Here is a 49,380-nt window from a genome sequence, read left to right as displayed (position 1 = left end):
TGTGGATGTTCATACGGATCACGGGCCAATTCCGGGCGTTGTATCGAGCACACCTCCTCATCTTCTGACACCAGAACAAAAAAGCAAACCAGTAAAACCGTCAGATATGCTGATTGATATTGGTGCAGACAGTGAAGAAGAAGCGAAAGAGCTTGGCGTTCGCCCAGGGCAGCAAATCGTTCCTGCAACGGTCTTTACCCCAATGGCCAATCCGAAAAAGATTTTAGCCAAAGCTTGGGATAACCGCTATGGGTGCGGACTTGCCATTGAATTATTGAAAGAATTAAAAGACGAAGCTCTTTCATGTCAGCTATATTCAGGCGCAACCGTCCAAGAGGAAGTAGGGCTCAGAGGGGCTGAGGTAGCTGCGAATATGATTAAACCGGATCTGTTCTTTGCTCTAGATGCGAGTCCTGCAAATGATGTGACGGGAGACAAATCACAATTTGGCCAGCTTGGAAAAGGTGCACTTCTTCGTATTTATGATCGCACGATGATTACGCACCGAGGCATGAGAGAATTTGTCCTCGATACAGCCGAAACAAACAATATTCCATATCAATATTTCGTATCGCCAGGCGGTACGGATGCTGGACGTGTTCATATCTCAAATCAAGGTGTACCATCTGCTGTTATTGGTGTATGTGCGCGTTACATTCATACAAGTCACTCTGTCTTGCATGTGGATGATTATGCAGCGGCAAAAGAATTAATTGTTCGTCTTGTGAAAAATTGTGATCAAAGCACGGTGGATTCGATTTATCAACAAGTGTAAACGATCAGAAAAAGGCTGCCTCATTAAGAGCACAGCCTTTTTCTTATTCCTGTTCAAACACGTATGACAACGCCTTAATCGCTTGATTCACTGTTTCGACAGTGATATTTGCTTTGTTTGATAATTCCTTTAGGGGATGATGTAATTCTTTAGGACGAATCAAAATAAGGGGTTTCCCTTTGGCGATGGCAGAAGAAGCATCCATTGCCGTGTTCCACTGTTTATATTTCTCACCAAAGCGGGCGATGACAACGTCTGCCTTATTTAATAATAGTTCGGTGCGGAAATTGTTCAAATCAGAAGCCGCATCGTCTTTCAAGATGGCATTTGGCTGCCCGCCTAAAATATCTTCTCCGATGTTATCTGATCGGTCATGATTCTCCATTGGACCAACAAACGTTACTGGTAGTTTCAACGACTGGCTTTTTTCCTTAATTTCATCGCGCCACTGGCTATGAATTTCTCCAGCTAAATAAACCGTTAATTGCATAACAATCTCCTCCTTGTGCACAAACTTAGTAAAGGTTTGCCCTGTTTCTTTTCATGTTACACAAGAAGTGCTTGATAAAGCAAAAAAAATATGATTATGATATTCATGGTAGAGACTATTTTTCATCGTAAGAAGACTACATATAATGGGAAGGACAGGCCTCTTCGTCTTTCCTATGAGAAAGCAGGAAGACGACGTTGATGACTTATTTAAAAAGAAAGGGTATTTCCCTTTCGCCAAAGGTGTATTTTATTGATGCACTCTCTTATATGGCTTTAGGTCTATTTGCTACATTAGTGGTAGGGCTGATTTTAAAAACAGCAGGCGGCCTGTTATCATTTCCTCTCATCGTGGAAATGGGAACGCTCGCTATGGGGCTGATGGGACCAGCAATTGGCGTAGCGGTTGCTTATCGCTTAAACGCTTCTCCTTTAATTATTTTCGCAAGTGTTGTGTCAGGTGCCGCTGGAGCAGAGCTTGGGGGACCTGCTGGAAGCTTCGTGGCTGCTCTCATTGGTGTGGAATTAGGCAAACTGATCAGTGGTGAGACAAGAATTGATATTATTTTAACGCCGCTTGTGACCATTATCACAGGTTTTCTCACTGCTGCTTTCATCGGCCCTGGGATTCAGGCGGTGATGACAGGGCTCGGCAGGCTGATCGTATGGGGGACTGATCAAAGTCCACTCATCATGGGCATGCTGGTTGCAACCATTGTTGGACTTGCTCTTAGCTCACCGATTTCAAGCGCTGCGCTTGCGCTGATGCTTGATTTAAGCGGTCTTGCTGCTGGTGCGGCAACGATTGGCTGCTGTGCGCAGATGGTCGGCTTTGCTGCTGCAGGATTTAGAGAAAATCGTTTTGGCGGTCTTGCTGCGGTAGGCATTGGAACATCAAAACTACAGCTGCCGAACATTGTGAAAAATCCACTCATTCTCATTCCGCCGACGATTGCAGGACTGATTCTTGCGCCAATTGGTATCATTGGCTTTGGGATGGTCAATAATGCGGCAGGAGCGGGTATGGGAACGAGCGGACTTGTCGGCCAGCTCATGACTCTCACAGTCATGGGATTTCATCCTTCCGTTTTCCTCGCTATTGCTCTCTTGCATATCGTTGGCCCGGCAGTGATTAGTTTGGTAGTATCAGAATGGATGAGAAAGAAAGGCTATATACAATTCGGAGATTTAAGTATACAAACTGGAGGAATCAAACATGAAAAAAATTGAATCAAACGAAGAATTACAAAAAGTGATTCAAGAAGACTTAACCGTATTACTATTTTCAGCTGACTGGTGCCCGGACTGCACATTTATTGAGCCGTTTTTGCCAGAGCTTGAAGCAAACTATCCAGAATTTGAATACTTCTATGTGGATAGAGATCAGTTCATCGACACTTGTGCAGAGTGGGAAATTTACGGAATTCCAAGCTTTTTAGTCTTTAAAAACGGACAAGAGATCAACCGTTTTGTCAGCAAAGATCGTAAGACAAAGGAAGAGATTGAAGCATTTTTAACAGATTCTCTTTCTAAATAACGAAAGGAGAGTCTTATTATGGCGAAAATGACATCAAGACAGCTTGCCAATCAATTGAAAAGCCGTCTGACGAACGACAGCTGGACCCACCAGTTTGACAGGGAAAAAGATACGCTTCGTGTGGAAGATAAACATACAGGAAAGGGCATCACGCTTGAGCTCCCACCGATTATTGCAAAGTGGGAAGTAAAGCCTGATGAAACACTGGATGAGATCGTTTATTATGTGAAAGAAGCGCTCAGCGCTATGAAAGGTGAAGCGCAGCACATCTCAGGTAAAGAGAAGCACATTTATCCGGTCATTCGTTCAACGTCCTTTCCAGAAACATCGAGTGATGAGATTCCGCTCGTTTTTGATGAGCATACAGCAGAGACAAGAATCTACTATGCACTTGACCTTGGAAGCACCTACAGATTGATTGACGAGAAGATGCTGCAAAAGGAAAACTGGACAAAAGAACGAATCAGAGAAACCGCAAGTTTTAACGTCCGGTCACTAAAGACTGTCGTGAAAATGGATGAAGTGGCGGGCAACCGTTTTTATTTCTTCCGTGCAAACGACGGGTACGATGCAAGCAGAATATTAAATGAATCGATTTTACAAGAATACGCGCAAAAAGTAGAGGGGCAAATGGCCATTTCCGTTCCCCATCAAGATGTGTTCATCATTGCAGATGTACGCAATGAATCAGGCTATGATATTTTAGGGCAAATGTCGATGAGCTTCTTCGCCAGCGGCACGGTTCCGATTACGGCCTTGTCATTTTTATATGACGAAGGCAAGCTTGAACCGATCTTTATTCTTGCAAAAAGCAGACCAAAACAGCAGTAGAAGGGAATTTTGAAGAATGAACGTTTTTTATAATGCAGAAGGTGTCGGCGACACACTCCTTATTTCATTGAAAGATGTAACAAGAGAAGAAGTAGGTCATGAAACGTTTGGAGATGTCGTAAGAATCTTCAATCAAGACACAAAAGAAACAACAGGTTTTAATATTTTCAATGCATCTACTTACATGAAAATTGAAGAAAACGGATCTGTACCGCTTTCTGAAACGCTTGTTCAAGATATCAATGAAATTTTGAACCGCAACGGTGTCAGTGAAACATTAACAGTTGATCTATCACCTAAGTTTGTGGTCGGTTATGTGAAGGAAAAAGAAAAACATCCGAATGCAGATAAACTGAACATTTGCCAAGTAGATGTTGGCGATGAAACCTTACAAATCGTGTGCGGTGCACCAAACGTTGATCAAGGTCAATATGTTGTGGTTGCAAAGGTCGGTGCTGTGATGCCGAGCGGTTTGGTGATCAAAGATGCTGAACTAAGAGGTGTTCCTTCAAGCGGAATGATTTGTTCTGCAAAAGAATTAGATCTTCCGAATGCGCCTGCTGAAAAAGGAATCCTTGTTCTAGAAGGAAGCCACCAAGCTGGCGAACCATTTGAAGCGTAACCTCCCATAAACGGGTACAAATGAGCGAAGAATGTGTTATACCAAAAGTCACTAAGTACGTACTTAGTGACTTTTTTTCATCTACAGACAGCATGAACAGCAAAGCGTAGCACTTTTCTCGCTTTTCTGCATGAAAAAGCAATGGTATACTAAAAATCGCCCAAGAAAACGTAAGGGGAGTTAAAGTGAGTGATAAATGATGAGTTGGTTAGATAAATTTTTTAGTGTATTTTTAGGAGAAGAAAAAAAAGAAGAAAAAGCTGAGAGGCCTGAAACAGGTCCGATTGCACCAAAGCAGCCAGCTGTTGAACAGCATAAAGAATATAAAAAAGTTGAAGATACGAAAGTGTATTATGAATATCCAAAAGGCAATTTCCGCTTTCCTCTCGTTCCAGATGATCCTGCACGTGAGGCAGCAAAGCAGCAAGAAAGAAGGCGCACGCGGCCAAGTCAGCCAAAGGCAAAGCAGACGACCTATCAGCCAAAACAAACGGTGCAGCCTGATCTCAATAAAAAGCCTTTTAAACCAGAGCAAATCCCTTCACCGATCTATGGCTACCACCAGGATATGCGTCCAAAACATGCAGCAGCCAAAGAAGACACATCTTCTGTCAAAATGAAATCGGCAGAAGAAACGTCACAGCGTGTCACACTGTTATCAGAAGAAGCAGAGCGTGAACGGAATGTAAGACAGCAAATGAACATCCCGTCTATACGAAAAGAACAACGTATGGAAGACATGATGTCAGCCCAAACAGCAGAACAAGTAGAGAAGCAACCTGTCACGACGCCGCTTACTTTGCAAGAGGAACTCGCTTATCAAGATCACGTTCAATCAACGATGGAACGTTTATATGACGGGCCTTTCAGTGAGACAGAGGATCAAGATCAAGCTTTGTCACAGACCAAAGACGATCGGGAAGCATTCTTACATATGGAGCAAGCTGAAGCATCTAACGAGCCTCTAGAGATGGAGGAAGAACAGGCAGTCACCATTGAACAAGAAGAGCTGATGATTCCGCTTGAAGATGATGCTCAGAAAAAAGAGAGCTTTACATTTGAAACAGCTGAAAGCCCATCACCAGCACTCGACATGGAGATAGAAAGCCCAGTAGAAGAAACTGCGATGCTGGAAGAGAAGAACATAGAGGCTATGGAGGAAAGAGCAGAGGCTGCACGGATAGAAGAAAGTCAAGTAGACGTGTCAGCGGCAGCATTTGAACAAGAAGAACCGGTGATCATACAAGATTTGCAAGATGATGATTCCCTACCGGAAGAAAAATTAACAGATGATGAAGTCATGTCAGTTGAAGAAGCATCAGATGAATTTGCTGACTCTGGACAAGCAGAGATCGCTGCGGATATGGCAGAAGAGCTTGAGGAAACACCTGAAGAAACGCCTGAAATAAAACGTGAAGAACCAAAACCGTCTTCTCCACAGCCAAAGCACTCAAGCGGTCAAACCTCCACCGTTCCTTTTAACGTCATGATGTTAAAAAGTGATCAGCGCGTGCAAGGACAGAAGAAAACGGCAGATGCACAAGGATATGTATTTCCGAGTTTAGCCCTTCTAGACGTTCCGCCAGCACAAAAAGAAGAGGACGGAACATGGGTGAAAGAACGGGCAGAACTGCTCAATGCCACTCTGAAAAACTTCAATGTCAGAGCAAGTGTTGTTCATGTGACGCAAGGTCCTTCTGTTACAAGATTTGAAGTGCATCCTGAACCAGGCGTGAAAGTGAACAAAATTACAAACCTGTCAGATGATATCAAACTCAGTTTGTCTGCAAAAGATATTCGGATCGAAGCACCGATTCCTGGGAAGAACACGATTGGAATCGAAGTGCCCAACCTTCACAGTAAAATGGTTTTCTTAAGAGAAATGATCAGAAGCAGTGCCTTCAGAGACAATCCATCTCCATTAACGGCGGCGCTCGGATTGGATATTTCCGGTCAGCCCGTTGTGGTTGATTTACAAAAAATGCCGCACGGCTTAATTGCCGGAGCAACAGGTTCAGGGAAAAGTGTCTGTATTAATACCATTCTCGTGAGCCTGATGTTTAAAGCCTCACCTGATGAAGTGAAAATGCTGTTAATCGACCCTAAAATGGTCGAACTCGCGCCGTATAATCACATTCCGCATCTTGTGAGCCCGGTTATTACTGATGCCAAGACAGCCACAGCTGCCCTGAAATGGGTAGTAGATGAAATGGAAAGACGCTACGAACTGTTTGCACACTCTGGTGTGAGAGAAATCAAACGATTTAACGAACTGGTGAAAGAAAAACAAATGGGTGAAAAACTGCCATATCTCGTCGTTGTCATTGATGAGCTGGCTGATTTAATGATGGTCGCACCAAATGAAGTCGAAGAAAGCATTTGCCGAATTGCCCAAAAAGCAAGAGCATGCGGGATTCACTTACTCATTGCGACGCAAAGACCTTCTGTTGATGTCATTACAGGCCTCATTAAAGCAAACATCCCAACAAGAATTGCATTCTCTGTTTCAAGCCAAGTGGATTCAAGAACGATCATTGATATGGCAGGTGCTGAAAAGCTTCTCGGAAAAGGAGACATGCTGTTCTTAGAAAATGGCTCTGGCAAACCGACAAGGCTGCAAGGGAACTTTGTATCAGATCGAGAGATTGATGAAGTGGTAGCGCATGTGAGAAAACAGCGCAAACCTGTGTTCCTTTTTGAACAGGAAGAATTGATGCTCCAAGGCTCTGCCATTACAGACGAAGATGAATTGTTTATGGACGCATGCAGATTCGCCATCGAGCAAAATAGTGCAAGTACATCCAGTTTGCAAAGAAGATTTAGAATTGGCTACAATCGAGCAGCAAGATTAATTGATATGATGGAACGTGAAGGAATGATCTCTGGGGCAAAAGGCAGTAAGCCAAGAGAGGTCCTCATGACACTGAGTGACTTAGAACAATTGATCTAAACAAACCACTTCATTTTTTTGATAAACATGGTATGATAGCACATAGGTGCAATTTTTGAATTGGACGCTTTTCGCATGCCTGTTTGAACGCTTTTTAACGAAAATGAGCGAAAGCAAGTGTTAGAAATGGGAAAGTTGTCGGATACTAATCATAGTTAATATTGATTAGAATAGGAAGATCGGAAAAAAATCTTTATTTGGAGCTGCGATTTGTGATCAGCTAGAGACAAAAATCACAAGTTGCAAATTGAAATGAGCGTCATATACTGTAAGTCAGATAGACGTTTGTTGGAGGTACAATTATGACTGTTTATCATTTTGTTGGAATAAAAGGGACAGGTATGAGTCCACTGGCCCAAATTCTTCATGATACTGGGTATACTGTCCAAGGATCGGATATCGAAAAACATATCTTTACACAAAAAGCATTAGAAGAACGAAATATTAAAATTCTTCCATTTGACCCAGATAATATTCAGCCAGGGATGACGGTGATTGCAGGAAATGCATTCCCAGATACACACCCTGAGATTGAGCGTGCTCTTTCTGAAGGGATTCCTGTTATTCGTTATCATAAATTTCTTGGAGAATACATGGATTCATTCACAAACGTTGCAATTACGGGTGCTCATGGTAAAACATCGACAACAGGTCTGCTTGCACATGTGATGCAAGCGGCAAAACCAACTTCCTACTTAATCGGTGATGGATCTGGAATGGGGAAAGAAAACAGCGAGTATTTTGTATTTGAAGCGTGCGAATACCGCAGACATTTCCTCAGCTACCATCCAGACTATGCGATCATGACCAATATTGATTTTGATCACCCTGATTATTTCACGGATATTGATGACGTGTTTGATGCGTTTCAAAACATGGCACTTCAAGTGAAAAAAGCCATTATCGCCTGCGGTGATGATGAGCATCTTCTCAAGATCCAAGCAAAAGTACCTGTTGTGTACTACGGATTCAATGAAGAAAATGATTTCCAAGCACGAAATGTTGTGAAAAACACAGAAGGCACCACATTTGATGTATTTGTACGTAATACGTTTTATGATACATTCTACATTCCTGCTTACGGAAACCACAATGTCCTTAACTCATTAGCGGTCATTGCATTATGCCACTATGAGGCCATTGATGTAGAGCTCATCAAAGGTGCTTTAACGACATTTGGCGGTGTGAAACGACGCTTTAATGAAAAAGTAGTCGGTGAACAAGTCTTAATTGACGATTATGCGCACCATCCGACTGAAATTGAAGTCACGATCGAAGCAGCTCGCCAGAAGTATCCAGACCGTGATATTGTAGCAGTCTTCCAGCCGCACACTTTCACTCGTACACAGCAATTTTTAAGTGAATTTGCGGACAGTCTGAAAAAAGCGGACTATGTGTACCTCTGTGATATTTTCGGTTCAGCTCGTGAAAACATTGGGAAACTAAGCATTGAAGACTTGCGGGAAAAAATTCCGCAAGCCCAATTGATTGAAGAAGAAGAGACATCTGTGCTAAAAGCACATGAAAATGCGATCTTGGTCTTTATGGGAGCAGGAGATATTCAAAAGTATCTTCGTGCTTATGAGAAAGTCGCAGTATAATTGCCTGTCAAAAAGTGCCGATTCAATCGGCGCTTTTTTATTTTGAATAAAATGTGACAAAGGGGCTAAATGTGACAAGATGTGCCGCTTTTTTTCGTTCGCTGTGGACAGGAATTGGCGAATAAGTGTAGAATTATTATTCAATCGGTCATTCTAGGCGATGTTTGAATGATACAACGAGAGGGTATTGAATTGAATATGCCCGCAGCAAAGGAGGTATCAGATGATTATTATTCTCTATTTAAGCGTTGCACTCATCGCAATTGCTTTCCTCATTCTTGTCATCTACTTGTCCAAAACATTGAAATCCTTACAGCTGACATTAAAGAATGTCGCATCAACTTTAGAAGGTCTTGAAGGACAGATGCAAGGCATCACCACAGAGACAGCACAGTTGCTACATAAGACCAATCAGCTTGCTGAAGACATTCAAGACAAATCGGCAAAACTTAACACAGTTGTGGATGCGGTGCAGGGAATTGGTGGCTCGATCAACCAATTTAATACAAGCATAAAGCAGGCAGCTGGTGCGGTTTCTTCATCCGTTGAACGAAATCAGGAGAAAGTCACGGATGTGGTAAGCTGGAGTAACGCAGCACTTGAAATCTATAAAAAATGGAAACAGCTTAAACAACAATAATCAACCATTTTCGCATAGGAGGAATAATCATGAGCAAAGACGGAATCAATAGCAAAGACTTTTTGATCGGAACACTTATCGGTGGCATTATCGGTGCAACAACGGCATTATTTTTAGCACCAAAGTCAGGGAAAGAGCTTCGCGATGATTTGAACACCCAAGCGAATGCCCTAAAAGAAAAAACAGATCGTCTTACAACAGATGCAAAGGAAAAAGGCACTGAATATGTGACGATTGCGAAAGACAAAACATCTGAATTGTCTCAGCTCGTAGCAGAGCAGTCAAACCAGATTTTAGACAAAGTAAAAGACATAAAAGATCGTACAGCTGGAAAAGCTAAACAAGTAAAAAGCGAAGCAGAAGATGCTGCAGCAAATATTGCAAATGAAGCTTCAGATGTAGCAGATGAAGCAAAAGTAAGAGCACAAGAAGCAAAAGCAGACATTGAAGACGGCATCAAAGATGTCAAAGAAAAAGTAGAACAATCTACGAAAGGCTAACTCGCTGCTTAAGTTAGGAAGGAGCACATCATGTCTAAACAACTCATAGAAACAGAAGAACAGTTTGATCAACTAACAAATCAAGACGGAACCTTTGTCTTTTTTAAGCACAGTTTGACATGTCCAATCAGCCAAGCTGCTTTTCAAGAGTTTGAAGCGTTTGCGTCAGAACATGAGGATGTTCCTGCTTATTTCTTGCAAATTCAAAACACAAGAGAGCTTTCATCCTATGTGACTGAAAAGTCAGGGATCAAGCACGAAAGCCCGCAGGCACTCATCTTTAGTGGTGGCAAAGTAAAGTGGCATGCTTCTCACTCAAGCATTACAAAAGAAGCGCTTGAACATAACATGTAGAAAAACGTCAGCGATTGCTGACGTTCAAGATTGTTGACAAAGGGCTAAAATGAACTTTATTTTAGCCCTTTGTCTTCTTTTCAGCGTGATAGAAAACCTTTGCAGTCTAGGAAGGACGAGCACTGGCACGGAGCGAATTTGTCATTCGTGAGTACCAGCGCGCAGGACCGACAAAGAATGCGAGGGTTTGTCTACCCGCTGAAACGTCAGCGATTGCTGACGTTTTTTTATAAAAAAGGTTTACTTGCATCAAAAGTATGCTATAATCTTACACATAATACTTTATCGCTTAAAAGCGTTTGGGTAATAAAGAATTTTTTCGTGACAATTCCGAAATCTTTGTTTATAATAAACCCTATTATAAGAGATCAAAAATAAAAAGCGAGAGCGGGCAGAGGAAAGGATGACAAAAATGAGCAACAATGAATTGGAACAATTGAGACAGCAAGCAGATGAACTAAATCTTCAAATCTTAAAACTGATCAATGAAAGAGGAAACATTGTAAAAGAAATTGGAAAGGCAAAAGAAGCGCAAGGTGTCAACCGTTATGACCCTGTCAGAGAGCGCACAATGCTTAATCAAATTCTTGAAGAAAATGATGGCCCATTTGAAAATTCAACGATTCAACATATTTTCAAAGAAATTTTCAAAGCAGGTTTAGAGCTTCAAGAAGATGACCACAGCAAAGCACTTCTTGTTTCTCGTAAGAAAAAACCTGAAAATACAATTGTAAATATCAATGGAGAAGCGATCGGTGACGGAAAACAACGTTTCATCGTTGGACCATGTGCCGTTGAAAGCTACGAGCAAGTTGCAGAAGTAGCGGCAGCAGCGAAACAGCAGGGACTAAAACTTCTTCGTGGCGGCGCATTTAAGCCTCGCACAAGTCCATACGACTTCCAAGGACTTGGCGTAGACGGTCTAAAAATTCTAAAACGTGTAGCAGATGAATACGGTCTTGCAGTTATTAGTGAAATCGTGAATCCTGCTCATATTGAAGAAGCGATTGAGCATATCGATGTCATCCAAATTGGAGCACGTAACATGCAGAACTTCGAGCTTTTAAAAGAAGCTGGATCAGTGAACAAACCAGTTCTTTTAAAACGCGGTTTAGCAGCAACGATTTCAGAATTCATCAATGCAGCTGAATACATCATCGCACAAGGAAATGACCAAATCATCCTTTGCGAGCGAGGCATCCGCACATACGAAACAGCCACAAGAAATACACTAGATATCTCGGCTGTGCCAATCTTGAAACAAGAGACACATTTACCAGTCTTTGTTGACGTGACACACTCAACTGGACGAAGAGATCTACTTCTTCCAACAGCTAAAGCAGCTCTTGCGATTGGAGCAGACGGTGTGATGGCAGAAGTGCATCCAGATCCATCTGTTGCCCTATCTGATTCAGCGCAGCAAATGGACATTCCACAATTCGAAAAATGGTTAGATGCGTTAAGACCACTTGTCAACATTCACGCATAATCATAAATAGAAAAGCCGCCGGATGACAGCCCGGCGGTTTTTTCATGAAAAAATACGATCGAGATTGGCAATGAAAGGAAGAGAGCACATTGCAAGCTAAAAATATGCTTGTTCACAATGTTTTCATTTTTAAAATTCGATAGAATCTGCTAAGATCATTGTCATAGCTGACGTTCACGACGATTTTTGGTGAAATATGATTCAATTTACAGGTAACAAGCTCATTAAAGTTTGTTTAATTTAGTTATAAAAAGAAAGGGAACGTTTTCATATGAAGAAAAAACGTGTATAATTTCATAAAAGAATGTCATTTTGATGTAGATTGAAAAATTATGTGTCTCTTTTCATCGTTTTAATGACAAATAGGATATTATTTTCCTCGTATCTGACATGTCTCTATCCAATTGGTGAATGCTATAGATATGAAGTGTATTTGAAGGAGTGATTTATGTGAATAATGTTACAATATATGATGTAGCAAGAGAAGCAAACGTAAGTATGGCAACGGTATCACGCGTTGTTAATGGTAATCCAAACGTAAAACCAACAACAAGAAAAAAGGTGCTTGAAGCAATTGATCGTCTCGGCTACCGTCCGAACGCAGTCGCACGAGGCCTTGCAAGTAAAAAGACCACAACAGTTGGGGTCATCATCCCTGATATTTCAAGTATCTTCTATTCAGAGCTTGCACGAGGAATTGAAGATATTGCGACGATGTACAAGTACAACATTATTTTGAGCAACTCAGACCAAAATACTGATAAAGAACTGCATTTGTTAAACACAATGCTTGGCAAACAAGTAGATGGAATCGTTTTTATGGGCGGAAACATTACAGATGTGCATGTGGAAGAATTTAAGCGCTCTCCTGTACCCATTGTACTTGCTGCATCTGTTGAAGAGCAGGCACAAACACCATCAGTCAACATTAACTATGAACAAGCCATTTATGATTCAGTTCAGCTATTAGTTGAAAAAGGACATAAACGAATTGCGTTTGTATCTGGACCAATGTCAGAACCAATTAACTCTATGAGAAAGCTTGCTGGTTATAAGCGTGCGCTTGAAGAAGCTGGTATCGCGTTTGACGAAGCGCTTGTTGCTGAAGGAGACTACTCATATGACTCTGGTATTGAAGCGCTCGCTAATTTGCTTGAGCAATCTGACAAGCCGACGGCTGTGATTGCAGCGACTGACGAAATGGCGCTAGGTGTCATTCATGGAGCGCAGGACAGAGGCGTATCAATTCCTGAAGATTTAGAAGTGATTGGCTTTGATAACACAAGACTATCCCTCATGGTGCGCCCTCAATTGACAACAGTTGTTCAGCCGACTTACGATATTGGCGCTGTTGCGATGAGACTTTTGACAAAGCTCATGAACAAAGAACAAGTAGAAGATCAAATTGTTGAATTGCCACATAGAATCGAAGAAAGACAATCGACGAAATAAAAAAGAAAGCAGGCTCACTTGATCAGTGGACGCCTGCTTTTTTTTATGCCTTTTTCTTTTCTCGTCGAACAGGCATGAGTGCTTTTTCTACCGTTTGTGCATTTTTTTCTGTAATTTCTGCTCTTCTTGGAATCGGTGGATATAAATCGTCAGGATCTAGCCATGTGGATGGAAGCGGAACAGGCGATTGTTTTTCCCATGCCCGAATCCATTCCTGAGGAAGCGCATCTGGTGGTGTAATGCCTTTCATCTCAAGCCAAATACGGCTCCATGCTCTTGGAACGACACGCCAAATATCATAGCCGCCTCCGCCCACAGCGATCCATTTTCCATCACAATATTGATGCGCCAGCTCATGGGCAATTCTAGGAATTTCCTCATATATTTTCATGGTAGCAGATAAATGCGTCAAAGGGTCATAATAGTGGGCATCTGCTCCATTTTGCGTCAAAATGACATCTGGTTTAAAAAAAGCAGCAATCTCTGTCACTGCTGTTCGATAGGCTTCTAAAAATGATTCATCTTCTGTAAATGCGTCAAGCGGGATATTATATGCATAGCCATAGCCTTTATCATGACCCCTTTCCTGTACTTGTCCAGTTCCAGGGAACAAATAGCGCCCTGTTTCATGAATGGAAACAGTACATACCTCTGGATCATCATAGAAGCTAAACTGTACACCATCGCCATGATGAGCATCGGTATCAATATATAAAATTCTAGCGCCATATGTCTTTTGAATATACTGAATGGCCACAGAGCTGTCATTATAAATACAAAAGCCAGAAGCACGCCCTTTAAATCCATGGTGAAGCCCGCCGCCAAGATTGAGCGCATGCTGCGAATGCCCAAGCATCACTTGATCAACCGCTGTTAATGTCCCGCCAACTAGGAGAGAAGCTGCCTCATGCATCCCTGCAAACATCGGGGTGTCCTCAGTGCCAAGACCATAACGTTCCCCCTCTGCGGTGGACAGTTTTCCTTCACTTGCTCGCTGTACTGCTTGAATATAGTCTGCTGTATGGACGAGCTTTAATTCCTCCAGCGTCGCCATACGAGGTGCGACAATCTCATCATCCGTTAACGCTTTCATTTTTTGAAGAAGATCATAAGTTAAGTAGACGCGAAGCTGATTGAAGGGATGATCTTGGTGAAACTGGTACGTTTGAAAAGATGGTGAAAAAACAAAGGTCGCTTCCTTCATTTGATCGTCTGCTCCATAGGCCATAGCACCTTATAGCCTTTTGCACGAATTAGCTTCGTCACATGATCAGCATGCATCGTTTGAAGGCGGAAGACGAGCACTTTAGAGGATTCATTGGCATGTGGGTACACGAGTACACTCAGCATTTGAATATGCTGCTCTTTTAAAATGGACGTAATGTCTGCAAGACCCTCTGTCACTTGCGCTACTTCAACCTCTAAATGTGATCCAGGCTGATCTGCACCTGTTAGTCTTACAAACGTACGAAGTAAATCTGTTTTTGTGATGATCCCTACAAGCTTGCCGCGTCTCACAACGGGAAGACAGCCAATTCCGTGTTCAAAAAAGACACTTGAAATCTCCTCAACGAAATCAAGCGGATGAGCGGTAATCGTCTCTAGCACCATGATGTCTTCAACCGGCCGCTGAATAAAAAGCTGCCTTTTCTCTGTTTCAAAAATACTTGGACTGGCATTTTTAATATCCCGATCTGTCACCATCCCAATGACAGATCCCTGCTCAGATACGATGGGAATATGCCGAATGTGATGTGCACTCATTTTTTGAATGGCTTCTTCAATCGTATCGGTTTTTTGCAGCGTGATCACATCACGCTCCATAATTTGTTCAATCATCATGTTTACCAATCCCCTTTGCCAAAAAAACGAATTGAACGTTAATACATAAAGCGCTGATGGAAGCGAAGACGATCGAAACGCTCGATCGAATCAGGACTTACATTTTTTCCGATCCGTGCCATTAAACAATTGGCTGGATGTGAGCTAATCTCTGGCTCGTCTGTTGCAAACCAGACAAGACCGCCGGCGTTCATCATTTTCTCCATCATTTTGCGGTACTCCCACACGTTTTTCTTCGTCCCCTTTAAATCCCAATGCCAGTAATATTCAGTTGTAATGATAATGTAATTCTCCATTTGCTCATCCATCATGCTCACATCCAGTAAATGCTTGCCAAGTGAACAGCCTCTGAATGGAGGAGCGACTTCAATGGCACCGAGCTCAATTAAATTGTCCATGTTGCCTTCTGACCAGCGTTCAAGCGGATCAGGGTACAAATACGTGACATAGCCTACGACAAGCTCATCCACCCTAGCAATGATAATACGTCCTTCAGGAAGATCTGCTATTTCAACAAGTGCTTGTTTCTGTTCCTCAGGCGTGCGAAATGCCGTTAGTCCTTCATGAAACGTATAGTTCGCCAGCTCTGATGCAGGTACCGGTCCTTCAATCAGGATGGTGCCTGTTTCTCTCGTAATTGTTTTTGAATAATAAGTTTTAGGATGCTCCACGTATCCACCGCCTCAAATTCTAGTGAGTCGTCTCTATTTTATCTTAAATCTGACAATAATTAAAACGGTTTCATCAGAAGTTTTTTAAAAATTGAGAAAAAAAGTCATCTATACTATAATGGTCATTGTAAACGTATGCAAAGGGGGACTGTTTGATGAAAGTGGAAACGCTACCATCAGTAAAAGGGGACTATCATTTAAATGATTATGAGCAAGCATACAAGGAATTTTCATGGGAGGAAGCGAGAAAAAATTTCTCTTGGTATGAAACAGGAAAAGTAAATGCAGCTTATGAAGCGATTGACAGACATGCGGACTCGTTTCGTAAAAACAAGGTGGCGCTTCACTACAAAGATTCACAGCGGGATGAAAAGTATACGTTCAGGGATATGAAAATCAAGACAAACAAAGCAGGAAATCTATTAAGAGAACAGGCACATGTGCAAAAAGGGGATCGCGTGTTTATCTTTATGCCAAGATCACCTGAGCTCTATTTTCTACTGCTTGGTGCTGTCAAAATTGGTGCAATCGTCGGTCCGTTATTTGAGGCATTTATGGAAGGTGCCGTCAAAGATCGTTTAGAAAATAGTGAGGCAAAAGTGATTGTGACAACGCCTGATCTGCTTGAGCGGATTCCGTTTGCAGAACTTCCAAAGCTTGAATCCGTCATCATTGTCGGTGGTGAAAAAGAGGATGCAGATGGTGTGCGGACAATTCACTTTGAAGAAGCATTTGAGCAGGCAGCGAAGGAGCTTGAAATCGAGTGGATGGATGAAAAAGATGGATACCTGCTTCATTACACGTCAGGGTCCACTGGTACGCCAAAAGGTGTGCTCCATGTTCATGGCGCAATGGTGCAGCAAGGCCAGACGGGTAAATGGGTACTTGATTTGAAAGAAGAAGATGTCTACTGGTGTACAGCTGATCCAGGCTGGGTAACAGGAACGGTGTACGGTATTTTTTCTCCGTGGCTGAATGGAGCGACGAATGTCATTTTAGGCGGCCGGTTCAACCCTGATACGTGGTACGAAACCATTGAATCGCTTGGTGTGACCGTTTGGTACAGTGCACCGACAGCCTTCAGAATGTTGATGGGAGCAGGAGACGATCTCATTCAAAAATATGATCTCAGCTCACTCCGTCATGTGTTAAGTGTAGGAGAGCCACTTAATCCAGAAGTGATCCGCTGGGGAGACGCTGTATTCGGTAAACGAATTCATGACACTTGGTGGATGACAGAAACAGGTGCACAGCTGATTTGTAACTATCCATGCATGGATATCAAACCAGGGTCAATGGGGAAACCAATTCCAGGCGTTGAAGCTGCGATTGTAGATAATGCCGGAAATGAACTTCCGCCATACCGGATGGGGAACCTTGCCATCAAAAAAGGCTGGCCGTCTATGATGCATACGATCTGGAACAATCCTGAAAAATATGAATCTTACTTTATGCCGGGAGATTGGTATGTTTCAGGAGATTCAGCTTATATGGATGAAGACGGATACTTCTGGTTCCAGGGACGTGTCGACGATGTCATTATGACGTCAGGAGAGCGGGTCGGTCCATTTGAGGTAGAAAGTAAACTGGTGGAACATCCGGCCATTGCAGAGGCTGGTGTCATCGGAAAACCAGATCCTGTGCGCGGTGAAATTATTAAAGCATTTATAGCGCTTAGAAGCGGATACGAACCGACAGATGAGCTGAAAGAAGAGATTCGTACGTTTGTGAAAAAAGGACTCGCTGCACATGCAGCACCGAGAGAAATTGAGTTTAAAGACAAACTGCCAAAAACACGCAGCGGTAAAATTATGAGACGTGTGCTAAAAGCGTGGGAATTGAATTTACCTGCTGGCGATCTCTCGACAATGGAAGATTAATCACTTCCGTCAGTTGACTTGATATCAAAAGTATGTTAAAAATGACTTTAGTTGAATATGAAAAGGTTTTGACTGAGATTCAGTAGAATCATCTTTCCCTGTCCAAGAGAGCTGACGGCTGGTGCGAGTCAGTACAAAGAGATATTCGAATTACCCTCACGAACCGCTTTTACGAAAAGGAGCATATGCTATCTGATTAGTGAAAGAACGGATCTGTCCGTTATCAGTGTAAGTGAAAAGACGTGTTGTTTTGTCTTTTAAGCAGGGTGGTACCGCGATATATATCGTCCCTTCGTTCATTCGAAGGGGCGTTTTTTATGTTGAATTGTAAAAAAAGGAGATTTGGATATGAGTCAATTGATGGAAGATTTATCGTTCAGAGGATTAATTCAGCAGCAAACAGATGAAGAAGGTTTAACAAAATTATTAGCAGAAGAAAAAATCAAGCTATACTCCGGCTTTGATCCAACAGCTGACAGCTTGCACATTGGTCACTTACTCCCAATTTTAACATTGCGCAGATTCCAAGAAGCAGGTCATCATCCGATTGCACTTGTTGGTGGCGCAACTGGACTGATTGGTGACCCAAGTTTTAAAAAAGCAGAACGTTCACTAAACCCAGCAGAAATCGTCGAACAGTGGTCAGAGAAAATCAAGGGCCAGCTCTCTCAATTCCTTGATTTTGAAGCAGGTGACAACCCAGCTGTCATCGTCAATAACTATGACTGGATCAGTCAAATGAATGTCATCACGTTCCTTCGTGATATTGGAAAGAACTTCGGTGTCAACTTCATGCTCGCAAAAGATATCGTCAGCTCCCGTATTGAAACAGGGATTTCGTACACAGAATTCAGCTACGTGATTCTGCAATCGTTAGACTTCTTGAACCTTTACAGAAATGAAAACTGTAAGCTGCAAATCGGCGGAAGTGACCAGTGGGGAAATATCACATCTGGACTTGAGTTGATCCGTAAGTCTGAAGCAGAAGGCGCAAAAGCATTCGGTCTCACCATGCCGCTTGTGACAAAAGCAGACGGCACGAAGTTTGGGAAAACAGAAGGCGGTGCCATCTGGTTAGATAAAGAAAAAACATCACCATATGAATTCTACCAATTCTGGATTAACACAGATGACCGTGATGTCGTGAAATACTTAAAATACTTTACGTTCCTATCAAAAGAAGAGATCGCATCGTACGAAGAAAAAGTGCAAACAGCCCCTGAAAAACGTGAAGCACAGCGCCGTTTGGCAGAAGAAGTCACAACACTTGTGCATGGCCGTGAATCACTAGAACAGGCTGTCAACATCTCAAATGCGCTATTTAAAGGCGAGATCAAATCTCTTACAGCAGAAGAAGTGAAAGTAGGCTTTAAAGATGTGCCATCAATGGAGAAAGACAGTGGAGAAGAATTAACACTTGTTGATGTTCTTGTCGAATCAAAACTGTCTCCATCAAAACGTCAAGCACGTGAAGATATCACAAACGGTGCCGTCTACATCAACGGAGAGAGACAAACCGACAAAGACTATGTCCTTTCAGCTGAAGACCGAATTGAAAACCAATTTACAGTCTTAAGAAGAGGGAAAAAGAAATACTTCCTTGTAACGTATAAATAAATCCTTATGAAACAGTAAGTATCATGAAAAGCACCTCAAATGTTCATATACATTGAGGTGCTTTTCTTTTTTATTCAGAAGGAGGAATTAAGCTTTTACAGAGCAGTTTTCTCTCATTTGTCTGTTTCTTATTCAAGAAGTGAATCTTCGTTTGTATAAGCATGTTCTACCTTACAAATTCGGGTTGTATAGGACTCATACCAATCTTTTTTTCCTTTTTTTTGAACACGCTGATGTGCTGTATGTGCTTTCCATTCTTTGATGGCTGCTAATGAATCCCAGTAAGAGACAGTGATTCCAACACCATGTTCATCTCGTGCACTTTCTATTCCAAGAAACCCGTCTAGTTCTTTCGCTAATTCTTCCATTTTTTGAGCAGCAGCACCGTATTCTTTCTGCTCGACATTCGTTCGTTTTGATGTGAAAATGACTGCATAGTAAGGTGGTGCAGGTGTTTGAGTAAATAGCATCTAGTAGAACCTCCTTTTGTCTATTCACATTATATATGAAAGATAGAGAGGCTCGTAGTCTTTTTGTTTTAATTTCAAAAAGACCATGGTGCTTTTTCATTAGGTATTGTGCTGTAAAATCATCTCATAAAACATTACCTTGTTCACTTTTCTGACATATTTTTCTTGTATAAAATAGAGTCGAATAAGATGAATAAGGGGGAATGAAAGTGATTCGATTTAAGAAAAAGAGTTTGCAAATTCTTGTTGCCCTTGCCTTAGTGCTAGGTTCAATGGCCTTCATCCAGCCGAAAGAAGTCAAAGCGGCTGCGCATAATCCGGTTGTGATGGTGCATGGTATGGGCGGTGCGTCTTATAACTTTGCTTCGATCAAACGATACTTAGTGACACAGGGTTGGGATCAAAACCAACTTTTTGCAATCGATTTCATAGACAAAACAGGCAATAACCTGAACAATGGCCCGAGGCTCTCTAGATTCGTGAAAGATGTACTAGCCAAAACGGGCGCCAAAAAAGTAGATATTGTGGCTCATAGTATGGGTGGTGCGAACACGTTATACTATATTAAAAACCTAGACGGCGGAGATAAAATTGAAAACGTCGTCACACTTGGTGGAGCGAATGGACTCGTATCACTCAGAGCATTACCAGGCACCGATCCAAATCAAAAAATTCTTTACACATCTGTCTATAGCTCAGCCGATCTCATTGTCGTCAACAGCCTCTCACGCTTAATTGGCGCGAGAAACGTCCTCATCCACGGCGTTGGACATATCGGTCTATTAACCTCAAGCCAAGTCAAAGGCTATGTGAAAGAAGGATTGAATGGCGGAGGACAGAATACGAATTAAAAAATGAAAAAGACAGCGATTTGTGCTGTCTTTTTTGATGTCATGGTTATATAGGATCTGCTAGGTGTTGCAGAAGGTTTTTAGGAGGATAAAAGATGACGCAAAAACTCAAATATGTTTTCTTAGGCTACTTTCTCTATTTCCCATGTTCATTTCTGATTATCTATATGATCTGGATGGCAATCGTCAAATCAGTGCAATGGACGGAAGTCATATCTAATTGTACATCCATCATTGGCATCTATTACTTAATAGCCAGTGTGTGGTTTCTCTTTTTAGTGCAAAAACAGACAAAACATCGTACATAGCCAAATAAAAACATGTACAAATCAACCACCATTCCTTACACTACATATAATGAACGAGATTCTTTGGAGGTGGGGATTTGTGCAACATCATCAAAAGGCTTTGATTATGGTCGATGTACAGAAAGCATTCGAGCACGAACAATGGGGAGAACGGAATAATCTAGATGCAGAGAAGAACATCAGTCGTCTATTGACGTTTTGGAGAGAAAAAGGCTGGACAGTCATTCATATTCAGCATACATCGGATCAGCCGCACTCCTTATTTCATCCAGCAAATGAAGGGCACTCCTTCAAAGAGGTCGCCAAACCGCTAGATGAAGAAACGGTCATACAAAAGAAAGTCAACAGTAGCTTTATAGGTACAAACTTAGAGGAACAACTAAGATCGAACGAGATCGACACTATTGTGATCGCTGGACTCACAACACCACACTGCGTATCTACCACAACAAGAATGAGTGGAAACCTAGGCTTTGAGACATACCTCATTTCGGATGCGACAGCCGCCTTTGGACTCGCAGATCAAACCGGTACATATTATGACGCAGAAACGATCCATCGCCTCTCACTTGCAACACTGCATGATGAATTTGCGACTGTCCTGACAACAGAGCAGCTGATCACAAATTGGGCAAGCAAAAGCTCCTAGAATCATCTCTAGGAGCTTTTTGCTTGTTCATCCAGCGGCTGTTTTCGTTGTTCAATACTTGAGTATATGAGATCAATTCCAATAAATAAGAAGCTGACAAAGAAAGATAAAATGAGTGTGCCGTGCTCCCAAATGGAGACATTGACTATGTTCATATTAAGGACAAACTTAATTGAGAAGTGCACAACGATCCATGAGAGTAGAAATTCAAAGATAAACGTGAACCATTGAGGAAATCTTAGCAAAGAGGAAATTCCTTTACCAATGAATACTAAAAAGATCGACCAAAAAAGAACAATCCCACTGACGAATAGACAGAAGGTCAATAATGAAAGAAATGATGCATAGGTAATATATTCTCCAAAAAGAAAATTCACTCCTAATGAAACAACATAAAGTACAGAACTTGGAATGATGATGACAAAACTAATCGAAAAAAAGATGAGTAAAATGAGGAGAATTTCAGCGATAGCTCCAGGCGCTTCATCGACAACTTTTGTCTTTCTCAAAATCGCATAGATAACAATTGAAATGAGCATAAGTGCTAACATAAATGAAATAATCGACAAATTGCTTTCCTCCTTAACGTTCTTTACATTATTGTTTTAAGTTGTGAGTTATCCAGTAAATGTAATTGTAAGAGGAAAACGAAAAAGAGTAAAGAGTAATCGGTGTTCTAATTTTCTTGTGTGTAAATTTGTAGCTAGAGAGTATCGTACAAAAGACCAAACAAAAAACCCTAGAAATCCTTGAACAATCAAGGTCTCTAGGGTTTGTTTGATCACTCTCTGAGAGAGTCATGAAATTAACGAGAGTAGAACTCAACGATTAGTTGTTCGCTGATTTCAGGCGCTAATTCAGAACGCTCTGGAAGACGAGTGAAAGTTCCTTCAAGCTTTTCAGCATCGAAAGTAAGATATTCAGGTACGAAGTTGTTCACTTCAACTGATTCTTTCACAACTGCAAGGTTTTGAGATTTCTCACGAAGAGCAATCGTTTGACCTGGTTTCACAGAGAAAGATGGGATGTCTACACGGCTTCCATCAACAAGGATGTGACCATGGTTTACTAGCTGACGAGCTTGGCGGCGCGTACGAGCAAGGCCAAGACGGTATACTAGGTTGTCAAGGCGAGTTTCAAGAAGGATCATGAAGTTTTCACCTTGTTTACCAGGAAGTTTAGCAGCTCTGTCAAATAGTGTACGGAATTGACGTTCGTTGACACCGTACATGTGACGAAGCTTTTGCTTCTCTTGTAATTGTAAACCGTATTCAGATAGTTTTTTGCGTTGTCCTGGACCATGTGGGCCTGGAGCGTAAGGGCGTTTTTCAAGTTCCTTACCTGTTCCGCTTAATGAAATGCCTAAACGGCGGGAAATCTTCCAACTTGGACCTGTATAGCGAGCCATAATGTGACTCCTCCTTATTGTTTTTATTTGTGAAAAATAAAAACCGTCTGTTCTTTGTCTTTTCCGTCATTATGTTTTCATGCATCCTCGCTCCAGCAGCAGGGAGTTACAAGATGCACCTCCATATAGAAGGAACAAAATGATACAAAAAAGCCGAACAAAAAGGCTGCCATATTTCACACAAACTCTATTATATGACGACAGATAGGAGAAGTCAACCTATTTAAAGAGGAGAATGTCAAACGTGGTCGGCATTCATCCGGGAAGAAAGCAAAACAAAAAAGCAGACACATTGTCTGCTTTTCAAGCATCATGACGCATCAGTAGAGGCTGATAACGCATTTTGGACAACCTCTGTAAATTGAACTAAGTACGTTTCATCTATTTCATTGAAACGATCTTTCACTGGACTGTCAATATCGAGTACCCCAATGATTTGTCCATTTACTTTAAGTGGGATCACAATTTCAGACTGCGATGCGGCATCACATGCAATATGACCAGGGAATGCATGGACATCAGCGATACGCTGTACATCACCTGTCGCAAATGCTGTACCGCAAACCCCTTTTCCAGAAGGAATGCGTACACATGCGGGTAGTCCGTTGAATGGACCAAGCACAAGCTCTCCGCCTTTTGCTAAATAAAATCCTGCCCAATTGACTTCAGGAAGCGAGTGATAAAGCAGCGCCGCAGCATTGGCTAGGTTGGCAATGAGATCAGGTTCACCATCCGTAATCGCTTCTACTTGCTTGATGAGTAATTGATAGTCTTTCGATGGATCACCAGACTGTTTTTCGACATGAAACATGAAAATCTCCTACTTTCTATCTCAAAAATACATAACTTGCGCTTCGCATGTGGGATTTGTCGAGCAATGATTAAAGGAACTTCCGCCTTCACCTTGAAGTATGTACACATGAAGAGGGGTGAGCGGATGAAAACATCAACAACCGTGCAAACAAAAGACCGTATTATTGAAGCTGCCATCAGACTTTTTAACCAAAAAGGATTTTCTGGAACCTCTGTCCGTGAGATTGCGAAGGAAGCAAACGTCAACGTTGCCCATATATCTTATTACTTTCAAGGAAAAGGAGGGCTGCTCGAGCAGCTCGTATCCGATTTTTATGAAGGGTACATTCAGATGATTGAATCGCACATCCAGCACATGGAAACCCGTCATGCAAAAGAATGTTTACTTCATGTGGTTTTTGATATTTTATCTTATCAGCATGAAAATCGTCAATTAACCCGTTTCGTTTATCGAGAAGTGACCATTGATTCAACGCTGATCAGGGAAATCATGTCCACCTATTTAACAAAGGAAAAATACTTGTTTCAGCTCATCATTGAAAAAGGAAAAAGCACCCATGTGATTTGTAAGCAGCTGTCACTCTCATCATTTATGATCCAGCTAAAATCACTTCTGATGATGCCATATCTGCAGCCGCAATATTTAACAGAGGTGCTTTATATCAACCCAAACGAGCCTTACTTTTATCAAACGTACTATAAGGAACTGAGCCGGTCGCTTCATCACCTGTTAGAACCAAACGAACCCGCACTTGATCCTCACCTGAAACTCATGATGTCTTCAAATTGATCATACGCATACCCGAGATCTTCCGCTTGATGGGCATCAGACCCGAATATGAGCGGAATTTTTTTCTGTTTTGCAAGATCAATCATCCATGGATCTAAATAGATACTTCTGGCATATGTTTTACGAAGACCTGATGTATTAAAATCTAAGGACATGCCTTTTTTTTCCGTTTCTTCAAGACAAAGGGTGACCCTTTGACATAGTTCTGGCGACATTTCGTATGGGAAAAGTTGTTTGAATTTCTGGACAAGGGTGATATGACCGATTCTCTTTGGCTTATATGGACCTAAAGATGATAGAATAGAAGAATGAATTTGGTCATAGTAGCTTTGATAGACGTGTTCGGTGCTGCCATAGATGCTGATCAGCTGCTTGAAGGCGTGCTCATCAAAATCAAGACAAATATAATCATTGCCAGCAGGAAGAAAGTGAACAGATAAAATGCTATCGTCTAGTTCAGGGCCGTAGCAGTCTAAAAAGGCACTTGTTTCCTCTTCATACTCTTTGATATAGTCGACCTCAAGCCCAGTTTTTACTATTAACTGTCCTTTGTATTCCTGTTTCAGCTGATCCAGCTTCGTCAAATAGGCTTCAAGGTCTCGAAGCTTCATGGCGCTATCCTGTTCAGGCGTTGGATCTCGAAACGAAGGAGGCAGCGGGGCATGCTCGGTAAAGGTGATGGAATCAAATCCCTTTTTTATTGCTTTTTCAATATAAGAATGAAAAGGATCAAGCGTACCGTGCGGGCAAAATGGCGTATGTAAATGTGCATCTTGTTTCAACATGTCGTCACCTCTTGTCGATATTTTGAAAAACGTCATGTTTATCAGCGAAAATAATGAAAAATCATGACCAAAAATGCTGGTTACATGGTATCATAATAACAATGAAAACGACAGCTTCCGCATACATAAAAACAGGTCACATCAATACATGTGATCAAATGATAGAAAGCCTGAATGACTTTCTTGAAAAAACATACATAAAACCGTGAATGGATCGTATTGGCAAAAATACAATCCTGCTTATAAAAAACAAATGCAAAGCGGACACGAAAGGGTTCTCAGGTCTACTCGGGACACTACCCTGACATCACTTAGATCACAACAAGGGGGCTCATTATGGAGTTTATCATCGGTTTAATTGTCATTTTGCTTGCTTTGTTTTCAGTCGGTTATTTCCTCAGAAAAAATATATATAAAGAGATTGACCGATTGGAAGCATGGAAAATTGAAATTTTAAACAGATCAATTGTAGAAGAAATTTCAAAAATCAAACATTTAAAAATGACCGGAGAAACAGAGCAGTTTTTTGAAAGATGGCGTGCAGAGTGGGACGATATCGTCACAGCCCATCTTCCAAAGGTAGAGGAGCTATTATATGATGCAGAGGAGTATTCTGATAAATATCGATTCTCCAAAGCGAAGCAAGTTCTTGCACATATAGGAGATCTGCTCACGGCTGCTGATTCAAACATCGAAGACATTTTAAAAGAGATTGCAGACCTTGTCACAAGTGAAGAGCAAAACCGAAAAGACATCGAGAAGGTCAAAGAGCAATATCAAACAGTACGAAAAAATCTACTTGCTTACAGCCATTTATACGGCACCCTTTATGACAAAATGGAGCAGGACTTAGACGAGGCCTGGGAAGGGATCAAGCAGTATGAAGAAGAGACAGAAAACGGAAACTACATGACAGCAAGGAAAATTTTGCTTGAGCAAGACCGCAGACTCGATCAGCTGCAATTATATATCAATGATGTACCGAAGCTCATCGCAGACTGCAAACAAACGGTGCCAGGTCAGCTGACGAAGCTGAAAGACGGTTATAAAGAAATGACAGACAAAGGCTACAAGCTAGAGCACATCCAGATCACAAAAGAGCTGGAGAACTTGAATAAACAGCTGACCCGGGCGGAGAAACTGCTGATTGATGAACTCAACTTAGATGAAGCATCAAGCATTCTGCAAATGATTGATGATGCGATTCAGACGCTGTATGATCAGCTAGAAGCAGAAGTAGAAGCAGGTCAGGAAATCAAGAGCAAAATGCCTGAGCTGACCGAGGCATTTGAAAAACTTGAACAAGACCACACGCAGACTAAGGCAGAAACGGCTCTTGTGAAAGAAAGCTACAAGCTGACAGCGGGAGAGCTGGATCAGCAGAAAGCCTTCGAAAAACGATTAGAAGAAATTGAAAAGCTCATGAAGCAAATACGAGAGAAGCTTGATCGTGACCATGTCGCATACACATTATTAATGGATGAAATCAATCAGCTTGAGACCTTTATTGAGGATGCCAAAACACTTCATGAAGCGTTTAAAGATCACCTTCAATCGTTACGAAAAGAAGAATTACAGGCAAGAGAAACATTGGCTGAACTTAAAACCATGTTGACAGATACAGTGCGCCAGCTGCACAAAAGCAACATTCCAGGTGTACCTGCTGACATCAAAGATCGTGCTGAAAAAGCGCAGGAGATGATTCAGCAAGTGCAGGAGCAGCTAGAGAATTTGCCGCTGAATATGCCAGCAGTGAACCAGCAATTAAAAGAAGCCTCTGAAACAGTCAGACATGTGGTTGATGAAACACATGACATGCTTCGTAAAGTGGATCAAATTGAACGGATTATACAATACGGCAACCGGTTTAGAAGTCAAAACCACATTCTTTCAGAGCAATTAAAAGAGGCAGAACGAAGATTTTATGCCTATGATTATAACGATTCATTTGAAGTGGCAGCAGCTGCTGTCGAAAAAGCATCACCTGGAGCCGTCCAGAAGCTTTTAACTCAGCAAGAAAAAGAATATCAGCATCAATAAAAAAGCTGAAGTCCATTTTAGGACTTCAGCTTTTTCCATGTTATGAAGCTTGCTTTTGGCGTTCTTCTGAAGCAGAAGAAGTGAAAAGAGAGATGACAAATCCAATCACGACTCCGAGTATGGCAGGCATAATCCAGCCAATGCCAAGGTCATATAGCGGCAAGATCGTTTGAAAGAGATCTTTCACAGGACCAATCGGCAGTTTCGCCGCTGCTAAGCCGTCAAACAGACTAACGCAGCCAGTTAAAATCAAAGTAAGGACATACACAGGTCTTCTATGACCAAGCCATTTGTCAGCAAGTGATAAAACGATAATCACAATTGCTAACGGGTAAATCGCAGTTAACACAGGTACTGAAAAAGCGATAATATGAGCAAGTCCAAAATTTGAAATGATAAAACTGAATAATGTGACGAGTGTAACGACCATTTTATAAGAAAGTTTAGGTAATAAATTTGAGAAATACTCTCCGCACGATGTCACGAGACCGATACTTGTGGTTAAACAGGCAACCGTAATCGCCGCGCCTAACACAATATTACCTAAACTGCCAAAAAGAAATTGTGAAGACTGAGCCAAGATTTTACTACCATCTCCAACAAAACCAATGGCGTGTGTACTTGAAGCACCTAAATAAGCAAGTGATAGATAAACAAATGTTAATCCGCAAGCTGCAATTAGACCTGCTTTGATACAAGCAGAAGTGAGTGCCTTTTTACTTGTTACACCACGTCCTTTAATGGCGTTGATGACAACAACCCCAAACACAATAGATGCAAGAGCGTCCATGGTTTTATAGCCTTCTAAAAACCCTTTGAAAAATGATCCATTGCTATAGGACACATCAGGTGTGCCAATGACGCCCATCGGTGTCAAAATGGCTTTGACGATAATAATCAAAATGATCGTAAATTTAATCGGTGTTAACACTTTCCCTACACGATCCACAATTTTCGTTGGATTTAGCGCAAGATAATACGTAATACCAAAAAAGGCCAGTGTAAATAAAAAAAGTGAGAGCCAAGCTGGTACACCAGCTAAAAAGGGTAGTGCACCAATTTCATATGAAACCGTTCCTGTACGAGGAATAGCGAAAAGTGGCCCGATAGATAAATATAAAATGACGGTAAACGCTGTTCCAAAAGCTGGGTGAGCTTTATCAGCTAATCCTTTCGCATCTCGACCTGTCAAAGCGATTGCAATAATCCCTAGAAGAGGTAAACCGACACCTGTTAATAAAAATCCGCCCATTGCTTTCCACACATTTTGCCCAGCATATTGCCCAAGCTCTGGTGGATAAATCATATTACCGGCGCCGAAGAATAGAGCAAACAGCATAAAACCTATGATAACCGTATCTTTCGTCGACAAAGTTGCCTTCATTGCATTTAAAGCCTCCATTATTATGTTGAAATATTCTGTTAATTAGTTGCTAGGTAACCGTTCATCATTAACAATCACTAATTATAAAGGATGTACGCCTGATGTCAACATGTGTTTTCGTACAAAAGTCATGAATTTTTCTATTTTAGTATATGAAGAACAATAAAAAAACATCCCCTTCTTCTTTGGAAGGGGATGTTTTGATTTGCGATGATTATGAGGCAAGTTGCTTTGGTGGGCTGGTAAACATGGAAATAAGTACACCAATCAAAGCACCGATAATAGCTGGTATGATCCAGCCAATGCCTAAATCGTAAAACGGAACAATTGATTTCAAGATGCCAGGCAATCCGCCTAGATTCACTTCGGCAGCTAATAATCCATCAATGATGGCAAAGAAACCAGTAAAGATGAGAGAAGTGATATAAATGATTCTTCTGCCGTTAATCCAGCGGTCAAGGAACGATAATAAAATAATGACAATGGCCAGTGGATAGATCGCTACGAGTACAGGCACCGACAGAGAAATGATTTGTGCGAGTCCGAGGTTTGCAACGAATGTGCTAAACAAAGAAACAATTAGAATGACGGTACGATAAGAAAGTGCTGGGAAGAGCTTTGAAAAATATTCTCCACAAGATGAAATAAGTCCAACACTAGTCGTTAAACAAGCGAATAAAATGGCTGCGCCAAGAACAATGTTACCAGCAGAACCGAATAAAAAGTTGGCAGAAAGTGAAAGTAGTTTTCCTCCTTCATTTGCTCCAACCATTCCCGTGGCATTAGGGCTTGAAGCACCCACATAAGCGAGTGAAATGTACACGAGTGCCAGTCCAACAGCTGCTACGAGTCCTGCCTTAATACAAGCTGCTGCAAGAGATTTTCGCTCTGTGATGCCTCTGTCCTTAACAGCTGTCACCACGACGATTCCAAATACGATAGAAGCAAGTGCATCCATTGTTTTATAGCCTTCTAAAAATCCAGTGAAAAGCGGATTTGCCTCATATGTTTTATCTGGAGCACCGATCATTCCCATTGGCGTAGCAATGGCTTTAATGACAATAATAGCAATAACAGTTAATAAGATCGGTGTCAAAATTTTACCAATACGATCAACCAGCTTTGAAGGATTTAACGCAAGCAAGTATGAAATAGTGAAAAACACTACGGTAAAGATGAATAGTGGTACCCATGAAGTGGCTTGGGCACCTGAGAGAAATGGAGCTAATCCTATCTCATACGAAACCGTACCAGTTCGCGGAATGGCGAAAAATGGTCCAATGGATAAATACAGAATCACGGTGAAGATAGTCCCGAATTTAGGGTGTGCTTTATCGGCAAGACCTTTGGCACCGGTACCTGTAAGGGCGACAGCAATAACCCCTAATAGTGGAAGACCTACGCCTGTAAGTAGGAATCCGCCGATGGCAAGCCATACGTTTTCACCAGCATATTGTCCAAGAACAGGCGGGAAAATCATATTTCCTGCGCCGAAGAATAATGCAAAAAGCATTAGTCCAATAGCCAATGTTTCTTTTATACTTAAACTATTTTTCAAAATAGTCCCTCCTCAATCAGTGTATTGTGTCAAATTTAAATATTCTGACAATTTAGGTGTTTATATGACAATTGCACTATGGATGATATAGTGAAAATGAAAAGTTGTCAACTGCCATTTTCAGAAAATTCTCTGTCTGACTTCATTATGGTAACATATAAATGCATTTATTTTTAAAGTTTTTTTGTAAGGAGTTTAAGATATGATTTATCTTGATAATAGTGCCACAACAAAGCCTTATCCAGAGGTTTTACAAGTACATCAGCAAGTGAGTGAGCGTTTTTTTGGGAATCCGTCTTCGCTGCATCAACTTGGAATTGATGCGAGCCGTCTATTAAGTGAAACGCGAAAACAAATCCTTCACTATACAGGCTTTACACAATATGAGATTATTTTTACTTCAGGTGCAACAGAAGCAAATAACATAGCCATCAAAGGGGCTGCTCTTGCCAAGATGAACCGAGGCAGACATATTGTCACAACAGCGATTGAGCATCCATCTGTCATCGAATCGTTTGAACAGCTGAAAACATTATTTGGCTTTGATATTTCCTATATTCAAGTAAATGAGCATGGCCGTGCAGATATGACGCATTTAAAAGAAGTGCTTCGCCCTGATACAGTGCTTGTCAGTCTCATGCATGTAAACAATGAAACAGGCGCGATTCAGCCGATAGAGGAAGCGGCAAGCATCATTCGGACGTATGCCAAAGAGGCGATTTTTCATGTCGACGGCGTACAAGGAATTGGCAAGGTTCCGCTGCCTAAAGAGATGGATATTGATCTTTTAACGATGTCAGGCCACAAGATTCACGGCTTGAAGGGAACAGGTGCCCTCTTTTTAAAGAAAGAGATCGTGCTTGCGCCTTTTATCACAGGAGGAGAGCAAGAACTTGGCCTTCGCTCAGGGACTGAGAATCCTGCTGGAGCTGTCAGCTTAGCAAAAGCCATCAAGCAATCATTTGAACATTTAAACAAGCATCATGACGAGATGATCGCTTTAAAAACGGAGCTAGAGCAGCAGCTTGGAAAGATAGAAGGCGTCGTTATAAACACACCGCTGACGCATAGCGCACCGCACATTGTGAATTTTTCAGTGCCAGGTATTCAAATTGAAGTCCTTCTGCATATGCTCGAAAAAGAAGGCATTTACGTTTCGACAACGTCTGCTTGTTCTGCAAAGAAAAAGGAACCAAGCCGTGTCCTGCTGGCGATGGGGAAATCAGAAGAAGCAGCCAAAAGCAGCATGAGAATCAGTTTGACATATGGACAAGGACCAGAGCTAGCGCCGCAAATCATCACATCGATCGCACAAAGTGTGAAAAAATTAAAAGGAATGAGATAACAACATGAAGTATGACCATATTTTAGTCCGTTTTGGTGAGATTTCAACAAAAGGGAAAAATAGAAAGAAATTTATCGAAAAACTAAGACAGCATATCCGGTTTGTATTAAAAGACTTTGAAGCATTAAAGTATGCATCTGATAGAGACCGCATTACGATCATGCTAAACGGAGAAGACCCTGAACCGATTTCAGAACAGCTTAAAGGTGTATTTGGCATTCAAAGCTTTAGCCTGGCTGTAAAATGTGAGACAAATCTTGATGCCATCAAAGAAGCGGCACTCTCAGCGGTTCAGGAAGTGTATGAACAAGGAAATACATTTAAGGTCTCAACGAAACGCTCTTATAAACAATTTGAGCTTGATTCAAATGAAATGAACCGAGAAATTGGTGGACATGTTTTAAGGAATACAGACAACTTAACCGTTAATGTGAAACAGCCAGATGTTCACTTGCGAATTGAAATAAGAGAACACGCGACGTACATTACATTTAAAGATGTAAAAGGTGCAGGCGGACTGCCAGTTGGTTCAAGCGGAAGAGCGATGCTGATGCTCTCTGGCGGCTTTGACAGCCCAGTGGCCGGCTATCAGGCAATGAAACGAGGCATTCAAATTGAAGCTGTTCATTTCTTTAGCCCACCTTATACAAGTGAACGTGCTAAGCAAAAGGTCATTGATCTAGCGGAATGCTTAGCTGCCTATGGAGGCGAAGTCAAGCTTCACATCGTTCCTTTTACAAAAATCCAAGAGCTCATTCACAAACAAGTACCAGAAAACTATACGATGACTTCAACGAGAAGAATGATGCTCAAAATTGCAGATAAAATAAGAGCCAAGCGTGATGCGCTTGCCATTATTACAGGTGAAAGCCTTGGTCAAGTGGCAAGTCAGACACTTGAAAGCATGTATGCCATTAATCATGTCACAAACACACCGATCATTCGCCCACTGATTGCCGTGGATAAGAATGACATTATCGAAGAAGCGAGACGAATTGGCACATATGAGACAAGCATTCAGCCATTTGAGGATTGCTGCACGATCTTTACGCCGCCATCTCCAAAAACAAAACCAAAGCTTGAAAAAGTAGAACGCTACGAAAGCTTTGCTGAATTCGAGCCAATGCTTGATGAGGCAGTGGAGCAGATCGAAACAATCGTTGTCACAAATGAAAAGAAAGCAGCTGACAAATTCGCTGATTTATTCTAAATAAAAAATTTCATAATAATTACCATAAAATCAATCGCATGAAGTCATGTGTTTCTACACATTCTATATTCACAAGGAGGTGAGAACACATGGCTCAACAAAACAGACAAAGCAGTTCTAATCAATTAGTCGTTCCAGGCGCTGCACAAGCGATCGACCAAATGAAGTACGAAATCGCTTCAGAATTTGGCGTAAACCTTGGACCAGAAACAACAGCTCGCGCTAACGGATCAGTTGGTGGAGAAATCACTAAGCGTCTTGTATCTTACGCTCAACAACATATGGGTGGCGGATCTTTCTAAGACACACAATTAAAAAGCTATGGCTTATGAGCGGGTTTATTCCCGCTCTTTTTTTTGTACATAAATTGTTAGAATATTTTTAAAAAAGAAGACGAAATGAAAAAATTATGGCATAATACTAGGAGTAGGTCCTAATTCAAGCATTTTTCAGTTATGAGTGTTAGAATAGGTAAATTGAAACATGATTCGTTTCATAGAAAGAGGCTAAAAGGAGCTGTACCATGAAAAGAGAAGACTTAATTGCACCAGAACAATATAACTTAGTCAGTGAGATTGAAGCATTCAGTCATGACCAGGAGAAAATCGCCCTGCACTGGCAGGACGGAAATGGTCAGGAAGCGCACGTGACATATGCAGCATTAGTAGAAGAGGCGAATAAAATTGGTCATGTTCTATTAAATGCAGGCTTTAAAAAAGGCGATAAAATCATTGTGATGGTGCCGCGTATGCTAGAGGCATACAGCATTTATTTAGCGATTTTAAAAACAGGGATGGTTGTAATTCCTTGTTCAGAAATGCTTCGCGCTAAAGATATAGATTACCGAATTGAACATGCAGAAGCAAAAGGAGCGATTGTTTACGCATCATTCATTCAATCGTTTGAAGGAACCAACCAGCCAAAAGATTTTAAAACATTCTCGATTGGTGAGAATGATCATGGCTGGACAAACATTGTTGCGCAAAAGGAAGAGCAGTCAAGCGAGTTGAAATTGGCAGACACAACACGTACGGACATGGCGTTTCTATCTTATACATCAGGCACAACAGGTAACCCAAAAGGGGTTGTTCATACACACGGCTGGGCGTATGCACATTTACGTACTGCGGCCAAAGCATGGCTCTCCATTAATGAAGGGGATAAAGTATGGGCAACAGCAGGACCAGGCTGGCAAAAATGGGTGTGGAGTCCTCTCTTATCTGTTTTAGGAAGTGGAGCAGAAGGTTTTGTTTATGGAGGGAAATTTAATCCGGATACGTACTTAGAGCTGCTTCAAAAAAATGAAATCAATGTTTTATGTTGTACACCAACGGAATATCGGTTTATGGCAAAAGTAGATGACCTCAGTCAGTACGAGCTGCCGAAATTGCATAGTGCTGTTTCTGCGGGAGAGCCACTTAACCGTGAAGTCATCGATACGTTCAAAAAACATTTCGATATCGAAGTGCGAGATGGTTACGGGCAAACAGAAAGCACGCTGCTAGTTGGGGTGCTGAAAGGAATGGACATCAAGCCGGGCAGTATGGGCAAACCAACACCTGGCAATGAAGTAGAGATCATTGATGAGAATGGCCAGATCTGTGCTCCAGGAGAAATAGGTGACATTGCCGTTCATCTTGAAACGCCGGCTTTATTCAAGGAATACTACAAAGATGCAGAGCGTACAAAGGCGCAGCGCCGCGGGGATTACTTTATTACCGGTGACCGTGCGAAAAAAGATGAAGACGGGTATTTTTGGTTTGAAAGCCGCAGGGATGACATCATCGTCAGCTCAGGTTATACAATTGGCCCGTTTGAAGTCGAAGATGCACTGATTAAACACCCAGCCGTGAAAGAATGTGCTGTCGTGGCAAGTCCAGATGAAATCAGAGGGTCAATCGTGAAAGCATACGTCGTCCTGCGAGATGCATCTGCACAAAGCGATGAGCTGATTAAAGAACTGCAAACACACGTGAAAAATACAACAGCACCGTACAAATATCCAAGAGAAATCGAATTCATTGACGAGCTACCAAAAACTCCGTCAGCGAAAATTCGACGTGTCGAGCTGAGAGAAAGAGAGCTTGCACGAAAATCATCATAACAGTAGAAACAATAAGCGTCTGGATGGAAAATCATCCAGCGCTTTTTTTATTGGACAAATCAAATATGTAAAATTCGTTCATGATGTTTTATGTTAAAATGTGTAAGGATGACTTGAAAAGGAGAATGTTCTGAAGATGTCGATTGCGATTATTCATGGAATTGTGCTTGCCTTTGGTCTTATTTTACCTTTGGGCGCGCAAAATGTATTTGTATTTCAGCAAGGAGCCCTTCAGCCTCGATTATATCGCGTGCTGCCTGTGGTCATCACAGCCGCCCTCTGCGACACACTTTTAATCACTTTAGCTGTCATTGGGGTTTCGGTTGTTGTTCTCACCATTCCGATCTTGCAAATAGCTCTTTTTATCATTGGATTTTTCTTTTTACTTTATATGGGGTGGTCAGTTTGGAACACGAGCTCTGCATCAGGTAATCAAGAAAAGGTGGACTTGATGCCTGTGAGAAAACAAATCGTATTTGCCTGTTCCGTTTCCCTATTAAACCCTCACGCGATTCTCGATACGATTGGCGTGATTGGAACGAACTCCCTTCAATATCATGGGGCGGAAAAAATGGCATTTACCGCAGCCTGTATGATTGTCTCGTGGTTATGGTTTATTGGTCTTGCCCTTCTTGGGAAAATGTTAGGGAAGCTAGATACAAACGGCAAGTGGATGAACCGTATCAATAAAGCCTCAGCCGTCATGATCTGGCTGGTTGCATTATATATCGCCTATCAGCTTATTGCATAAAGGATACATAGAGCAAAAGAGACGTGATGCATGAAAATGAGTGCTGAACATGTCATGGGAAAAAAGCGTTGGATGGAAAACATCTGGCGCTTTTTTATTTCTACTATCTCGGGCGAAGCTTCAGTTACATCCTGTTCATTTTTATCAGACATGCTGACGATTCAATTACCTGGAGGAAATGATCAAAATAGGATCTATGCTACACTATAATAAATGTATTTTATTGGATGTGGAGGTTTTCAAAATGGCTCATAAAGAACAGCATAAAGGGGCAGTGCTTGCTGTCTTGGATACGTTTGGTGTACCAGTTTTGCTGTGGAATTTATATAAGAATACGAATAAAACATTGAAGCTGATGATCCCGATTATTCCAATAGTAGGTTTCATCACGTATCTTTTAGCATCTCTTTACTAATGTGTTCAAAAATCATTTGCATGAGCGATACGCTCATGCTTTTTTCATTCGATTATTTTTTGAAGATGGTTTGATTTAATAGACGGAGAGCTTGTACGATATCATCCATTTGATTTTGGTCAGAGGAAGAAAGGCTGTCCATGAGCATGGATTCAATTTGTTGAAATGCTTTGTCCATACACTCGCGGCCTTTTTTAGACAGCATAATGACATGTTTTCGCTTGTCATCTTTATCTTCTTGTCTATCAATGAATTGTTTTTCGTGAAGCTTTTTCAATTCTCTGCTGACATTCGGAAGAGACATGTGCTGACAATCGGCGATTTCACTAGGTGTTAGCGGCTCACTGACGGCTAGCTGCTCCAGAATCAAATATTGTAGAGTGGTTAGATCAGATGGTTTGATCTTGCTCATCATAGCATGTTTCAGCTCAGAAAAAGTAGAAGCAAATGTGACAAACTCTTTGAAAAAATGTGGGTTTTTCATCATGTTTCACCTCTTACGTACCATACCAAATTTATTATCAAAAAACAATTATCATTTGACAACTAAAAAAGAGGGGTGTATGCTTTTGGTTATCAAATGATAACTAAAGGAGCCAAGCCATGAATGTACTCATTATTTATACTCACCCCCATCACAATAGTTTAAATGGTGCTTTTTTTAAAGAAATCCTAAAGGGCAGTGAAGAAAATCCAAACGTTCAAGAAGTGAGAATCATCGATTTATACCAAGACAAATTTGATCCTGTACTTATTTTTAATGAAGAGAAAAAAAGACGTGATATGCATAAGGACCCTGAGATTCAAGAATATCAAGAGAAAATCAAATGGGCAGACAACATCGTGTTTGTTTATCCGATTTGGTGGGGGCGGCCGCCAGCCATGCTGCTTGGCTTTATTGATCGAATGTTTGCAGCGAATTTTGCTTATCGTCAAACAGGCGGGCTGCTTCCAGAAGGCTTGTTAAAAGGAAAGAGGGCTGTATGTGTTTCGACAATGCAAGGACCGACCCACTATCCTTTCTTCTTTTTGCAAAATGCCCACAAAATCTTAATGAAACGTGCTCTTTTGCAATATGTCGGGATTAAACCGGTGAAGTTCTTTGAATTTGGCATGATGGAAAGTCCGAAAGGGAAGCATGACGTGAAATTAAAACGGATATACAACTACTTTCGGAATATCAGCTCATAAAACCACATTCCTTGAGTCACTTTTCTTCTAATTTGAACCTGTTATGTCTTAAAATGACAGAGAGGGTGAGTGACTCATTCTCTTTATTTGAAAAGGGGGATATGGATGAAGAAAACATTGTTTAAAGATGCGGCTCTTATCACACTTGATCCATCTTTAGGTTTTCTGGAGAAGGGAGATCTATTAATTGAAGGGGCACATATTGTAGAAGTCGGACCTTCGATTGAAGCAAGTGGTGCCGATGTTGTGGATGCGTCTGACATGGTCATCATGCCAGGGCTTGTGGATACCCATCGTCATGTGTGGCAGTCTGTCATACGGGGAATCGGAACAGATTGGTCTTTGCAAACGTATTTGAGCAAAATTTATTATGGCAACTATGGGGCGATGAGACGTCCATCAGATGATCGAATTGCTAATTATTTAGGCGCATTAGAGGCATTAGATGCAGGAGTGACCACGTTTTTCGACTGGACGATGATCAATTCTATGGATCATACAGAAGAACTCATTGGAGGTTTAAAAGATGCGGGTATTCGAGCGGTCTTTGGTTTTGGTACCTCTGGAGATGCAGCGTATTGGGACAGAGAGAGTACGCTCACGAATATGGAAGACGCAGCCCGTGTGAAACAAAAACATTTTCAATCATCGGATCAGCTGTTGACGATGGGACTTGCCATTCGTGGACCTGAATTTTCTTCATGGGAGACGACCGTCTTTGAAATTGAAACAGCAAGATCACTAGATGCATTATGCAGTATGCACATTGGCTTTGGAAATTGGGGAGCGGCGGATCGATCGATTGAGCGGCTTCATCAAGCAGGGCTGCTCGGGCCTGATTTGAATATGGTGCATATCAATGCAATTGATGCAGATCAAATGAAGATGCTAGCTGAGAGCGGAAGCTCCATCTCTATTACACCTGAGATTGAAATGATGATGGGACACGGATATCCTGTCACAGGGCTCGCCATTGAAAATGGCGTTCTGCCAACGCTTGGTGTAGATGTGGTGACAGCGACAGGCGGAGATTTATTTACCCAAATGAAATTCGGGCTACAGGCGGAACGAGCGATTCAAAATCAATCTTTATTGATGGAAGGGACGATGCCAGGGCCTGAACTTGGATTGTCTGCACAGCAAATGCTTGAAGCAGCCACTATAAACGGGGCTCGTGCCTTGAAGCTTGATGACAAAATCGGCTCACTCACACCTAGAAAAGAAGCTGATTTTATCTTGATCGATCGGACAAGCATGAATCTTCTTCCGATGACAGATCCAGCTGGGGCAGTTGTGCAAACGGCACACCCTTCAAATGTTGATTCTGTCTATGTGGCTGGAAAAGCAGTGAAACAAAATGGGAAGCTAGTTGGAGTGAACTTAGAAGAGATCAAACAAAAAGCTTATGCGGCAAGAGATCATATTTTATCGCACAAGTTTGAATCAACGCCATCATAAACAAACAATCCCCATAGGCAGCTGCCTATGGGGATGAGATTACAAGGATTCTTTAATGACTTTTTTGTAATACTGGACAGATAGGAATCCGAAGATAGAATATAACACCGTATAAATCGACATGACGATGAGCATTGGTGCCCACAGTTCACCGCCGAATAAAAACCAGCCTGACTGTACTGCAAAGTAGCTGTGCAGCAAGCCGACAATGAGCGGAATCCCAAAGTTAAATAGCTGTTTGAGCCGAATACCTTTTAATAGATCCTTCTCAGTAAAACCAAGCTTACGCAAGATCGTGTAAGAGCTTTGTTCTTCTTCACTTTCATTCATCTGCTTAAAGTATAAAATACAGCCTGATGTGACAAGGAAGCTGAGACCTAAAAATCCGACCACAAACATCATCAGTCCTATTGTTTGCTTTTGCTGCTGAGTGGTAGCCAATTGAGACATGCTGTTGTCACCTAGTTTTAAAGAGGTAAACACATCATTCGCTTGTTCAAGGTTTTGATCATCTTTTATATTGACTGCGTGATATTGATTATGCTCAACCTGAAGTTTAGGATCTTTCTGCTGGTCAAGCTGCTCAAAGACACTTTGACTGACGACAGCAACAGGTAGACCACCAAACGTAAAGTTGTAAGAAATGAGGTAATCTTTCTTCATATCAATGACCTTTAAATCAAGGGGTTTCTTAATAAGTAGTTTCACATCACCTGAACTTTGAATCGGCATGAATTTCTTCAATAAATCACTGTAGCCGCTTAAGGTGACTTCGTTGCTTTTCACATGAATATTTGGTGCGTTTTTCTCACTGATCACAGGTAGAGTTAAGACACCTGGATCATTATTCATATTTTTAATCTCTGAATCCATGATCTTTTTTGCGTCAAACTTCGCTTGAATGACCTTGAACTGCTTTGTTTCATACGCAATATGTTTGTCAGAAAGTGCACGAGTGAAGGTATCGGTATCTTTCTCAGAACCCATGACGAAATGTGAAGGGATCTGTTGTTCAGCGGTTTTTTCTGCTGAGTAATAGGAAATGTAGCTTAAAGATAACAACCCGATGGCAAGCGCAGATACCGTTGTAATAATCGTTAAAAGCAGTGCGTTTGATTTTAACCGGAACATAATAGATGACAGAGACAGGACTTCATGAATGGCGAGATAGCCATTTTTTCGTTTGCGTACGATATTGGCAATGAACGAAACAGAGCCTTTATAGAAAAGAAAGGTACCGATAATGACAGAGGCTAGAATATAAATCATCGCTAAAAGTAACGCAAGCATGGACGTATATGTGCCGGTAAAAAGCTGAGAAGAAATATAATAGCCTGAGCTGATGAATGCAATGCCTAGAACCCCAATGATGATTTCAAACACAGAGATTTTTTTCACACGCTGTTCTGTAGAAGACGTGGTTCTAAATAAAGATAAAATCGTCTGTCTATTAATAAACCATCGATTTCTTAACATAATTAATCCATAGATGACGAAAAAGACGATCAGTGTCTGCAAAAGGGCCATGCCTGAAAAATGCAGGTTGGCGATGGCGTTCACGCCGGTTACTTTAAATAGCACCATCAGCATGAGTTTTGAACCGATAAATCCAGCTATGATACCAATAGCCATGGAGACCACATATAGGATAAAGTTTTCTGCATTGAGTAGTTTGGAAATTTTTTGTTTCGTCATGCCAATGAGCTGCAGGAGACCTATTTCTCTCCCTCTTCGTTTAATAAAAATGCTGTTCGCATATAACAGGAAGATTCCAACAATGGCAATGAGTAGTACTGAAGCGGCTTTAATCGACGCACCGCCCTTAATGGACCCCTTTACATCATCAAGTGCTGGTGAGTACTGCAAGGTGACAAAAGAAAAGTAGAGCGCCACACTAAATACAAGTGCAAACACGTATAAATAGTAATTTTTTAAGTTTTTCTTCAGATTGCGGAAGACGAGCTGATTAATGTTCATGCTTCACACCGCCTAAAACACCTTGCGTTTTCATAATATCCTCGAAAAACATCTTTCTCTCTAGAGCGCCTTTATTCAATTGTGTATAGATCTGTCCATCTTTGATAAAAATCACTCGTCTTGAATAACTGGCTGCAACAGGGTCATGCGTCACCATGACAATGGTTGCTTTGCGCTTGTGATTGAATTCTTGCAGCTTGTTCAGTAAGTCAGAAGCAGATTTGGAATCAAGTGCTCCAGTTGGTTCATCAGCAAAAATAAGGCTTGGTTCATGAATAAAGGCACGTACCGCAGATGTCCGTTGCTTTTGTCCACCAGACAGTTCATTTGGATATTTGTCTCTTAGTTCATAAATCCCCATATCCTCTGCAAGCTGTTGAAAGCGTTCAAAAGCTTCTTTTTTAGGCGTTTTGGAGATGGATAATGGCAAGAGGATGTTCTCTTTAACCGTGAGTGTATCAAGTAAGTTGTAATCCTGAAAAACAAAGCCAAGCTGTTTCTTTCTAAATTCAGCGAGCTGCTGATCTTTCATTTGCGTCATATCTGCATCTGCGATCCGAATCGATCCGCTGGACACATGATCAATCGATGACAATACGTTCAAAAGGGTCGTTTTCCCCGAACCTGATGGCCCCATGATGCTGACAAATTCTCCAGCTTCTATCGTCAAATCAATGCCTTTCAGCACCTCTTGTTTATTGAATTTATTTCCATAGCTTTTATATAACTTGCGAGCTTCTAAAATGTTCATCTGTCGAACCCCTTTTTTATTTAATTGATATCTCTAGTATAAAAAGAAGCCGATCAGACTTCCTGCGATTTGGCGAACAAAACAGACGAGCATGTGACATTGTTGTCACATGCTTGTTTCATATGTCAAAGCCTTATGTAGAATTCAGATTGTTATTCAATTATTTTATCTGTTTTTCGCTATGATGTATCAAATTTCTTGTTTTTTTCTGATGAACCTTTACAGAGTATTTGATTTCATGTAAGATATGCATATCAAATATATGCATAGTGAATCTATGTATTAGGGGTGACCATGGATGAAAGTGAGTAAAGAGCTTCTAAAGGGGAGTACAGCTACCCTTATTTTAAGCTTGTTAAATGAAAAGCCGATGTATGGATATGAAATGATTAAGGAATTGGAGTCGAAATCCGAAGGGATTTTTAGCTTTAAAGAGGGGACGATATATCCTATTTTGCACACTTTGGAGGGGAAAGGATTCATTGTGTCTTACTGGGGTGAAGGGAATGGCAATCGAAAAAGGAAGTATTATCGGATTAATGAACAGGGCAAAGCGTTTATGAAGGAAAAGAAGGAAGAATGGACCGTCTTCAAAGATGCAGTAGATGGCGTTTTGAACGGGGAGAAAGTCGTATGGGACTAGAGAAAAAATTTGAACAATATATCAAAAATGTGTGTAAACGAATCAAAAATAAAGACGTACATGCAAGTATAAAGCTTGAGCTTCGTGATCATTTATACACACTGAAAGAGGAAGCGGTCAGTGCGGGCATGTCTGAAGAAGAGGCGGTAGATCAAGCGCTCGATCAAATTGGAGATGCAGCCATACTCGGAATGCAGCTTCATGAAACACACAAAACTCAAGTTGACTTTAAAACGATACTTCTTGTATTAGCTACTTGTTTATTTGGGCTGTTTGTAATGTATTATTTTCAGTTTCATTCTCATTTACTTCATTTTCAAGACACGAATATCTTTTATAAAAGTCTCATTTACTATGTATTTGGTCTTGCGTTGATGCTTGGACTGTTTGCTTTTGATTATCGGCGCTTTTTACCCTATTCATGGCATTTATACATAGGAACGATTGGAATGCTGATTCTTACAATGATGATTGGGACAAGAGTGAACGGTATTCTCTTTTTAAGCTTAAATAATGGATCGATCAATCTGACTGAAATTTTTCCATTTCTGATGATTATTTCGTTAGCTGGCATTTATCAATCTTGGAATTGGAAGAATGGTTTCAAGTCCTGGCTAGGGTTAGCGATTGTCACTTTACCCATTATTTTATTACATATAGTCGGATCTCTTTCTGCAACCATCACCTTTATGGTCATATGCATAACGATGATGTATGTATCTCATGCAAGAATGAGACAGCTTATTCCGTTTACAGCAGCAGGTATTGTCTATCTCATTGTTCAATTATTTTCTCTGTATCAAGCTGATATGGCCCACTTTTACCAATACTCACTTCATGAATTTAGCTCAAATGGTTTTCAAATAAATCCGTACGCATTGTATGATGTTCACACTGATTGGATGTTGACGTATATCATTTATTCATTCGGATGGTTTGCAGGATTGGCCGTTCTTATGTTGTTTGTGACTTTGATTTATAGAGTAGTTCATACAGCGAAACGAGTTCAATCTGCTTATGGCAAAATATTAATGATTGGTTTGGCAACCACATTTGCAGCAAAATTTATCTTAAGTATTTTCACAAACTTTGGATTATTGCCTATATCAGGAGTTTCCATGCCTTTTATGAGCTATGGGGGATCTCATATTCTTCTAGAAATGATGTCAGTCGGGCTGCTAATGAGTATTTATAGAAGGAAACAGCTAGGAGAAATATGCCGTGAAGTAGCGTGATATGGCTGTATAAAATCACCCAATCTCTTCAATGCATCGTTGGATGAAGAGATTGGGTTTCTTGAACTGTATGTTCACATGCTTGCAATATGCACAAAATCATTCTTTTTCGGAAAAATAAAGGTGAAAGTTGTCCCTTGATCTAATGTGGAGTTGACCTCGATCGTGATATGAAGAGCGTCAGCTCCCTTTTTTGTTAAATAGAGCCCCATGCCTGTGGAGGCCGTGTCATTGTGATGTCTTGTGGAGGTAAAGCCTTTTTCAAAAATACGGGACACGTCTCTTGGGTCAATTCCTCTGCCTTGATCTGTGATGGTGAGCACCACTTGTTCGTTCATTTGTTTGCTTTCGATGATAATGTCAGATGATTGGCTGTACTTGACGGCGTTTGTCAGCACTTGTCTGATCATAAAGGATAACCATTTTGTATCACTTAATACATCTCGCTCTTCTAATAAAAGGTCAAAGCCAATTCCTTTTTGCATACACCACGATTGGAGCGCTTTGATTTCTTTCGTTAGCATGTTTTGGAGATCCAGTTTTTCAATAAATAAATCATTTTCAATATGTTGGATCCTGCTTTGATGCAGCTGTGCATCAAGGAGTAAATGTATTCTAAGCCATTCATATGTCATATTTGATTTGAGCGGCTGTTCTGTTATGCGGTCAATCATTAAGTGCATCGCCGTGAGCGGCGTTTTCACCTCATGTATCCATGAGAGCAGTTCATCTTTTTCTTCTTCCAGCGCAGTCTTTTGCTTAGCCGTCATCTGGCGGTATCGGTCAATTTGCTCTGATGCTGCCTCCTGTACAATTTGTTCAAAGGGGGAAGAGGGTTTGAGACGCATTTGATGGTCTATATTTTCATCCCATTCTTTCAGTTGCATGTAATAAGCAGTTTCTTTCCGGTAACGAAAAAAAAGAAAAACAATGAAGAGTAATGTAGACAAAAGCACGATATAAAAAAGAGAAGCCAGTGGAATCGTTGTATCCAAATATGCAACAAAGAGAATGAGAAGCTGCAAACTAAGAAAGAACAAGATCCAGCTTCTTCGTTCTTTTAGAAATGCTTGCAGCATCATTGATCATCCTTTTCTTTTGCAAGATAACCTTGACCCACCTTTGTTTCAATGAAGGCGCCAAGGGAGATTTCGTCTAGTTTTTTTCTAAGGCGGTTGACGTTTACAGTGAGTGTATTGTCACTCACGAATCGTTCATCGTCCCATAAAGCTTGGATGAGAGATTCCCTTTTGACGATATGATTTTTATGCTGAATCAATTCTTTTAGAATAAAAAACTCATTTTTTGTTAATTCAACCTCACCGTTTTCATTTGTCACTGTATTATTTTCGAGATCAAGGGTAGCGCCGCACCAGACTTTTAAGTTGGCTGGTTCCGCATTATAATCATGGACTCGGCGAAGAACAGCACTTACTTTGGCGATGAGAACGTCAAAGTGAAAGGGCTTTTGTACAAAATCATCAGCTCCAAGCTGCATCGACATGACCATATCAGCAGGATGATCACGAGATGAAAGAAAGATGATGGGCACATTAGAATGATGCCGAATCATCCGGCACCAATGAAAGCCATCGTACTTTGGCAGCTGAATATCAATAATGACTAAATCAGGCTGGATGGAAGTGAACTCCTGCATGACCTGTTGAAAATTGTTGATCCCATACACATCATAAGACCAGTTGACTAAACGTTCTTTGATTTCTTGGAAGAGGGTTGTATCATCCTCAATCAGCAAAATTTTAAACAAAACGAGCACCACACTTTTTGAATTACTTGTACATCATTGTAGCGGAAAACAGGCACTCCCGCTAGAAGCAGACAGTAAAAAAGCAAGGGAAGAGATCCCTTGCTTCGGTTTATTTACCTAAAAAGTGCTTTTTAAAGAATGATAATTGATATTCAAGTGTGAGTGGGTCATTAAAGTAAAACTCTTCCGCATTTGCTTCATACACACGATGTTTTTTCACAGCAGGAATGGACTTATAGATTTCACTGTTTTGATAGGAATTGTCCATCTCGCTGTTTTTGCTAATGATCATATAGTCTCCGGCAAATTCAGGGATGACCTCTTGTGATACCGCATAATAACCAGCTTTTAATGCTTTTTCTTTTACTTTTTCAGGCATTTTTAGTTTCATTGCTTGGTAGAGGATTTCTGTTCCGCGTCCCCATGCATCTCCAAAGACGTAAAGATCTTTTGTGCCGCTTTCAAAGACAGATACGGTTGCATCTTCACCGATTTTTGCTTTGATTTCTTTGCCAGCTTCAGCTGCGCGCTGTTTGAAATCCTTGACCCATGCTTCTGCTTCTTTTTCTTTGTTTAAGACTTTTCCAATTTCAATATGCTGCTGAAGGTAATCGACTTTGTTATACGTGAATAAAACGGTAGGGGCGATTTTTTTCAGTTTTTCTACATTTTTTGCACCGCTTAAACCGATGATGACATCAGGCTTTAGCTTCATGATTTTTTCCACATTTTCATCGGATACTTCTTCCACATTTTTTAATTTCTTTTTGAAACGTGGATTCTTTTTTGACCAAGAGTCAACACCCACAAGGTTCACACCAAGTGACAAGACATTTCCTGTATAAGAGGCGAGAACAACAACACGTTTTGGATTTGCTGGCAGCTTCACAGGTCCATTTTCAGATTGATATGTAATCGTGTCCGATGACGTTGATTGCTTTCCTTTATTTGAGGAAGAGTTGCTGCTATTGCCACATGCGCTCAACGCAAGTACGAAGATGAGCATCAGAGGGAACAATATTTTCTTCATGAATGTAAACTCCTTTGAAATCGGCACATCAGCCGTGTATTTGGTTGTATGAGTGATAATGATAATTATTATCACTCAGATATCATACCATAGAAGTGAGGTTTGTTGTCAATGATATTTTAGCAGTGGATAGAGGAATTCTGATAAAAAGAAAAAAAGATCAAGGCAGTGGTATGACCTGATCTTTTTTCTTATTTAAACCAGCCTTTTTCTTTGGAACGAGTAATGGCCTCAATTCGGTTTTTGACTTCTAGTTTATCTAAAATAACGGATATGTAGTTTCGGACAGTGCCGCTTTTAATGCTGAGTTCCTTGGCGATTTCTTTTGTGTTTTTTCCGTCTGCGACGAGTTCTAGAACCGACTTTTCTCGTTCAGTTAAAGGATTTTCGTCGCTGTACAAGTCTTCCATTAATTCAGGGGCGTACACCTTTTTCCCTTTCATCACGCTTCGGATGGCACTTGCTAAATCCTCGCTTGGGCTGTCCTTCAGCATGTAGCCGCTAACGCCAGCTTTCAGTGCTCTTTGAAAATAGCCAGAACGAGCAAAGGTTGTTAAAATGATGATCTTCACATCAGACTTTTTAAGTTCTTCAGCGGCATCGAGCCCAGATTTCCCGGGCATTTCAATATCCATTAAACAAATGTCGACCGGGTGTTTTTTAGCAAAATCTATGGCATCCTGGCCGTTTGTACCTTTTCCAACAACCGTCATATCGTCTTCTAAATCGAGAAGCGATCCAAGAGCACCGAGCAGCATTTGCTGATCCTCTGCGATAAAGATGTTAATCATTTTATTTCCTCCTTATCTTTCGCTGCTGAATCATTTGGAATGCTCATGATCAGCTTCGTCCCGTTTTTTGTCTCAATGTGCAGGCGTCCATTTGCAAATTCCAATCTTTCTCTAATCCCTGCAAGGCCATGTCCCTTCGATTGAGAGGATGGATGACTGCCTTTAAATGTGCCGTTATCCTCAACTGTAATGACAGCTTCCTTTGACTTTTGATGAATCGTGATTTGACAGACAGTGGCGTCGCTATGCTTGACGACATTCGTCACGGCCTCTTTGATGCACATGCTCACAATGTTTTCGTTAAGAAGAGAGATGTGTTTCGGCGCTTCTTTTTCATCATAAATCATGTCAATATCGGCGGCTTCAAGGATTTGCTTGATGTTCAATATTTCATCTTTGATCCGAATGCCTTTCATGGAAGAAACAATTTTTCGCACTTCATTTAGAGACGTTCTAGCTGTCTGCTGGACGCTTTTTAGTTCGGCACGAGCCTGTTCAGGGTCTTTATACACGAGCTTACGGGCAAGGTCACTTTTTAATCCAATGAGAGAGAGTTTTTGTCCAAGTGTGTCATGCAGATCGCGAGCAATTCGCTGTCTTTCTTCAAGTTTGACAAGATCGGCGATCCGTTCATTGGCATATTCTAATTTCTCTTCTAGCCGTTCACGTTCCTTCCTGCTTCTAATGCTAAGAGGGAGGAGGATGGCGCTGATCAGTGTAATCACGACAAACGGAATTTGCGTGAGAAACCAGCCCTTTTTTAAGATCAGGCTAAAGTTCACTGCTACGGCAGCGCTCGCTAGATGGATATAGTATAAGATATAGAAAGGGACTTTTCTTTTGATATGCCCGTTGAAATAGGCGATACAAAAAGCAAAATAAATGTAGCTGTAGAGCATCACATAACCAGTCGAAATGGCGATTAATAGAAGGCCGAATACATATAACGACCAGCCCTTTGAGACAAAGGCAAAACGGTAGACCGCAAAAAAGACGACGTTTAAAATAATGCCGATCACAATGCCTAAAGTCGAAGGGGTCTTAAAGATAAAATAAAAGGGCAGGATGAAAAAAATCGCCCAAATATATGGGGAAATCCCATGCAGTTTTTGAATTTTAAGTTGTTTTTTCATCCGTGATTCACCTTTTTCATTTTTTCAGTCTTTTTCACTACTTTATCAAATTGAACAGATGAGCGCATCCTGCAAATACAACAAGCTCCTTCTATTGTAAGAAAGAGCTTGCGCCAATTATGCATTCTTCTTCAGAATGTCTCCTTTTATGACAGGGGTGATTCTAATCTGACGTGCTTCTTTAAAGGTCACAAATGCTTTCGTCTCTTCATCCCATAGTCTGAATTTCATCGACTCAATACTAGTCTTTAACGTGATGGTTGGCACATTTTTAAGTGGTTCACTGTGTTCATGGGCATGTTCTAAATGATAATTCGGTACCCTCGGGCTTAAATGATGGACATGGTGGTAACCAATATTGCCTGTTAACCATTGAAGAAGTTTTGGCAATTTGTAAAAAGAACTGCCTTCTACAGCTGCCTGCACATAATTCCAATGTTCATCTGCTTCAAAGTAAGAATCTTCAAATGTATGCTGCACATAAAATAACCATACACCGATTGACCCTGAGATCAGGAAGATTGGACCTTGGACAAGCAGGAACTCCTGCCAGCCAAAAAGAAGACACGTTGCAGTTGCTAGCGCAATGATGCTCACGTTTGTGAAATACGTGTTCCAGCGCTCTTTTTTACGAGCATTTTTGACGTTGAAACGGTTTTTTAAGAGAAAAACAAAGATCGGTCCTAAAATAAACATCACAAAAGGATTACGGTAAAATCTGTAGCGAAATTTCGTCCAAGCTGATGCTTCTTGATATTCTTTGACTGTCAGGAGCCAAATGTCGCCAGTACCTCGTTTGTCTAGATTACTGCTTGTGGCATGGTGAATTGAATGATCTCTTTGCCATTGAAGATAAGGGAAAAGGGTGAGTACGCCCGTTACAAATCCGAACAGGTGATTTAGCGGCTTCTGTTTAAAAAAGGATTGATGGCAGCAGTCGTGAAAAATAATAAAGACACGCACTAAAAATCCAGCTGCAATCACCGCAAAGAAGAGGGTTAAAAGGTAGGAGATGTTCAGGCTATAATAGGCAAGAAACCAAAGCCCCAAAAATGGAATGAATGTATTAAAGAGTTGAATGATACTTTTTTTCGAATTAGCACCAGAGAATTGGCCAACTTGTTTTCTTAAAGTGGCTTGCTGCTGTGTGTTTGTTGAAGTCGTCATGAACGTTCAAGTCCTTTCCGTTTCTTTCTACTTCAAAGTATAGAAGGAAAGGTGTCATGCTCATAGTAGCACCCATCATGTATTCAATATGACATTTGTCATGTT

The 49,380-nt window shown here is 41.1% G+C and carries 49 protein-coding genes and 1 other annotated feature; of the genes, 29 read left to right on the top strand and 20 right to left on the bottom strand.

Going from position 1 to position 49,380, the window contains the following annotated elements; genetic code table 11:
- Window positions 1-775: M42 family metallopeptidase (locus ACRRMM_RS04645; protein WP_432450794.1), on the top strand; the 775-nt coding region annotated here is incomplete at its 5' end.
- A gap of 43 nt (window positions 776-818) precedes the next feature.
- Here the strand turns inward: ACRRMM_RS04645 and ACRRMM_RS04640 are convergent.
- Window positions 819-1,265 (bottom strand): YtoQ family protein, encoded by a 447-nt coding sequence (locus ACRRMM_RS04640; protein WP_007501817.1) that lies wholly within the window; start codon window positions 1,263-1,265, stop codon window positions 819-821.
- 200 nt (window positions 1,266-1,465) lie between these two features.
- Between ACRRMM_RS04640 and ACRRMM_RS04635 the strand changes: the two genes are divergently transcribed.
- The 11 genes from ACRRMM_RS04635 to ccpA all read left to right on the top strand — a co-directional run bounded on the left by ACRRMM_RS04635 (window position 1,466) and on the right by ccpA (window position 13,240).
- Window positions 1,466-2,494, top strand: coding sequence for a PTS transporter subunit IIC (locus ACRRMM_RS04635; RefSeq protein ID WP_019743715.1), 1,029 nt, complete (start codon window positions 1,466-1,468; stop codon window positions 2,492-2,494).
- On the top strand, window positions 2,481-2,801 hold the full coding sequence (locus ACRRMM_RS04630; RefSeq protein WP_003217665.1) for a thioredoxin family protein: 321 nt from the start codon (window positions 2,481-2,483) through the stop codon (window positions 2,799-2,801). The genes ACRRMM_RS04635 and ACRRMM_RS04630 overlap by 14 nt, the downstream gene beginning before the upstream one ends.
- A gap of 18 nt (window positions 2,802-2,819) precedes the next feature.
- Window positions 2,820-3,632, top strand: a complete 813-nt coding sequence (locus ACRRMM_RS04625) for a DUF1444 domain-containing protein (RefSeq protein ID WP_008343044.1) — start codon at window positions 2,820-2,822, stop codon at window positions 3,630-3,632.
- Window positions 3,633-3,648: 16 nt separating this feature from the next.
- Window positions 3,649-4,254, top strand: a complete 606-nt coding sequence (ytpR, locus tag ACRRMM_RS04620; protein ID WP_035702057.1) for a YtpR family tRNA-binding protein — start codon at window positions 3,649-3,651, stop codon at window positions 4,252-4,254.
- A 196-nt stretch (window positions 4,255-4,450) separates the two neighbouring features.
- Complete coding sequence (locus ACRRMM_RS04615; protein WP_428828561.1) at window positions 4,451-7,204, top strand: DNA translocase FtsK; 2,754 nt, start codon at window positions 4,451-4,453, stop codon at window positions 7,202-7,204.
- Between the two features lie 302 nt (window positions 7,205-7,506).
- Complete coding sequence (gene murC, locus ACRRMM_RS04610) at window positions 7,507-8,805, top strand: UDP-N-acetylmuramate--L-alanine ligase (protein WP_008343047.1); 1,299 nt, start codon at window positions 7,507-7,509, stop codon at window positions 8,803-8,805.
- A gap of 223 nt (window positions 8,806-9,028) precedes the next feature.
- Window positions 9,029-9,445: a DUF948 domain-containing protein gene (locus tag ACRRMM_RS04605; protein WP_428828560.1), complete on the top strand. Its 417-nt coding sequence runs from the start codon at window positions 9,029-9,031 to the stop codon at window positions 9,443-9,445.
- A 29-nt stretch (window positions 9,446-9,474) separates the two neighbouring features.
- Complete coding sequence (locus ACRRMM_RS04600) at window positions 9,475-9,945, top strand: YtxH domain-containing protein (protein ID WP_007501807.1); 471 nt, start codon at window positions 9,475-9,477, stop codon at window positions 9,943-9,945.
- Between the two features lie 30 nt (window positions 9,946-9,975).
- On the top strand, window positions 9,976-10,299 hold the full coding sequence (ytxJ, locus tag ACRRMM_RS04595) for a bacillithiol system redox-active protein YtxJ (RefSeq protein WP_007501805.1): 324 nt from the start codon (window positions 9,976-9,978) through the stop codon (window positions 10,297-10,299).
- Between the two features lie 412 nt (window positions 10,300-10,711).
- On the top strand, window positions 10,712-11,788 hold the full coding sequence (locus tag ACRRMM_RS04590; RefSeq protein ID WP_017358315.1) for a bifunctional 3-deoxy-7-phosphoheptulonate synthase/chorismate mutase: 1,077 nt from the start codon (window positions 10,712-10,714) through the stop codon (window positions 11,786-11,788).
- Between the two features lie 450 nt (window positions 11,789-12,238).
- Window positions 12,239-13,240 carry a catabolite control protein A gene (gene ccpA / locus ACRRMM_RS04585; RefSeq protein WP_008343056.1) on the top strand — a complete coding sequence of 334 codons (1,002 nt, stop codon included), beginning with the start codon at window positions 12,239-12,241 and terminating at the stop codon, window positions 13,238-13,240.
- A 43-nt stretch (window positions 13,241-13,283) separates the two neighbouring features.
- Here ccpA and ACRRMM_RS04580 read toward each other — a convergent pair whose 3' ends face one another.
- Genes ACRRMM_RS04580 through ACRRMM_RS04570 form a run of 3 tightly spaced genes read right to left on the bottom strand, consistent with a single transcriptional unit; the run spans window position 13,284 to window position 15,753 of the window.
- A complete protein-coding gene (locus ACRRMM_RS04580; protein ID WP_024718705.1) occupies window positions 13,284-14,444 on the bottom strand; it encodes an acetoin utilization protein AcuC in 1,161 nt (386 codons plus the stop codon).
- Complete coding sequence (locus tag ACRRMM_RS04575) at window positions 14,441-15,082, bottom strand: CBS and ACT domain-containing protein (RefSeq protein WP_146270743.1); 642 nt, start codon at window positions 15,080-15,082, stop codon at window positions 14,441-14,443. Before ACRRMM_RS04575 ends, ACRRMM_RS04580 begins: the two co-directional genes overlap by 4 nt.
- A 38-nt stretch (window positions 15,083-15,120) precedes the next feature.
- Window positions 15,121-15,753: a GNAT family N-acetyltransferase gene (locus tag ACRRMM_RS04570; protein WP_008343062.1), complete on the bottom strand. Its 633-nt coding sequence runs from the start codon at window positions 15,751-15,753 to the stop codon at window positions 15,121-15,123.
- Window positions 15,754-15,908: 155 nt separating this feature from the next.
- On the opposite strand from ACRRMM_RS04570, the gene acsA reads away from it, so the two are divergent.
- Both acsA and tyrS read left to right on the top strand, forming a co-directional pair.
- On the top strand, window positions 15,909-17,633 hold the full coding sequence (acsA, locus tag ACRRMM_RS04565; protein ID WP_017367863.1) for an acetate--CoA ligase: 1,725 nt from the start codon (window positions 15,909-15,911) through the stop codon (window positions 17,631-17,633).
- A 59-nt stretch (window positions 17,634-17,692) separates the two neighbouring features.
- Window positions 17,693-17,928 (top strand) — a binding site (T-box leader).
- Between the two features lie 53 nt (window positions 17,929-17,981).
- On the top strand, window positions 17,982-19,250 hold the full coding sequence (tyrS, locus tag ACRRMM_RS04560) for a tyrosine--tRNA ligase (protein WP_025207805.1): 1,269 nt from the start codon (window positions 17,982-17,984) through the stop codon (window positions 19,248-19,250).
- Between the two features lie 128 nt (window positions 19,251-19,378).
- On the opposite strand, the gene ACRRMM_RS04555 is transcribed toward tyrS, so the two are convergent.
- Entirely contained in the window at window positions 19,379-19,720 is a 342-nt protein-coding gene (locus ACRRMM_RS04555; protein ID WP_048002737.1) for an antibiotic biosynthesis monooxygenase family protein, read from the bottom strand.
- A 272-nt stretch (window positions 19,721-19,992) separates the two neighbouring features.
- On the opposite strand from ACRRMM_RS04555, the gene ACRRMM_RS04550 reads away from it, so the two are divergent.
- The 3 genes from ACRRMM_RS04550 to ACRRMM_RS04540 all read left to right on the top strand — a co-directional run bounded on the left by ACRRMM_RS04550 (window position 19,993) and on the right by ACRRMM_RS04540 (window position 21,528).
- Window positions 19,993-20,571, top strand: coding sequence for an esterase/lipase family protein (locus ACRRMM_RS04550; RefSeq protein WP_375830204.1), 579 nt, complete (start codon window positions 19,993-19,995; stop codon window positions 20,569-20,571).
- Window positions 20,572-20,666: 95 nt separating this feature from the next.
- On the top strand, window positions 20,667-20,879 hold the full coding sequence (locus ACRRMM_RS04545) for a hypothetical protein (RefSeq protein WP_048002739.1): 213 nt from the start codon (window positions 20,667-20,669) through the stop codon (window positions 20,877-20,879).
- A 49-nt stretch (window positions 20,880-20,928) separates the two neighbouring features.
- Window positions 20,929-21,528: a cysteine hydrolase family protein gene (locus ACRRMM_RS04540; RefSeq protein ID WP_144739786.1), complete on the top strand. Its 600-nt coding sequence runs from the start codon at window positions 20,929-20,931 to the stop codon at window positions 21,526-21,528.
- An 8-nt stretch (window positions 21,529-21,536) separates the two neighbouring features.
- Here the strand turns inward: ACRRMM_RS04540 and ACRRMM_RS04535 are convergent, their stop codons facing one another.
- The 3 genes from ACRRMM_RS04535 to ACRRMM_RS04525 form a co-directional block, all read right to left on the bottom strand.
- The gene (locus ACRRMM_RS04535) at window positions 21,537-22,097 is read right to left on the bottom strand and encodes a hypothetical protein (protein ID WP_035702040.1); all 561 of its coding nucleotides are present in this window, start codon (window positions 22,095-22,097) and stop codon (window positions 21,537-21,539) included.
- Between the two features lie 236 nt (window positions 22,098-22,333).
- Complete coding sequence (rpsD, locus tag ACRRMM_RS04530; RefSeq protein ID WP_007501777.1) at window positions 22,334-22,936, bottom strand: 30S ribosomal protein S4; 603 nt, start codon at window positions 22,934-22,936, stop codon at window positions 22,334-22,336.
- Window positions 22,937-23,246: 310 nt separating this feature from the next.
- Entirely contained in the window at window positions 23,247-23,747 is a 501-nt protein-coding gene (locus tag ACRRMM_RS04525; RefSeq protein ID WP_046344223.1) for a GAF domain-containing protein, read from the bottom strand.
- 126 nt (window positions 23,748-23,873) lie between these two features.
- Here ACRRMM_RS04525 and refZ point away from each other — a divergent pair, with 126 nt between their 5' ends.
- Entirely contained in the window at window positions 23,874-24,539 is a 666-nt protein-coding gene (refZ, locus tag ACRRMM_RS04520) for a forespore capture DNA-binding protein RefZ (RefSeq protein ID WP_008343081.1), read from the top strand.
- Here the strand turns inward: refZ and hisJ are convergent.
- Window positions 24,509-25,324, bottom strand: a complete 816-nt coding sequence (gene hisJ, locus ACRRMM_RS04515) for a histidinol-phosphatase HisJ (RefSeq protein WP_428828559.1) — start codon at window positions 25,322-25,324, stop codon at window positions 24,509-24,511. The two genes, refZ and hisJ, sit on opposite strands and share 31 nt — an antisense overlap.
- Before the next feature lie 336 nt (window positions 25,325-25,660).
- Between hisJ and ezrA the strand changes: the two genes are divergently transcribed.
- Complete coding sequence (ezrA, locus tag ACRRMM_RS04510) at window positions 25,661-27,364, top strand: septation ring formation regulator EzrA (RefSeq protein WP_007501773.1); 1,704 nt, start codon at window positions 25,661-25,663, stop codon at window positions 27,362-27,364.
- Window positions 27,365-27,404: 40 nt separating this feature from the next.
- On the opposite strand, the gene brnQ (ACRRMM_RS04505) is transcribed toward ezrA, so the two are convergent.
- The gene (brnQ, locus tag ACRRMM_RS04505; RefSeq protein ID WP_210552166.1) at window positions 27,405-28,748 is read right to left on the bottom strand and encodes a branched-chain amino acid transport system II carrier protein; all 1,344 of its coding nucleotides are present in this window, start codon (window positions 28,746-28,748) and stop codon (window positions 27,405-27,407) included.
- Between the two features lie 214 nt (window positions 28,749-28,962).
- Window positions 28,963-30,306, bottom strand: coding sequence for a branched-chain amino acid transport system II carrier protein (brnQ, locus tag ACRRMM_RS04500; RefSeq protein ID WP_125589970.1), 1,344 nt, complete (start codon window positions 30,304-30,306; stop codon window positions 28,963-28,965).
- 202 nt (window positions 30,307-30,508) lie between these two features.
- On the opposite strand from brnQ (ACRRMM_RS04500), the gene ACRRMM_RS04495 reads away from it, so the two are divergent.
- The 6 genes from ACRRMM_RS04495 (at window position 30,509) to ACRRMM_RS04470 (ending at window position 36,131) form a co-directional block, all read left to right on the top strand.
- Window positions 30,509-31,651, top strand: a complete 1,143-nt coding sequence (locus ACRRMM_RS04495; protein WP_035702028.1) for a cysteine desulfurase family protein — start codon at window positions 30,509-30,511, stop codon at window positions 31,649-31,651.
- A gap of 4 nt (window positions 31,652-31,655) precedes the next feature.
- Window positions 31,656-32,861 (top strand): tRNA uracil 4-sulfurtransferase ThiI, encoded by a 1,206-nt coding sequence (gene thiI / locus ACRRMM_RS04490; RefSeq protein WP_007501769.1) that lies wholly within the window; start codon window positions 31,656-31,658, stop codon window positions 32,859-32,861.
- 89 nt (window positions 32,862-32,950) lie between these two features.
- The gene (locus ACRRMM_RS04485) at window positions 32,951-33,163 is read left to right on the top strand and encodes an alpha/beta-type small acid-soluble spore protein (protein WP_003216385.1); all 213 of its coding nucleotides are present in this window, start codon (window positions 32,951-32,953) and stop codon (window positions 33,161-33,163) included.
- 221 nt (window positions 33,164-33,384) lie between these two features.
- Window positions 33,385-34,965 carry an acyl-CoA synthetase MbcS gene (mbcS, locus tag ACRRMM_RS04480; RefSeq protein ID WP_129547762.1) on the top strand — a complete coding sequence of 527 codons (1,581 nt, stop codon included), beginning with the start codon at window positions 33,385-33,387 and terminating at the stop codon, window positions 34,963-34,965.
- A 136-nt stretch (window positions 34,966-35,101) separates the two neighbouring features.
- Window positions 35,102-35,716, top strand: a complete 615-nt coding sequence (locus ACRRMM_RS04475) for a LysE/ArgO family amino acid transporter (protein ID WP_206115653.1) — start codon at window positions 35,102-35,104, stop codon at window positions 35,714-35,716.
- Between the two features lie 244 nt (window positions 35,717-35,960).
- Complete coding sequence (locus ACRRMM_RS04470; RefSeq protein ID WP_017367852.1) at window positions 35,961-36,131, top strand: hypothetical protein; 171 nt, start codon at window positions 35,961-35,963, stop codon at window positions 36,129-36,131.
- Window positions 36,132-36,183: 52 nt separating this feature from the next.
- Here the strand turns inward: ACRRMM_RS04470 and ACRRMM_RS04465 are convergent, their stop codons facing one another.
- Window positions 36,184-36,618 carry a MarR family winged helix-turn-helix transcriptional regulator gene (locus ACRRMM_RS04465; RefSeq protein ID WP_223255648.1) on the bottom strand — a complete coding sequence of 145 codons (435 nt, stop codon included), beginning with the start codon at window positions 36,616-36,618 and terminating at the stop codon, window positions 36,184-36,186.
- Between the two features lie 116 nt (window positions 36,619-36,734).
- On the opposite strand from ACRRMM_RS04465, the gene ACRRMM_RS04460 reads away from it, so the two are divergent.
- On the top strand, window positions 36,735-37,322 hold the full coding sequence (locus ACRRMM_RS04460; RefSeq protein ID WP_008343104.1) for an NAD(P)H-dependent oxidoreductase: 588 nt from the start codon (window positions 36,735-36,737) through the stop codon (window positions 37,320-37,322).
- Window positions 37,323-37,427: 105 nt separating this feature from the next.
- Window positions 37,428-38,780, top strand: a complete 1,353-nt coding sequence (locus ACRRMM_RS04455) for an amidohydrolase family protein (protein ID WP_428828558.1) — start codon at window positions 37,428-37,430, stop codon at window positions 38,778-38,780.
- A 39-nt stretch (window positions 38,781-38,819) separates the two neighbouring features.
- Here the strand turns inward: ACRRMM_RS04455 and ACRRMM_RS04450 are convergent, their stop codons facing one another.
- Together ACRRMM_RS04450 and ACRRMM_RS04445 are read right to left on the bottom strand one after the other, a co-directional pair.
- Complete coding sequence (locus ACRRMM_RS04450) at window positions 38,820-40,757, bottom strand: FtsX-like permease family protein (RefSeq protein WP_428828557.1); 1,938 nt, start codon at window positions 40,755-40,757, stop codon at window positions 38,820-38,822.
- Window positions 40,747-41,508 (bottom strand): ABC transporter ATP-binding protein, encoded by a 762-nt coding sequence (locus ACRRMM_RS04445; RefSeq protein ID WP_017358290.1) that lies wholly within the window; start codon window positions 41,506-41,508, stop codon window positions 40,747-40,749. Before ACRRMM_RS04445 ends, ACRRMM_RS04450 begins: the two co-directional genes overlap by 11 nt.
- Before the next feature lie 298 nt (window positions 41,509-41,806).
- Here ACRRMM_RS04445 and ACRRMM_RS04440 point away from each other — a divergent pair, with 298 nt between their 5' ends.
- Both ACRRMM_RS04440 and ACRRMM_RS04435 read left to right on the top strand, forming a co-directional pair.
- The gene (locus ACRRMM_RS04440; protein WP_035391131.1) at window positions 41,807-42,151 is read left to right on the top strand and encodes a PadR family transcriptional regulator; all 345 of its coding nucleotides are present in this window, start codon (window positions 41,807-41,809) and stop codon (window positions 42,149-42,151) included.
- Window positions 42,142-43,386, top strand: coding sequence for an FtsW/RodA/SpoVE family cell cycle protein (locus ACRRMM_RS04435; RefSeq protein WP_046344207.1), 1,245 nt, complete (start codon window positions 42,142-42,144; stop codon window positions 43,384-43,386). The genes ACRRMM_RS04440 and ACRRMM_RS04435 overlap by 10 nt, the downstream gene beginning before the upstream one ends.
- Window positions 43,387-43,460: 74 nt before the next feature.
- On the opposite strand, the gene ACRRMM_RS04430 is transcribed toward ACRRMM_RS04435, so the two are convergent.
- The 6 genes from ACRRMM_RS04430 to ACRRMM_RS04405 form a co-directional block, all read right to left on the bottom strand.
- Window positions 43,461-44,465, bottom strand: a complete 1,005-nt coding sequence (locus tag ACRRMM_RS04430) for a sensor histidine kinase (RefSeq protein ID WP_019743716.1) — start codon at window positions 44,463-44,465, stop codon at window positions 43,461-43,463.
- The gene (locus ACRRMM_RS04425; RefSeq protein ID WP_047945292.1) at window positions 44,465-45,154 is read right to left on the bottom strand and encodes a response regulator transcription factor; all 690 of its coding nucleotides are present in this window, start codon (window positions 45,152-45,154) and stop codon (window positions 44,465-44,467) included. The genes ACRRMM_RS04430 and ACRRMM_RS04425 overlap by 1 nt, the downstream gene beginning before the upstream one ends.
- 109 nt (window positions 45,155-45,263) lie before the next feature.
- Complete coding sequence (locus ACRRMM_RS04420; protein WP_017367846.1) at window positions 45,264-46,184, bottom strand: iron-hydroxamate ABC transporter substrate-binding protein; 921 nt, start codon at window positions 46,182-46,184, stop codon at window positions 45,264-45,266.
- A 191-nt stretch (window positions 46,185-46,375) separates the two neighbouring features.
- The gene (locus ACRRMM_RS04415; protein WP_035391139.1) at window positions 46,376-46,975 is read right to left on the bottom strand and encodes a response regulator transcription factor; all 600 of its coding nucleotides are present in this window, start codon (window positions 46,973-46,975) and stop codon (window positions 46,376-46,378) included.
- Entirely contained in the window at window positions 46,972-48,108 is a 1,137-nt protein-coding gene (locus ACRRMM_RS04410) for a sensor histidine kinase (protein WP_108611312.1), read from the bottom strand. The genes ACRRMM_RS04415 and ACRRMM_RS04410 overlap by 4 nt, the downstream gene beginning before the upstream one ends.
- A 117-nt stretch (window positions 48,109-48,225) precedes the next feature.
- Window positions 48,226-49,275, bottom strand: coding sequence for a fatty acid desaturase (locus ACRRMM_RS04405; protein ID WP_025207785.1), 1,050 nt, complete (start codon window positions 49,273-49,275; stop codon window positions 48,226-48,228).
- Window positions 49,276-49,380: the final 105 nt, after the last annotated feature.

It is taken from the genome of Bacillus sp. XT-4 (genome assembly GCF_050864245.1).
Lineage (GTDB): Bacteria > Bacillota > Bacilli > Bacillales > Bacillaceae > Bacillus > Bacillus altitudinis.
Note: the sequence above shows the minus strand (reverse complement) of the source record. Positions and strands in the feature narration are given on the sequence as shown.

What these genes read in the sequence shown, in the direction of transcription:
- ACRRMM_RS04640 (WP_007501817.1), bottom strand. Translation starts at nt 1,265, where the DNA reads ATGCAATTAACGGTTTATTTAGCTGGAGAAATTCATAGCCAGTGGCGC.
- ACRRMM_RS04635 (WP_019743715.1), top strand. Translation starts at nt 1,466, where the DNA reads ATGACTTATTTAAAAAGAAAGGGTATTTCCCTTTCGCCAAAGGTGTAT.
- ACRRMM_RS04630 (WP_003217665.1), top strand. Translation starts at nt 2,481, where the DNA reads ATGAAAAAAATTGAATCAAACGAAGAATTACAAAAAGTGATTCAAGAA.
- ACRRMM_RS04625 (WP_008343044.1), top strand. Translation starts at nt 2,820, where the DNA reads ATGGCGAAAATGACATCAAGACAGCTTGCCAATCAATTGAAAAGCCGT.
- ytpR (WP_035702057.1), top strand. Translation starts at nt 3,649, where the DNA reads ATGAACGTTTTTTATAATGCAGAAGGTGTCGGCGACACACTCCTTATT.
- ACRRMM_RS04615 (WP_428828561.1), top strand. Translation starts at nt 4,451, where the DNA reads ATGATGAGTTGGTTAGATAAATTTTTTAGTGTATTTTTAGGAGAAGAA.
- murC (WP_008343047.1), top strand. Translation starts at nt 7,507, where the DNA reads ATGACTGTTTATCATTTTGTTGGAATAAAAGGGACAGGTATGAGTCCA.
- ACRRMM_RS04605 (WP_428828560.1), top strand. Translation starts at nt 9,029, where the DNA reads ATGATTATTATTCTCTATTTAAGCGTTGCACTCATCGCAATTGCTTTC.
- ACRRMM_RS04600 (WP_007501807.1), top strand. Translation starts at nt 9,475, where the DNA reads ATGAGCAAAGACGGAATCAATAGCAAAGACTTTTTGATCGGAACACTT.
- ytxJ (WP_007501805.1), top strand. Translation starts at nt 9,976, where the DNA reads ATGTCTAAACAACTCATAGAAACAGAAGAACAGTTTGATCAACTAACA.
- ACRRMM_RS04590 (WP_017358315.1), top strand. Translation starts at nt 10,712, where the DNA reads ATGAGCAACAATGAATTGGAACAATTGAGACAGCAAGCAGATGAACTA.
- ACRRMM_RS04580 (WP_024718705.1), bottom strand. Translation starts at nt 14,444, where the DNA reads ATGAAGGAAGCGACCTTTGTTTTTTCACCATCTTTTCAAACGTACCAG.
- ACRRMM_RS04575 (WP_146270743.1), bottom strand. Translation starts at nt 15,082, where the DNA reads ATGATGATTGAACAAATTATGGAGCGTGATGTGATCACGCTGCAAAAA.
- acsA (WP_017367863.1), top strand. Translation starts at nt 15,909, where the DNA reads ATGAAAGTGGAAACGCTACCATCAGTAAAAGGGGACTATCATTTAAAT.
- tyrS (WP_025207805.1), top strand. Translation starts at nt 17,982, where the DNA reads ATGAGTCAATTGATGGAAGATTTATCGTTCAGAGGATTAATTCAGCAG.
- ACRRMM_RS04555 (WP_048002737.1), bottom strand. Translation starts at nt 19,720, where the DNA reads ATGCTATTTACTCAAACACCTGCACCACCTTACTATGCAGTCATTTTC.
- ACRRMM_RS04550 (WP_375830204.1), top strand. Translation starts at nt 19,993, where the DNA reads ATGGCCTTCATCCAGCCGAAAGAAGTCAAAGCGGCTGCGCATAATCCG.
- ACRRMM_RS04545 (WP_048002739.1), top strand. Translation starts at nt 20,667, where the DNA reads ATGACGCAAAAACTCAAATATGTTTTCTTAGGCTACTTTCTCTATTTC.
- ACRRMM_RS04540 (WP_144739786.1), top strand. Translation starts at nt 20,929, where the DNA reads ATGAACGAGATTCTTTGGAGGTGGGGATTTGTGCAACATCATCAAAAG.
- rpsD (WP_007501777.1), bottom strand. Translation starts at nt 22,936, where the DNA reads ATGGCTCGCTATACAGGTCCAAGTTGGAAGATTTCCCGCCGTTTAGGC.
- ACRRMM_RS04525 (WP_046344223.1), bottom strand. Translation starts at nt 23,747, where the DNA reads ATGTTTCATGTCGAAAAACAGTCTGGTGATCCATCGAAAGACTATCAA.
- refZ (WP_008343081.1), top strand. Translation starts at nt 23,874, where the DNA reads ATGAAAACATCAACAACCGTGCAAACAAAAGACCGTATTATTGAAGCT.
- hisJ (WP_428828559.1), bottom strand. Translation starts at nt 25,324, where the DNA reads ATGTTGAAACAAGATGCACATTTACATACGCCATTTTGCCCGCACGGT.
- ezrA (WP_007501773.1), top strand. Translation starts at nt 25,661, where the DNA reads ATGGAGTTTATCATCGGTTTAATTGTCATTTTGCTTGCTTTGTTTTCA.
- brnQ (WP_210552166.1), bottom strand. Translation starts at nt 28,748, where the DNA reads ATGAAGGCAACTTTGTCGACGAAAGATACGGTTATCATAGGTTTTATG.
- ACRRMM_RS04495 (WP_035702028.1), top strand. Translation starts at nt 30,509, where the DNA reads ATGATTTATCTTGATAATAGTGCCACAACAAAGCCTTATCCAGAGGTT.
- thiI (WP_007501769.1), top strand. Translation starts at nt 31,656, where the DNA reads ATGAAGTATGACCATATTTTAGTCCGTTTTGGTGAGATTTCAACAAAA.
- ACRRMM_RS04485 (WP_003216385.1), top strand. Translation starts at nt 32,951, where the DNA reads ATGGCTCAACAAAACAGACAAAGCAGTTCTAATCAATTAGTCGTTCCA.
- mbcS (WP_129547762.1), top strand. Translation starts at nt 33,385, where the DNA reads ATGAAAAGAGAAGACTTAATTGCACCAGAACAATATAACTTAGTCAGT.
- ACRRMM_RS04475 (WP_206115653.1), top strand. Translation starts at nt 35,102, where the DNA reads ATGTCGATTGCGATTATTCATGGAATTGTGCTTGCCTTTGGTCTTATT.
- ACRRMM_RS04470 (WP_017367852.1), top strand. Translation starts at nt 35,961, where the DNA reads ATGGCTCATAAAGAACAGCATAAAGGGGCAGTGCTTGCTGTCTTGGAT.
- ACRRMM_RS04465 (WP_223255648.1), bottom strand. Translation starts at nt 36,618, where the DNA reads ATGATGAAAAACCCACATTTTTTCAAAGAGTTTGTCACATTTGCTTCT.
- ACRRMM_RS04460 (WP_008343104.1), top strand. Translation starts at nt 36,735, where the DNA reads ATGAATGTACTCATTATTTATACTCACCCCCATCACAATAGTTTAAAT.
- ACRRMM_RS04455 (WP_428828558.1), top strand. Translation starts at nt 37,428, where the DNA reads ATGAAGAAAACATTGTTTAAAGATGCGGCTCTTATCACACTTGATCCA.
- ACRRMM_RS04450 (WP_428828557.1), bottom strand. Translation starts at nt 40,757, where the DNA reads ATGAACATTAATCAGCTCGTCTTCCGCAATCTGAAGAAAAACTTAAAA.
- ACRRMM_RS04445 (WP_017358290.1), bottom strand. Translation starts at nt 41,508, where the DNA reads ATGAACATTTTAGAAGCTCGCAAGTTATATAAAAGCTATGGAAATAAA.
- ACRRMM_RS04440 (WP_035391131.1), top strand. Translation starts at nt 41,807, where the DNA reads ATGAAAGTGAGTAAAGAGCTTCTAAAGGGGAGTACAGCTACCCTTATT.
- ACRRMM_RS04435 (WP_046344207.1), top strand. Translation starts at nt 42,142, where the DNA reads ATGGGACTAGAGAAAAAATTTGAACAATATATCAAAAATGTGTGTAAA.
- ACRRMM_RS04430 (WP_019743716.1), bottom strand. Translation starts at nt 44,465, where the DNA reads ATGCTGCAAGCATTTCTAAAAGAACGAAGAAGCTGGATCTTGTTCTTT.
- ACRRMM_RS04420 (WP_017367846.1), bottom strand. Translation starts at nt 46,184, where the DNA reads ATGAAGAAAATATTGTTCCCTCTGATGCTCATCTTCGTACTTGCGTTG.
- ACRRMM_RS04415 (WP_035391139.1), bottom strand. Translation starts at nt 46,975, where the DNA reads ATGATTAACATCTTTATCGCAGAGGATCAGCAAATGCTGCTCGGTGCT.
- ACRRMM_RS04410 (WP_108611312.1), bottom strand. Translation starts at nt 48,108, where the DNA reads ATGAAAAAACAACTTAAAATTCAAAAACTGCATGGGATTTCCCCATAT.
- ACRRMM_RS04405 (WP_025207785.1), bottom strand. Translation starts at nt 49,275, where the DNA reads ATGACGACTTCAACAAACACACAGCAGCAAGCCACTTTAAGAAAACAA.